The following is a 45,770-nucleotide window of genomic DNA, read 5'->3' as shown; positions in this document are numbered from 1 at the left end:
TTTGGCACGCTGTTGAGTTCTCAAGGAACGGACGCTTCCTTCGTACTCACCCTCTCGGGCTTTCCTCCGGGCGCTTCCCTTCGGTGTTTCCGACTCTATCAGATCCTTTTCAGTCTCTGTCCCGGCCGGCGGGATTCACTCCGTGAGGTCGTTTTCGCTTTCGCGGCCCGCCCTCGCGGTGTGTTCACTACGTTAGCGGGTTTCCCTCCAGACTCCTAATCGAGCCTTTTCGAATCGAATTTCGGCATGCCGAAATTGACCCGGTGAAGGGGACGTGCTGAGTAGTGGGTGTCGCCGGAAACGATCCGATGGACCGCTCGGAACCTTCAACCGGCTCCGTGGCAACTCGGAGAACCTTACGGATCCGAGGGGGCCGTGTCAAGCCCCCCTCGACGTGGGCAAAGACCTCGCCCCGTGGGCCCCGCCTCGCTACCGTTGCCCCTATGAACCTGCATGCGAGCAGCAGCCATCACCACCTGTGGTGGGCCGCCTGACGGCGGCCGCTCTCGTATGCATCCCACGGCCGCCGATCCGGCGGCCGTTTCGCGTGTCTGGTACCCGCAGCCGGCCGGCGGACCGTACGGCCCGACCACCGAGCTCACGGGAGACGTGACCAGCCATGACGCGACTTCGTATCTTCAGCGGCGCCCAGCCCACCGGGCATCTGACCATCGGGAACTATCTGGGGGCCATCCGGCGGTGGGCCGAGGAGGACCAGCACCGGGCGGACGCCCTGTTCTGCGTCGTCGATCTGCACGCCATGACCGTCGAGCACGATCCGGCGCGGCTGAGAAGGCTGACCCGGCAGACGGCGCAGCTGCTCCTGGCCTGCGGGCTCGATCCGGCGCTGTGCACCGTCTATGTGCAGAGCCATGTGGACGAGCACACCCGGCTCGGTTATCTGCTGGAGTGCACGGCCACGGACGGCGAGATGCGGCGGATGGTCCAGTACAAGGAGAAGGCCGCGCAGGAGCGGGCCAAGGGGGGCAGTGTGCGGTTGTCGCTGCTCACCTATCCCGTGCTGATGGCCGCGGACATCCTGATGTTCGGGACGGACGAGGTGCCGGTCGGCGACGACCAGGCGCAGCACGTCGAGCTGGCGCGGGATCTGGCGGCGCGGTTCAACCAGCGGTACGGGCCGGTGTTCCGGGTGCCGCGGGCGACGCATCCGGCCGTGGCGACACGGGTGATGGATCTGCAGGAGCCCGGCGCGAAGATGGGCAAGTCCCGGGCCGTGACGAGCGGGGTGCTCCGGCTGCTGGACGAGCCCGACGTACTGCGGAAGAAGATCATGCGGGCGGTCACGGACAGCGGGAGCGGGATCGCGTACGACCGGGAGGAGCGGCCGGGGCTGTCGAACCTGCTGGAGCTGCTGGCGGCGGCCACGTCCCGTAAGCCGGCGGAGGTCGCCGAGGAGTACGCGGCGGCGGGGGCCGGGTACGGGGTGCTGAAGCGGGACACCGCCGACGCCGTGGTGGAGCTGCTGCGGCCCGTGCAGCGCCGGCACGCGGAGATCGCGGCGGATCCGGCGCAGGTCGACGCGGTGCTGCGGGCGGGGGCCGAGCGGGCGCGCGGGCTGGCGCGGCCCCGGGTGGACGCGGCGTACGAGGCGGTGGGGCTGATGCCGGCGGCGGGGTGAGCGCGTCGGCTAGGCCGTGGCGCTGATGTGGATCGAGCCGTCGTGCGTGCGGGCCTCCAGGGTGTGGGAGCTGGCGTCGTCGCGCGGGACGTCGACGTCGACGCTGCCGTCCTTGGCCGAGGTCGTGATCCTGTACGGCGTGCGCGGGACGGCGAGGCGGACGCTGCCGTCCCGGCTCTCCGCCTTCACCTGCCGCGGGGTGTCCGTGAAGGTCAGGCGGATGGAGCCGTCGTGGGTGTTCGCCGTGACGTCCGAGGAGGTCAGTGCGGAGGCGCGGATGGAGCCGTCCGTGGTGCTCATGGTCAGCGGGGCCGTGCTGCCGTCGACGCGGATCGAGCCGTCGTGCGTGGTGAGGCTGAGGGGGGCGGTGCTGTCCTCGATGCGGATGGAGCCGTCGTGGCTGTTGATGTCCAGGGGCTTCGCGAAACCCCTGGCCGTGATGGAGCCGTCGCGGCCCTTCACCTTCACCGCCAGGTTCGCGGGGACCTCGACCCGGTGGCTGGCCTCGCAGTCGACGAACACGCCGCTGCACTTCGTACGGAAGCTGAGGGTGCTGCCGTCCTGGGACCAGCTGATGCCGGTGTCGCCGTTCCACTCCTTGGCCTCGAACCGGCGGGTGACCTTGATGTCCGTGCCGGTGCGGGCCACGGGCACGAGTTCGACGGCGGTGTCCTCGGCGTCGATGGTCAGGGTCTCCGTGCCGCGGGGCAGGGTGAACGTGCGGGTCTCGGGCGTGCCGTCGTGCGTGGTGGAGCAGGCGGTGGCCGTGGCGCCCGTGAGGGCCGCGGTCGTGAGGGTCAGGGCCAGGATGCGCCGCTTCTTCGTCATGGCTACGACGGTAGGGAGCGGCGCTCGCCGCGTGGATCCGGCGGGCGCCCGTCTTCGGGTGGGGCTAACCCCCGCCGCGGGGCGGGGGCAATCCCGGTGCCGGGGCGCCTTGTTACTGGCCGGAGGCCAGTTCGCGGGAGCGGTCGCGGGCCGCCTCGATGGCGGCGATCAGGGCGGCGCGTACGCCGTGGTTCTCCAGCTCGCGGATCGCGTTGATCGTCGTACCCGCCGGGGAGGTGACCGCCTCGCGGAGCTTGACGGGGTGTTCGCCGCTGTCGCGGAGCATCACCGCGGCGCCGATGGCGGCCTGGACGATCAGGTCGTGGGCCTTGTCGCGGGGCAGGCCGAGGAGGATGCCCGCGTCGGTCATGGCCTCGACGAGGTAGTAGAAGTACGCGGGGCCGGAGCCGGACAGGGCGGTGGCCGCGTCCTGCTGCGTCTCGGGGACGCGGAGGGTCTTGCCGACGGGCTGGAAGATCTCCTCGGCGTGGGCGAGGTGCTCGGGGCCGGCGTGGCTGCCGGCGGAGAGGACGGACATGCCCTCGTCGACGAGGACCGGGGTGTTCGGCATGACGCGTACGACGGGGGTGTCGTGCGGGAGGTGGTCCTCGATGAAGGCCGTGGGGATGCCGGCGGCGGCGCTGATGACCAGGCGGTCGGCGGGCAGGTCCTGGGCGAGCTCCCGGAGCAGGGTGCTCATGTCCTGCGGCTTCACGGCGAGGATGAGGGTGTCGGCCCGCTTCACGGCCTCGGTGTTGGAGACGGCCTCCACGCCGTACCGCGTGCGCAGCTCCTCGGCGCGCTCCGGGCGGCGGGTCGTCACGAGGAGGTCCTTCGGCGACCAGCCCGCGCGGATCATGCCGCTGAGGAGGGCCTCGCCGATCTTCCCCGCACCGAGCACTGCGACCTTCTGCGTCATGGGGTCATCTTCGCATCCGGGTCCGACTTCACCGCGGTTTGTCCACAGGGTGGGCACCGGGCGGGGCGCGGACGTCCCGGCGGGTCCGCTACCACCCGCCGGGACGGTTCGGGGGCCGCGTCAGGCCGTACGGCGGCGGAGGGTGGCCGCGCCCAGGGCCAGGACCAGCACCGCCACACCCGCGACGATCGACGCGTCGCGGACGAACGTCGCCGTGACGTCCGTGTTCACCAGGACCTCACCCATGGCGTCGACGGCGTACGACATCGGCAGGACGTCCGAGACGGCCTCCAGCACCGGCTGCATCGTGTCGCGCGGCGCGAACAGGCCGCACAGCAGGAGCTGGGGGAGGACGACGGCCGGCATGAACTGCACCGCCTGGAACTCCGAGGACGCGAACGCGGACACGAACAGGCCGAGCGCCGTGCCGAGGATCGCGTCGAGCAGGGCGACCACCAGCAGCAGCCACGGGGAGCCGGCGACGTCGAGGTCGAGCGCCCAGACCGCGAGCGCGGTGGCCAGGGACGCCTGGATGATCGCGATGACGCCGAAGGCGAGCGCGTAGCCGGCGATGAGGTCGCCCTTGGCGAGCGGCATCGCGAGGAGGCGCTCCAGGGTGCCGCTGGTGCGTTCGCGCAGGGTGGCGATGGAGGTCACCAGGAACATCGTGATCAGCGGGAAGATGCCGAGCAGGGAGGCGCCGGTGACGTTGAACTGCCGTGGGCTGTCGTCGAAGACCCAGTACAGCAGGGCCAGCATGACGCACGGGATGAACAGCATCATCGCGATCGTGCGCGGGTCGTGGCGCAGCTGGCGCAGGACGCGGGCGGTGGTGGCGAGGGTGCGGGTGGCGTTCATCGCAGGGCCTCCTTGGCCGCTTCGGCGTCGACGATCTTGAGGAACGCCTCTTCGACCGTGCCCGTCCCCATCCGCTCGCGCAGCGCGTCGGGGGCGTCGTCGGCGAGGATGCGCCCCTCGCGCATCAGCAGCAGCCGGTGGCAGCGCTCGGCCTCGTCCATGACGTGCGAGGAGATGAGCAGGGTCGCGCCGCGTTCGCTCGCGATGCGGTGGAAGAGGTTCCACAGATCGCGGCGCAGCACGGGGTCCAGGCCGACCGTGGGCTCGTCCAGGACCAGCAGGTCGGGGGTGCCGAGCAGCGCCACGGCCAGCGAGACGCGGCTGAGCTGGCCGCCGGAGAGGTTGCCGGCGAGGGCGTCGCCGTGGTCCGTGAGGTCGACGTCGGCCAGCGCGCGCTCCACCTGCCCGCGCCGGTCGCCGCGGGAGGTCCTCGGCTGGAGCACGGACGCGAAGTACTCGAGGTTCTGCCGGGCGGTGAGGTCCCGGTAGACGGAGGGGTCCTGGGTGACGTAGCCGATGCGGCTGCGCAGCGGGGCGGCGCCGGCGGGCTCGCCGAGTACGTCGAGGGTGCCGGTGACCTTGGCCTGGGTGCCGACGATGGCGCGCATCAGCGTGGACTTGCCGCAGCCGGAGGGGCCGAGCAGCCCGGTGACCTGGCCGTACGGGACGTCCAGGTCGATGCCCCTGAGGACCGTCCGGGTGCCGCGGACGACGGTGAGGCCGCGGGCGTGCACGGCCGCGTGCCCGTCCGGGGGGCGTGGGCTTGCCTCGTCGTAATTCACCATATGTTGAATATCCCGCGCGGGGGGCGGGGCGTCAAGCCCCGGACCCGCACGCCGTCGAGCCTTCGAGCCTTCGAGCCTTCGGGCCCGGCCGCTACTCGATCTCGCGCATCATCTTCTCCATCGACGTCAGCGCCCGCTTCGCGTCCGTGAGTTCGTCGAGCGATCGGCGGTGGAGCTCGATGTTGTCCTCCAGCAGCTCCTGGTACTTCAGCGCCATCCGCTTGTACTGCTCCTCGCGCGCCGCCAGCATCTTCGCCCGCCAGGTGCTCGCGACCTGCCAGACGATCACGATCATCAGCGAGAAGAAGCCCAGGGCTCCGACGGCGCCGACGATGGCGCCGACCTCGTCCCCGGCGAGAGTCACCGTCTGCTCGTTCACTTCGCGTCCTCTTTCCGCGTCTCGTCGTCCGTGATCGTGTACGCCGCCTCGGCGACGGTCTCGGGGGTCAGGGTGTAGCTGAACGGCGTGAGCTCGAAGTACTTCATCGCCTTGCCGTCGTCCGAGAGCTCCAGCTCGCCGGTGACCAGCCCCGCGGCCTCCAGCCGCTGCAGGTGCATGTGCAGCAGCGGGCGGCCGATGTTCAGGTCGCGGGCCAGTTTGCTGACGTAGTTGCGGCCCCCGAGGAGCGCGGCGACGATCCGCAGCCGGTGCGGGTTGCCGAGCGCCGCCAGCACCTTGAGGAGCTCGTCTCCGGTGGGGCGGGCTGGTTCCGCCATGCGTTTCCTTCGTTTGTGTTACGCGTTCCGCCGGTGCCTGTCAGTCAAAGCTGACAGGTGTCGGACGGACCTGTCAAAGCAGGCTGACACATGTCCGGGACGAGTCAGGGAAGCCCCTGAGACGGGTCGGGGTTCAGCGCGCCCGTACGAGGTGGAGGGTGCAGACGTACGGCTCGTCGAGTTCGCCGTCCGGGAAGAGCTTCAGCAGTTCGGCGCGGGCCTCGGTGAGGAGGGCGGTGCGGCGCTCGGGCTCCATGACGTTGAAGAACGAGCGGCTGCCGAGGTTGCGTACGTGGTCGTCCACCGAGACGCGGCGCGACCACGCGACGGCGCGGGTGTCGACCCGTACCGGGAAGGGCGCCAGCATCAGCGGGACGTCCTCCGTGAAGCCGCGGCTGACGTAGTCGAGGCGGGCCTCCTCCTCGGCGACCCAGTCCACGCTCGCGTCCCCGTCGTTCCACCACAGCGCCAGCGCGCCGTCATCCCGCAGTACGCGCAGGGCCTCCGGGACGGAGCGGGCGGGTTCGGTCCAGTGCCAGGCCTGGGCGTACGTCAGCAGGTCGAAGGTGCCGGCCGCGAACGGCAGGGCGTTGCCGTCGCCCCGTACGACGGGCGCGTCCGGCTCGGCGGCGCGCAGCTCGGCGGCCATGGCGGCGCCCGGTTCGAGGGAGACGACGCGTGCGCCGCGGGTGCGCAGCAGCCGGGTGGCGATGCCCGTGCCGGCGCCGCAGTCCAGCACGTCGGCGTCCTTCAGCGGGCGGCCGGTGAGGTCCTCGACGGCGTCGAGGAGGGCGGGTGGATAGCCGGGGCGGGCCGCGGCGTACTGGGCGGCGACGGTGTCGAAGGAGAGCGCGCGGTGGGTGTTGCGGTGGGTCTCGGAGTACCTCGGCTTCGTCGTCATACGGCGATCATGCCGGGGCCGGCGGCCCGGTGTCAGCGGGGTTGCCGGTCAGCGCCGGCGCTTGCGCTTGGACGGGTTGCCGGTGCGCGTGGTGCGCTGCTTGGCGCGCAGGGCGGCCGCCTCCTGCCACTCGGCGCGGTGGAGCTTCTCGCCGGGTGCCTCGATCAGGTCGCGGACGAAGTACGCCAGCAGGACGCCGATGAAGCCGATGCCCATCGTGGCGCGGGACGCGGCGTCGCGGGCGGCCTCCTCGGCGGTACGGCGGCGGGTGAAGCCGGTGAGGGTGCGGGTGAAGGCCAGCGAGCTGCAGACCGCGAAGGCGGCGATCATCAGCCAGGAGACGAAGTTCCCGCTGTCGCCGAGGGTCAGGCCCTCGTAGGCGAGGCGCAGCACGAACGCGCCGCCCGCGGCGGCGGCCAGGGCGCCCACGGCCAGCGCCACGCGGCGCGCCCAGTAGGGCGCACCCCGGTCGACCCAGGTCGTCCCGAAGAAGCGCAGGGGCTCGGGGGCGGGGGGCGCGTCACTCATACGTCGATTATCGCCCGGGGCGGGAGCGCCTCCGGCGCGGGGCGCGATTGAGCAGGCTCTGGGGGCTCCGCCCCCAGACCCCCTGAGGGGAGGGCGGCCGGGTCGGCGCGGATCCTTCCTGGGGCTTCGCCCCAGACCCCGTGGGAGGAGGTAGCCGGGTAAGCACGGGTCGATTCCTGGGGCTCCGCCCCAGACCCCGTCGGAGGAGGCGGCCGGGTAAGCACGGGTCGATTCCTGGGGCTTCGCCCCAGACCCCGTCGGAGGAGGTGGCCAGGTGAGCGCGGACCAACTTCCCGGGGACTCCGCCACAGACCCCGTGGGAGCAGGCGGCCACGTGAGCGCGGACCAACTTCCGGCGGCTCCGCCCCAGACCCCGTGGGAGCAGGCAGCCAGGGAGGCACGGGTCGGTTCTGGGGGCTTCGCCACAGACCCCGTGGGAGCAGGTGGCCAGGTGAGCGCGGACCAACTTCCCGGGGACTCCGCCACAGACCCCGTGGGAGCAGGCGGCCACGTGAGCGTGGACCAACTTCCGGCGGCTCCGCCCCAGACCCCGTTGGAGGAGGCGGCCGGGTAAGCACGGGTCGGTTCTGGGGGCTTCGCCCACGAACACCTGGCGGCAAGTGGCTCGGCGAGAGCGAATGGCACCGGGCTCCGCGCACGCGCACCCAGACGTGGCCGGCCGCGTAACGAAGGCGGTGCACGTCGGTGGCGGGCTTCGCCGGCCGCGCCGCCTGCGGGCACGCGGCGCAGGCAGGGCGGGTGGTGGGCTGCGTCGGAAGGGGTCAGGCGTCTGCCGGGTGTGGTGCCACCAGGGGCAGGGTCGACGCCAGGCGTTGTTCGCACAGCTCGGCCAGGGTGTCGTAGGCCTTGGGGCCCATCAGTTCCACCAGTTCCGCGCGGTAGCTGACGTACACCGGGTCGCCGGCGCCGTGGGCGGAGCGGGCCGAGGTGCACCACCAGTGGAGGTCGTGGCCGCCCGGGCCCCAGCCGCGGCGGTCGTACTCGCCGATGGAGACCATCAGGATCTTCGTGTCGTCCGGCCGCGTGACCCAGTCGTAGGTCCGCCGCACCGGCAGCTGCCAGCACACGTCCGGCTTCGTCTCCAGCGGCTCGCGGTCCTGGCGCAGCGCCAGCAGGTGCAGCGCGCAGCCCGCGCCCGCGGCGAAGCCGGGGCGGTTGTTGAAGATGCACGCGCCGTCGACACGGCGGGTCTTGCGCTCGCCGTCCTCGTCGAGTTCGACCCAGCCCTTCTTCGTGGCCGTGCCCTCCGCGTGGTACTGCCACAGCTCCGGCGTGAGCTGCTTGACGTACCCCGCGACCCGCTTCTCGTCGTCCTTGTCGGAGAAGTGCGCGCCGAGCGTGCAGCACCCGTCCGACGCACGCCCTTCCTGGATCCCCTGGCACCCCTTGCCGAAGATGCACGACCACCGCGAAGTGAGCCACGTCAGATCGCAGCGGAAGATCTGGTCCTCGTCGGCCGGATCGGGGAATTCGACCCATGCGCGGGGAAAGTCGAGACCGGTCTCATCGGCCGGGTTTGCGTTGTTCGTCTTGGCCACGCCTCCAGCGTACGGCCCGTTCAGGAGGGCGGTAGCGTCTCCACCATGAGACTCGGAGTGCTCGATGTCGGTTCGAATACGGTCCATCTGCTGGTGGTCGACGCCCACCCGGGTGCCCGGCCGCTGCCCGCCTACTCGCACAAGGCGGAGCTGAGGCTGGCCGAACTGCTCGACGAGGAGGGCGCGATCGGCGAGCCGGGCATCGAGCGCCTGATCGACACCGTCCAGGAAGCCCTGGTGGTGTCCGAGGACAAGGGCGCCGAGGACGTACTGCCGTTCGCCACCTCCGCCGTGCGCGAGGCGGCCAACGCCGAGGACGTGCTGGCCCGGGTCGCGGACCGGACCGGCGTGAAGCTGACCGTGCTCTCCGGCGAGGAGGAGGCGCGGCTGACGTTCCTCGCCGCGCGCCGGTGGTTCGGCTGGTCGGCGGGGAAGCTGCTGGTGCTGGACATCGGCGGGGGGTCGCTGGAGATCGCGTACGGCATCGACGAGGACCCCGACCAGGCCGTCTCCCTGCCGCTGGGCGCGGGACGGCTGACGTCGTCGTGGCTGCCGGGTGATCCGCCGGACCCGGCGGACGTACGGGCGCTGCGCCGGTTCGTACGGGCGCAGATCGCCCGCACCGTGAGCGATTTCAGCCGGCTCGGGGATCCGGACCGGGTGGTGGCCACGTCGAAGACCTTCCGCCAGCTCGCCCGGATCGCGGGCGCCGCGCGCTCCGGCGAGGGGCTGTACGTGACGCGCACGCTGGGGCGCAAGGCGCTGGAGGAGTGGGTGCCGCGACTGGCGTCGATGACGGCCGCCCAGCGCGTGGAACTGCCGGGGGTCTCGGAGGGGCGCGCCGCGCAACTCCTCGCCGGGGCGCTCGTGGCGGAGGGGGCCATGGATCTGTTCGGGGTGGATGAGCTGGAGATCTGTCCCTGGGCGCTGCGCGAGGGGATCATCCTGCGGCGGCTGGACCAGCTTCCGTGACCGGCCGGCCACGGCCGGTGCGGGGACCTCGCCCCCCGCGCAGGCTTTAGTCTGTCTGCGTGGCACCGTCTACCGAGGTTCGAATCCCCGACGCGAAGGTCGCGCTGTCCACGGCCTCGGTCTACCCGGAGCCGACGGCAACGGCCTTCGAGACGGCCGCACGCCTCGGGTACGACGGCGTCGAGGTCATGGTCTGGACGGATCCCGTCAGCCAGGACATCGACGCCCTGCGCCGGCTGTCCGACTACCACCAGGTGCCGGTGCTCGCCGTACACGCGCCCTGTCTGCTGATCACGCAGCGGGTGTGGTCCAAGGACCCGTGGGAGAAGCTGCAGCGGGCGAGGTCGGCCGCCGAGCGGCTGGGGGCCTCGACGGTCGTGGTGCATCCGCCGTTCCGCTGGCAGCGGCAGTACGCCAAGGAGTTCGTCGACGGGATCTGGCGGATGGCGGACGAGACGGACGTCCGGTTCGCCGTCGAGAACATGTACCCGTGGCGCTACCGCGACCGGGAGATGCTCGCGTACGCCCCGGACTGGGACGTCGCCAACCAGGACTACCGGCACTTCACCGTCGACCTCTCGCACACCGCGACCGCCCGCAACGACGCGCTGGAGATGGTGGAGCGGATGGGCGACCGGCTGGCGCACGTGCATCTCGCGGACGGTTCGGGCTCCGGCAAGGACGAGCACCTGGTGCCGGGGCGCGGCAAGCAGCCGTGTGCGGAGCTGCTGGAGCGGCTCGCGGCGTCCGGGTTCAGCGGGCACGTGGTCGTCGAGGTGAACACCCGGCGCGCGATGTCCGCCGCCGAACGCGAGGCCGATCTGGCGGAGGCGCTGGCCTTCACCCGGCTCAATCTGGCGGCCGCCGCCCCGCGGGAGGCGGGACCGGCCGGGCACCACGGGCTGCGGATGCCGCGATGACCGCTGCGGAGTCCCCCCGCCGGCGGCCGGGACGCCCGTCCCGTACGGACTCCCCCGACGGCCCCAGCACCCGCGAGCGGATCCTCACGGCCGCGCGGACGGAGTTCGCCGAGCGGGGTTACGACAAGGCGTCCATCCGCGGCATCGCCAAGCGCGCGGAGGTGGACCCGGCGCTGGTGCACCACTACTTCGGGCCGAAGGAGCAGGTCTTCGAGTCCGCCCTGGAGGACGCCGCCCAGCCCGCGCTGTCCATCCCCGACGTGATGCTCTCCGGACCGCTGGACGGCGCCGGCGAGCGGCTGACGCGGTTCATGTTCGGCGTCTGGGAGAACGCCTTCACCCGCGAGCCGCTGCTCGCCGTCATCCGCTCGGCGATGAACAACGAGACGGCCGCCGCGATCTTCCGGCGGATGGTCGTACGGAACGTCCTCAAGCGCGTCGCCCCGCAGCTGCCCGGCCCGAACGCGGAGCTGCGCGCGGAGCTGGCGGTGGCGCAGCTGGTGGGGACGGCGATGCTGCGCTACATCATCAAGGTCGAGCCGCTGGCCTCGGCGGACGTCGAGGAGCTGATCCGGCGGCTGGCGCCGGTGGTGCAGCACCATCTGACGGATCCGCCGGCCTGACCGCCGGCGGCGGGGCACCCCTACGGGGTCCGCATCCCGGACACCGGGTCCGGATCCTGAGCGCGGGGCGTAGGCTCGTAAGCTCCACGTCTTGATCTGCTCCGGGAGGCACTGATGCCCGCGCTGAGGTCCCGTACCGTCACCCACGGCCGCAACATGGCGGGCGCCCGCGCGCTTATGCGGGCCTCCGGTGTAGCGAACGAGGACATCGGCAAGCCGATCATCGCGGTCGCCAACAGCTTCACCGAGTTCGTCCCCGGCCACACCCACCTCGCGCCGGTGGGCCGGATCGTCTCGGACGCGATCAAGGCCGCGGGGGCGGTCCCCCGGGAGTTCAACACCATCGCCGTGGACGACGGCATCGCGATGGGCCACGGCGGCATGCTCTACAGCCTGCCCTCGCGCGACCTGATCGCCGACTCCGTGGAGTACATGGTCGAGGCGCACTGCGCCGACGCGCTGATCTGCATCTCCAACTGCGACAAGATCACCCCGGGCATGCTGATGGCCGCCCTGCGGCTGAACATCCCGGTCGTCTTCGTCTCCGGCGGCCCGATGGAGGCCGGCCGGGCGACGCTGGTGGACGGCACCGTGCGCAAGCTGGACCTGATCGACGCCATGGTGGACGCGGCCAACGACTCGGTCTCCGACGCGGACGTGCTGCGCATCGAGGAGAACGCCTGTCCGACGTGTGGCTCCTGCTCCGGGATGTTCACCGCGAACTCGATGAACTGCCTCACCGAGGCCATCGGCCTCTCCCTGCCGGGCAACGGCTCCGTGCTGGCCACCCACACCGCCCGCCGGGCGCTGTACGAGGAGGCCGGCCGCAACGTCGTGGAGCTGGCCCGGCGCTACTACGAGCAGGACGACGAGACCGTCCTGCCCCGCAACATCGCCACCCGCGCCGCGTTCGAGAACGCGATGGCGCTGGACATCGCCATGGGCGGCTCCACCAACACGATCCTGCACCTGCTGGCCGCCGCCCAGGAGGCGGGCCTGGACTTCGGCCTCGACGAGATCGACGCGGTCTCCCGCCGGGTGCCGTGCCTGGCGAAGGTCGCCCCGAACGTCGCGCCGCAGGGCACGTACTACATGGAGGACGTGCACCGGGCCGGCGGCATCCCGGCGATCCTGGGCGAGCTGTACCGGGGCGGGCTGCTCAACGAGGACGTGCACGCCGTCCACGCCGACTCCCTCGCCGACTGGCTGAAGCAGTGGGACGTGCGCGGCGGCTCCCCCGCGGCCGAGGCCGTGGAGCTGTGGCACGCCGCCCCCGGCTGCGTGCGCTCGGCGACCGCCTTCTCGCAGTCGGAGCGGTGGGAGTCCCTGGACACGGACGCGGCCGGCGGCTGCATCCGCTCCGTGGAGCACGCGTACAGCAAGGACGGCGGGCTGGCCGTGCTGCGCGGCAACCTCGCGGAGGACGGCTGCGTGGTGAAGACGGCCGGCGTGGACGCCTCCATCCTCACCTTCGAGGGGCCCGCGGTGGTCTGCGAGTCGCAGGAGGAGGCGTGCGACAAGATCCTCGGCAAGCAGATCAAGGAGGGTGACGTCGTCGTCATCCGGTACGAGGGCCCCCGCGGCGGTCCCGGTATGCAGGAGATGCTCTACCCGACGTCCTTCCTGAAGGGCCGCGGGCTCGGCAAGAGCTGCGCGCTGGTCACGGACGGCCGGTTCTCCGGCGGTACGTCCGGGCTGTCGATCGGCCACGCGTCGCCGGAGGCGGCGTCGGGCGGCACGATCGCGCTGGTCGAGGACGGCGACCTGATCCGGATCGACATCCCGAGCCGGTCGATCGAGCTGGTGGTGCCGCAGGACGTGCTGGCCGCCCGCCGCGAGGCGCTGGGCGGGGTGTACGCCCCGAAGGACCGGGAGCGGAAGGTGTCGGCGGCTCTGCGGGCGTACGCGGCGATGGCGACGAGCGCCGACAAGGGCGCGGTGCGGGATGTGAGCAGGCTCGGCTGATCCCAGCACGGCGGAACCCCTCACGGACCGGGTCCGTGAGGGGTTCTGTCGTTTGTTCAGCCGCCCGAGGGTGACGGGTCGACGGCCGACGGCGACGGGTCGCCGCCGGTCGTCGGGTCGCTGGTCGGCGTCGGGTCGCTGCTCGGCGGGGGCTCCGACGACGGGGGCGGGGTGGTCGGGTCGCCCGTGGGCGGCGGGGTCGTCGGGTCCGGGTCGGGAGGCGGGGTCGTCGTCGGCGGAGGGCTCGACGACGGCGGGGGCTCCGACGACGGGGGCGGGGACGTGGGGCTGTCGCCGCGGCCGTACAGCAGGATCTCCGCGCCCGACGGGCCGACGAAGACCCGCGCGCTCCAGTCGCCGCGCGGCTCGCGGGCCGGGTCGACGGACACCGTGATCGTCGTGCTCTGACCCGGGAACAGCGTGCCCGAGGTCCTGCTGAACGTCAGCCACGAGGCGTCCGACCACGCCTGCCAGCGCACCGCGGTGCCGCCCGAGGCGTGCAGGGTGATGACCGTGGCGTCGCCGCGGGGCATGGCCTCGACGGTGAGCCGGCCGGGGCCCGTGCCGGGGCGGTCGACGGGGCCGCCGCTGTCGATGACCTCCACGGACACGTCCGGCGTCCTGCTGCCGGCGGTGTAGCGCGGCGAGGGCGCCTCCTGGGCGCTGCCCGCCTTCTCCACCGGCTCGCCGTCCAGCTCCTGCGGGCCGTCCGCCCGGTCGCTCGCCGCCGGGAACGCGCTCTGGCTGCCCGCGTCCGCGGGAGCGCCCCGGTACGCGGCCCAGAGGGCCAGCACGGGCGCGGCGACGACCGTGGCCACCACCGTGGACGTGATGGCGCGGTTGCGCAGCCGGTCGCGGCGGGCGGCGCGGATCTTCGGGTCCTGCGGGAAGCCCGTGCGGTCGTAGCGGGGGGCGTGGACGGGCCGGGTGCGCTGGGCGTACAGCATCGCGGCGTGGGCGGCGGCGCGCGGCGCGGGCACCACCGGCAGCCGGCCGGCGGCGGCGTCGCGCGGGGCGGCGGCGGAGGCCATCCAGCCCAGCGAGCCGGGCCAGCCGGCCGCGGCGCCCGCGCGCTCCGCGGTACGGCGGCAGTCGGGGCAGTCGTCGACGTGCCGGACCAGCTCGCGGCGCAGGGCGGCGCCCAGCAGCACCTCGGTGTCGCCGGCCAGCCGGGCCACGGCCGGGCAGCTGCCGCGCTCGACGACCGCCAGCGCGGCCTGGGTGCGCTCCACCTCGCAGGCGGCGCGGGAGAGCAGCTCGCGGGCGGCGTACGCGTCCAGGCCGAGGACGGCGGCGACCTCGTCCGGCGGCAGCCCGTGGCGTACGGCCAGCTCCAGCGCCTCACGCTGCTCGGGGGACGTGCCGGCGGCCTCCGGCCAGGCGAGGCGGGCCAGCTCCCGGCGGCGCTGGTCGACGGCGTCCGCGGCGACGGGCGCGGTGCGGTCCGGGGTGCGGGACCGTTCCTTCCGGGTCATCCGGCGCAGACAGGCCCACCGGGCCAGCCCGTACAGCCAGGGGCGCAGCCCGGCCGGACCGCCCTCCCGGTCCGCGGCGCGGCCGCGACGGGAGCGGCGCTCGGCGATCGCGAGGACGTCGCCGAGCGCGGCGATCGCCTCGTCGTGGTCGCAGAGCACGGAGAGGCAGTACGTGAACAGCCCGTCCAGGTACGGGTCGTAGGCCGCGGGGGGCTCCTGCGGTATGGGCTGTTCCGCGGTACGGCGCCGGGGGGTGTCCCCGGCGTGTGCGCCTCGGGTGCGCGGTGGGTCAGGCCTGCTGCTTGTCACCCCCGTGACGGTAGGCGGATTCTGGCGGATGCATCCGGAGGGTTTGACCCAACTCACCCTGATGGGTGATGTGATCCTTCGATCGGGGACAGGAAGGGAGCGTTCCGGGGGGCGCGCGGCGGACAGGGGCGCGCGCCGGGCGGGACGCGCTCCGGGCCGCCGGGGGCGGGATGTCAGACCCGGCGGATACCGTGGCGCGCATGGCTCAGCGAAAGACCGCCGGCAAGGACCGGCCCTCCTACCGGTGCTCCGAATGCGGCTGGACCACCGCGAAGTGGCTGGGGCGCTGCCCGGAGTGCCAGGCGTGGGGCACGATCGAGGAGACCGGCGCCCCCCAGGTGCGTACGACGGCGGCCACCCGCGTGACGACGGCCGCGCTGCCGATCGCCCAGGTCGACGGGACCCGGGCCGAGGCCCGCGGCACCGGCGTGCCCGAGCTGGACCGGGTGCTGGGCGGCGGTCTGGTGCCCGGGGCGGTGATCCTGATGGCGGGCGAGCCGGGCGTCGGCAAGTCCACGCTGCTGCTGGACGTCGCCGCGAAGGCGGCCGACGCCGAGCGCCGCACCCTGTACGTCACGGGCGAGGAGTCCGCGGGCCAGGTCCGGCTGCGCGCCGACCGCATCAACGCCCTCAGCGACCACCTCTACCTGGCGGCCGAGACGGACCTGGCCACCGTCCTCGGCCACCTCGACGAGGTGAAGCCGTCCCTGCTGGTCCTGGACTCCGTGCAGACCGTCGCCTCCGGCGAGATCGACGGCGCCCCCGGCGGCATGGCGCAGGTGCGCGAGGTCGCGGGCGCCCTGATCCGCGCCTCCAAGGAGCGCGGCATGTCGACGATCCTGGTCGGCCACGTCACGAAGGACGGCGCGATCGCCGGCCCCCGGCTGCTGGAGCACCTGGTGGACGTGGTGCTGCAGATCGAGGGCGACCGGCACGCGCGCCTGCGTCTCGTACGCGGTGTGAAGAACCGCTACGGGGCCACCGACGAGGTCGGCTGCTTCGAGCTGCACGACGAGGGGATCACGGGTCTGGCGGACCCCAGCGGCCTGTTCCTCACCCGCCGCGACGAGCCGGTCCCCGGCACCTGTCTCACCGTGACGCTGGAGGGCCGCCGCCCGCTGGTCGCCGAGGTCCAGGCGCTCACCGTCGACTCCCAGATCCCCTCCCCGCGCCGCACCACCTCGGGTCTGGAGACGTCCCGGGTGTCGATGATGCTGGCCGTACTGGAGCAGCGCGGCCAGATCGCCGCCCTGTCCAAGCGGGACATCTACAGCGCGACGGTCGGTGGCGTGAAGCTCTCCGAACCGGCCGCGGACCTCGCCGTCGCGCTGGCCCTCGCGAGCGCCGCCTCCGACACCCCGCTGCCCAAGAACCTCGTCGCGATCGGCGAGGTGGGCCTCGCCGGGGAGGTCCGGCGGGTGACGGGCGTCTCCCGCCGGCTGGCCGAGGCGGCCCGGCTCGGCTTCACGCACGCGCTGGTCCCGGCCGATCCGGGCAAGATCCCGCCGGGCATCCAGGTTCGGGAGGTAGCGGACATAGGGGACGCGCTTCAGGCCCTGCCGCGGCGCAAGTCCCGCCCCCGGCAGGGCCCGTCCGGCCCCTCCGAGGGCACCGCACCCCAGGAGCCCCGGATGTCCGGGGACGCCCGCCGGTAGACTTTGTACCCCTTGTACATGGCCTAGCCCGTCCAGCGCATGCGGCGCTGAACCGGGGGCGCGCCCCCGGCCCCCAGCGGAGGAGTCGAAGTGGCAGTCAACGACCGGGTGTCGGCTCCCGGCAGAGCCGGCTCCGGCCCGGGTTCCGACGGCCTGAAGATGCGCAGCGCGCTGAGCGCCGTGGCGCCCGGCACGGGGCTGCGCGACGGCCTGGAGCGGGTGCTGCGCGGGAACACGGGCGGACTGATCGTGCTCGGTATGGACAAGACCGTGGAGGAGATCTGCTCCGGCGGTTTCGTCCTCGACGTCGACTTCTCCGCCACGCGGCTGCGCGAACTGTGCAAGCTGGACGGCGGCGTGGTCCTCGACAAGGACATCGGGAAGATCCTGCGCGCGGGCGTCCAGCTGCTGCCCGACGCCTCGATCCCCACGGAGGAGACGGGCACCCGGCACCGCACGGCGCAGCGGGTCTCGATCCAGTCGGGCTTCCCGGTGGTCTCCGTCAGCCAGTCGATGCGGCTGATCGCCCTGTACGTCGACGGGCACCGCCGCGTGCTGGAGGACTCGGCGGCGATCCTGTCCCGGGCCAACCAGGCGCTCGCCACACTGGAGCGCTACAAGCTCCGCCTGGACGAGGTGGCGGGCACGCTCTCGGCCCTCGAGATCGAGGACCTGGTGACCGTCCGGGACGTCTCCGCGGTCTCGCAGCGGCTGGAGATGGTGCGCCGTATCGCCACGGAGATCGCGGAGTACGTCGTGGAGCTCGGCACGGACGGCCGGCTGCTCTCCCTCCAGCTGGACGAGCTGATCGCGGGCGTGGAGCCGGAGCGGGAGCTGGTCGTCCGGGACTACGTGCCCGAGCGCACGGGCAAGCGCCAGCGCACGGTCCCCGAGGCGGTCGCTGAGCTGGACCGGCTCTCCCACGCGGAGCTGCTGGAACTCCCCGGCGTGGCCCGGGCGCTGGGCTACTCGGGCTCGCCCGAGACCCTCGACTCGGCGGTGTCCCCCCGGGGTTACCGGCTCCTCGCGAAGGTCCCGCGGATCCCGGGCCTGGTCATCGACCGCCTGGTGGAGCACTTCGGCGGCCTGCAGAAGCTGCTCGCGGCGAGCGTCGACGACCTGCAGACGGTGGACGGCGTGGGCGAGGCCCGCGCGCGCTCGGTCCGCGAGGGGCTGTCGCGGCTGGCGGAGTCGTCGATCCTCGAACGCTACGTCTAGCCTCCGGCGGGGGGTACGCCCTTCAACAGACCTGGGGGCTCCGCCCCCAGACCCCCACGGGGCACGTGGTTGCGCACGGCGGACGGGTGCGGCGGGCCCCACACCACCCGGGGGCTTCGCCCCCGGCCCCCGGGGCGGGGGGGTTGTGTAAGGCGGGGCGGGTGCGCGTCAGCACCCGCAGATCCCGGGGCTCCGCCCCGAACCCCCTGGGGCAACGCGGCTGAGCGAAGCGGATGACCGCGCGACACACCCCACAGCGCCCGGGGCTTCGCTCCCAACTCCCAGGCAGGGATTGCGCGAGACGGGGACGGGTGCACAACAGCGCCCCGCAGAACCCTGGGACAACGCCCCGAACCTCCCGGGGCAACGCCCCAGCCCCTGGCAACGCGGCTAAGTAAGGCCGATGGGTGCGCGACACACCCCACAGCACCCGGAGCCTCGCCCCCAACCCCCAGGCAGGGCCTGCGCAAGACGGGGGCGGGTGTGCATCGGCACCCGACGAGACCTGGGGCTCCGCCCCCCAGACCTCCGTGGGGCAACGTGGTTGCGTAGGGCGGATCGGGATCGGCCCCGCAGCACCCGGGGCTTCGCCCCAGCCCTCCGGCAGGGGGCGTGAGGCGGGGCGGGGGTGCGTCAGCGTTTGTCGAACTCTCGGGGCTCCGCCTCTGCCCCGCGGCGGTGTTCGCCGGGGGCGGGGTTCGGGGTAGCTGGGTTACGCCTTGAGTGTGAACTCGTCTCGGGTTGAGGGGAGGCCCGTCGGCTTGAGTTCGACCTCGAAGCCGCCCGTGCCTACCGAACCGGCTGTGGGGTCCGCGCACTCGGGGGCGCTGCGGACCACGTTCCACTCGATCGTCCGGTCGATCGAGCCGCCCGCCGGGACCTCCAGCAGTATCGGGTTCGTCGTCCAGGGGCAGTCCGCCGAGGACCAGACGCGGGCGTCGTCGTCCGCGTCCCGCACCGTGAGGACCGCCTGCGTGGGGCCGAAGGCCAACTTGCAGGCGCTGCTGGCCGAGTTGGTCGCGGTCAGCTTGAACTCCGGCCTCTCGCCGGGCGCGTACTCGTCCTGGACCGCGCGGACCTGGAAAGTGACCGCGGATCCGTCGCAGTCGGCGAGTGTCGAGCCCGCCGGCACGCCGTCGTCGCCCACCGGGAAGCCGGCCGTGCCGCTGCCGCCCGCCGCGCCGCCGGACTCCGCGCCCGCGCCGCCCGCCGATCCGTCGGAACCGCCGGAACCGGAACCGGAACCGGAGCCGTCCGACGAGGACGAACCCGGATCCCCCGGGGTCTCACCGCCCGTCGAACCCTCGTCGTCCCGTCCGCCCGGCCGGTCGCTGATCATCGGCCCCGACTGGCTCGGCCCCGGAGTGATCGTCTCCAGCGGCCCCTTGCCGTTCGGCTTACCCCCGCCGCCACCGCCGCCGAGGGTGAGCGCCCACGCGATCAGTGCGGCGAGAAGCGCAACCACGGCAGCCAGAACGGCCCTTCGGCGCCAGTAGATGCTGGAGGGCAGAGGGCCGATTGGATTGCGCAGAGATCCCACGGCGCAAACCTTACGAGACTCGGAGCCCAAGTCACCCCTATACCCGCCGCCCCGGTCTGACTAATTCCGCCGTGGCGGCCGTGCCGGCCGGGGCTGTTGCCGCCCTACGTCCACCGCGTGCGGGTCAGCCGCTCGTACGCCTCCACGTACTTGGCGCGCGTGCCCTCGACGACCTCCGCCGGAAGCTCCGGCGGCGGGGCCTCGCCGCGGTAGTCCCAGCCGGAGGCGGGAGACGTCAGCCAGTCCCGTACGAACTGCTTGTCGAAGGACGGCTGGGCGCGGCCCGGCTGCCACTCGTCGGCCGGCCAGAAGCGGGAGGAGTCCGGGGTGAGCACCTCGTCCGCGAGGATCAGCGTGTCCCCCTCGTAGCCGAACTCGAACTTCGTGTCCGCCAGGATGATCCCGCGGTCCCGCGCGACCTCCCGCGCCCGCCCGTACACGGCGAGCGTGGTCTGCCGCAGCTCCGCCGCGACGTCGGCGCCGACCTGGCGGGCGACCTCCTCGTACGACACGTTCTCGTCGTGCTCGCCGACCTCCGCCTTCGTCGCCGGCGTGAAGATCGGCGCGGGCAGCTCGGAGCCGTTGACCAGGCCCTCGGGGAGGGCGAGGCCGCAGACGGTCCGCGAGACGTCGTACTCCTTCAGTCCCGAGCCCGTCAGATAGCCGCGGGCCACGGCCTCCACCGGCACCATGTCCAGCTGCTTGCAAACGAGCGTGCGGCCCGCCCAGTCGGCGGGGGCGCCCTCGGGCAGTTCGGTGGAGATCACGTGGTTGGGCACGAGGTCCGCGAGCTGGTCGAACCACCACAGCGACAGCTGGGTGAGGACGCGGCCCTTGTCGGGGATCTCCGTCGGCAGCACCCAGTCGTACGCCGACATCCGGTCGCTGGCGACCATCACGAGACGGCCCTGCGGATCCCGGTAGAGCTCGCGCACCTTGCCCGTGTGCAGATGCTCCAGGCCGGGTACCTGAGCGGGCTCGGGCTTTACGACGAAACCGGTCACGACGTCCTCCGGTGGGTTGCTACGACGCACCGATTGTCGCCCATCGCGGGCGGTCCCACCCCCGCGGGGTCCGCTCCGCGGGAGTGGGAGCCGGGGGAACTCCGGGGGCGCCGCCCCCGGACCCCCTCCCCCGCGGTGGCGGAGACGGCCCGGTGACCCGGGTGCCGGGCTCAGTCGGCGAGGGCCGGGTAGTCCGTGTAGCCGCGGTGGTCGCCGCCGTAGTAGCTGTCCGGGTCGTCCTGGTTGAGGGGCGCGCCCGCCCGCACCCGCCGGTGGGCGTCGGGGTTCGCCAGCCACAGCCGGGCGTACGACACCGCGTCGGCCAGTCCCGCCTCCAGGAGGGCCGAGGCATGGCCGCCGGCCTCCTCCAGCGGCTTCTCGGCCGGGTTGAGGATCACCGCGGTCGGCCAGTCGCGGCGGATCTGCTCGGTGATGTCCCGGCGGGAGGTCTCCAGGACGTGGATGTACGCCAGGCCGTACGGGGCGAGGGCCTCGGTCAGGGCCGCGTACAGCTCCGCCGAGTCCTCCTCGGCCATGTTGTTGTAGGTGTTGCCGGGCGAGACGCGGATGCCGAGCCGGTCGGCGCCGATGGCGTCGGCGACGGACTGGACGAGCTCCACCGCGAAGCGGATGCGGTTCTCCACCGGGCCGCCGTAGGCGTCGGTGCGGCGGTTGGTGTTGCCGGAGAGGAACTGGTGGATGAGGTAGCCGTTGGCCCCGTGCAGCTCCACCCCGTCGAAGCCCGCCTCGATGGAGTTCCTGGCCGCCCGGGTGTACTCGTCGATGAGCCGGGCGATGTCGTCCAGCTCCAGCTCCCGCGGCTCCGGGTGGTCCAGCAGGCCCTGGTCGGCGGTGAACAGCTGCATCCCGGAGGCGACGGCCGAGGGCGCCTCGGGGAGCCCGCCGTCCGCGTAGAGGTACGGGTGGCCGATCCGGCCCGTGTGCATCAGCTGCTGGAAGATCACGCCGCCCTTGGCGTGCACCGCGTCGGTGACCTTGCGCCAGGCGGCGATCTGCTCGGCGCTGTGGATGCCCGGGGTGTCGATGTAGCCCTGGCCGCGCGGGGACGGCTGGGTGCCCTCGGTGATGATCAGGGCGGCGCCGGCGCGCTGCTCGTAGTACTCGGCGGTCACCTCGTCGACCAGGCTGCAGCGGGCGCGGGAGCGGGTCATCGGGGCCATGACCAGGCGGTGGGGGAGCTCGTGGCGGCCGATCCGGACGGTTTCGAAGATGTTGTTCGTCATGCCCTCGAAGCTAGGTCCGCGGGAATGCCCGCCGAATCCGTAGCGCTTCGGTAGTCGGTACTGGTGGCTACCGGTGACGCCCTCCGTATACCGGCGGCGGGCCGCGGGGACTGTCCTGGGGTTTTGGTGATGTTGTACGGGCGGGGTACGGAACAGCAGGAGCTGCGGCGGCTGATCGAGGCCGCCGGCGGCGGGACGAGCGGCGCGCTGGTGGTGTGCGGCGAGGCGGGCATCGGCAAGTCCGCGCTGCTCGGGTACGCCGGGGAGCTGGCGGCCGGCGGGTCGTGGACGGTGCTGCGGGCCACGGGCTTCGAGGAGGAGTCGGACCTCGCGTTCGCCGGTCTCCTGCAGCTGCTGCGGACCGTGGCCGGGCGGGCGGACGCGCTGCCCGCACCGCAGGCCGAGGCGCTGCGGACGGCGCTGGGCGCGGGCGGTACGGGGGCCGGGGACCGGTTCCTGACGGGCCTGGCGGTGCTGTCGCTGCTGGCCGAGGTGGCCGAGGACGGCCCGGTGCTGTGCCTGGTGGACGACGCGCAGTGGCTGGACGAGCCGTCGGCGGAGGCGCTGCTGTTCGCGGCGCGGCGGCTGGCGGCCGAGGGGGTGGCGATGGTGTTCGCCGCCCGGGAGGGCGAGTTCCGCGCGGCGGGGCTGCCGTCGCTGCGGCTGGCGCGGCTGGCCGGGGAGGACGCCCTGGGGCTGCTGGACGCGCTGGGCGTGCCCGCGCCGGCCCGGGAGCGGGTGATGGCCGACTCGGACGGGAACCCCCTCGCCATGGCCGAGTTCGCCTCCGCGGCGGAGGAGCTGCCCGCCTCGCCGGGGGCGCCGCTGGCGGCTCCGGAGCGGGTGCTCGCGGCGTTCCGCGCCAAGGTGATGGCGCTGCCGGAGCGCAGCCGGCTGATGCTGCAGCTGGCCTCGGCGGAGACTCAGTGCCGGGTGGAGGGGCTGCTCGCCGCAGCCCCCGTGTTCGGGGTGGGCCTGGACGACCTCGCGGAACCCGAGGCGCGGGGGCTGGTCACCGTGGCCCCGGACCGGATCGAGTTCCGGCATCCGCTGATCCGTTCCGCCGCGTACCGCAGCATGCCGACGGCCCGCCGGGTGGCGATGCACCGGGCGCTCGCGGACGCCGCGGAGGAGTCCCACGACTGCGTCGCCATGCACCGGGCGGCGGCCGCGATGGGCCCCGACGAGCAGGCGGCCGCGGGGCTGGAGGGGTACGCCGACCGGGCGCTGGCCCGCGGCGGCGCGGCGTCCGCCGCCACCGTGTACGCGCAGGCGGCGCGCCTGTCCCCCGAGGCCGCTGGCCGGGTGCGCCGGCTGACGGCCGGGGCGTGGGCGGCGCAGCAGTCGGGGCACGCGGAGCTGGCGGCGCGGCTGGCGGAGGACGCGTACGGGCGGACGGCCGATCCGGTGGAGCGGGCGGAGCTGGCGTACGCCCGCTCGTTCTGGCTCTTCGAGGACGACCGCTCGGCGGACGCGGCGCGGCTGCTCATCGAGCACGCGCAGCGGCTGGCCGGCGTCCCCGGCCACGAGGAGCGCGTACGGCGGATGCTGCGCACGGCCTCGACGTACGCCTGGTTCACGGGCGACGGCGCGTCCCTGCGCCGTACCGCCGAACTGCTCGGCGACGCCACCGCCGTGGACCGCTCCGTACAGGGGCTCGCGGCGCTCGCCGAGGACGACTTCGCGCGCGGGCTGCCGCTGATCGCGGAACTCGTGACGGACGTGCCGGAGGACGAGGACCCGCACACCGCGATGCAGGCGGTGTCGGTGGCGTCGCTGCTGCCGGACGACCTCATCGTCCCGCTGGTCGAGGAGATGACCGGGCAGGCACGCAGGCGCGGCTGGATCGGCCGGCTGCCGTATCTGCTGCATGTGCAGGCCCGGCAGCAGATCTACGCCGGCGAGCACCGCGAGGCCGAGGCGACCGCGGCGGAGGCGGCGGCCATCGCCCGCGACACGGGGCTGCGCAAGCGGATCGACCGGCTGGACAACCTCGTCGCCCGGATCGCGGCCATCGAGGGGGACGAGGAGCGGGTGCGGCGGCTGGTGTCGACCTCGCTGGCCGCCGACGGCAACTACGGGGTGACGGCGCTGAGTCTGCTGGACCTGGGGCTGGGGCGGTACGAGGCGGCGGTCGACCGACTCGCCGCGGCGCGGTCCGCGGCCGCGGGGCACAGCGCGGCGATGATCTTCGCGGCGGCGGACGAGGTCGAGGCGGCGTTCCGCCTCGGGGACGCGGCGCGCGCCCGGGAGGCCGCCGCGCGGTTCGGGGCGTGGGCGCAGGCGTCGGGGCAGACGTGGGCGCGGGGGGTCGCGCTGCGCAACTCGGCGCTGCTGACGGGGGATGTGCCGCTGTTGGAGGAAGCGGTGTCGCTGCAGTCCGCACACGCCTGCCGGCCCTTCGAGCGGGCCCGCACGCTGCTGCTGTACGGCGAGCAACTGCGGCGGGCGCGGCGCAAGTCGGAGGCGCGTTCACACCTCCGGGAGGCCCTGGAGGTCTTCACGCGGCTGGGGGCCCGGCCGTGGGCGGACCGGGTCCGCACGGAGCTCGCGGCGGCGGGGGACGTCACGGCCCCTCCGGTGCCTTCGAGTGCGGTGTCGCCGCTCGAGGCGCTCACGCCTCAGGAGCTGCAGGTGGTGCGGCTGGCGGCGGGGGGCACGTCCAGTCGCGATATCGCGGCGCAGCTGTTCCTGTCGCCGCGGACCGTGGAGTACCACCTCTACAAGGCGTACCCGAAGCTGGGCGTCAGCTCCCGGCGGGAGCTGGCGGGGCTGGGTCTTTGACGGCCGGCGGGGACGACGGCCGGACGCCTCCGATGCGGGTCTGTGCCGCCGGTGCCACGCGGCCGGTCACCGTGGCGAGCACGGCTCCCAGGGCGGCGACGCCGGCCAGGGTCAGCCAGGTCGCGGCCGCCCCGGTGGACAGCAGCCCGGAGAGCGTGACCGGAGCGACCGCTCCCGCGACCGTCACGGCGAGCTGGTTGAGGGCCAGGTACCGGCCGCGGAGCGCGTCCGGCGCGCTCTCCGCGGCGACGGTGGACGTGACGGGGCTGCCGAGGATCTCGCCGAAGGTGTAGACGGCCGCACCGAGCAGTACGACGGCGACGGCGAGGGCGATCGCCGTCACCCGGTCGGCCCCGAGGAACAGCAGATAGCCGGCGCCGAAGCACGCGTGTGCGGCCACCAGGACCCGACTGCGCACCCGCCCGCCGAGCCGGCCGACGACGACGCCCTGCCCGAAGCCGACCAGCAGGGTGTTGAGCGTGAAGGCCGCCCCGGCCGTCCAGCCCGGCAGTCCCAGTACGTCCACGGCGTAGACCGGTATCGCGATGTTGAGGACGAACAGCGAGAGCGCGAAGCAGAGTTGGTGGGCGACGACCGACAGGTACCGCCGGTCGCGGAGCACGCGCCGCCAGCCTCCGGCGGCGTCCCGGCCCTTCTCCGGCCGGCTGTTCGGGACGGCCCGCATCAGGACGAACGCGGCGACGTTGGACAGGGCGTTGACGATCACGACCGCGGCGTAGCCGCCCTGGGTGCCGATCCCGACGGCGACGGCCGACAGGAGTCCGCCGACCGCGTAGCCGACGTTGCGCACGGACCCGAGGAGGCCGAACCAGTACTCGCGCCTGCCGGGCTCGGCCAGCGCCGTGACGGTCACGCCGTAGCAGCCGAAGAACACCGCCCGCCCGGCGCTGTTCAGCCAGGCGAAGACGGCGATCTGCCAGGCCTGGCCTACGGCGAGGTACCCGGTGAAGCCCAGCGCCTGCGCCAGGATCGCCGTCTGCAGCACGGGCCTGGCGCCGTACCGGTCGACCAGCCCGCCGACGAGCGGACCCGCCGGGAGCGCCAGCAGACCGGCCGTCGTCAGCGCCGCGCCCACCTGCGTCAGCGTCAGCGAGGTCGTGGCCAGGAAGTAGAGCATCGTTACGGGGATGAAGGCGCCGGTGCCGATCGACTCGATGACGATCGCCGCGACGAAGCGGCTGTGCCGGGCTGTCGGACGGGCCGTACGAACGGAGTTGGTCACGACCCAGCACGGTATATTTTCTATATCAGTATCTACAACGCTACCGGGAGCCGCACATGGGCAAGGCCTACAACGTCATGGCCGCGACCTGCCCCAGCCGCACCGTCCTGCACCGGATCGGGGCACGCTGGACGGTGTTCGTCGTCAACGCGCTCGACGCGGGGCCGATGCGGTTCACCGGGCTGAAGGCGCACATCCGGGGGATCACCCCGAAGGCGCTCACCGAGACGCTGCGCGCGATGGAGTACGACGGCCTGATCTCCCGCACGGAGATCCCCGCCCATCCCCCGCACGTCGAGTACGCCCTCACCGACCTCGGCCGGTCGCTGCTGACACCCCTGCGGGCGGTCCGGGAGTGGGCCGAGCGCCACGTCCCGGACATCGAACGCGCCCGCGCCCAGGCCGACTCGCGGCAGTGAACGCCCGGTGGACCGGCGCCGAACCCCGCCTCAGTCCCGTTTGCAGATGCGGTCGAGGAGGTTCGCCGTGGCCCGCTGCACGGCGGGGTTCGCATGGCCGGGGCGGCCCAGGGCCGGGGACCAGGCGAAGGTGCCGGCCGCGAAGACCAGGGCGCCGCTCGGCGCGCGGTACAGCGACGTCTCCTGGTGGCGCAGCACACCGCCGCTGTCGTGGTACGGCGAGTGCGCCAGCAGGATCCGCTCCGAGTGCGACGGCAGCGCCGCCCGCGGGAAGTAGCGGTCCGCCTCCCCGGCGACGAGGTCCGTCAGCTCGTCGCCCTCGTGCGCCCCGGTGGCCTCCCACAGCCAGTGGTCCGCGTTGCGCACCACGAGCGGATACGGCTCGGGGACCCGGCCCTGGTACTGGACGCCCATCAACTCCTGCTCGGGCAGCCCGTGATCCCGCCACAGCAGCGGTTTCCCCGGCCCCTGGCGCTTGCGGCAGAGCAGGATGCGGTCCGGCTCGCCGGAGACCGAGGGGGCCAGCTCCACCTGCCAGTACATGGTGTTGGCGGAGAGGAACACCAGCGACGTGCCCGCGTCGCGGGCCAGCGTGGCGTTCCGGCGCATCGGCACCGACCAGTACTCGTCGTGGCCGGGGAAGACCAGGCCCCGGTAGCGCGTCGGGTCGACCCGCCCGGCGTGCAGATCGCGGGCGTCGGCGTACGCGATGTCGTAGCCGTACCGCTCGGCCCAGCGGATGAAGTCGTAGGCGTGGCCCACGTGCAGGGGCATACCCGCGCCCGCGTAGGGGCGGTCGAAGGAGACGGCCACCGCCGCCTCCTCCTCGCCGAGGAGCCGGCCGTCGTCGTCCCAGGCGTGGTAGAGCGAGGCGCCGATGCTGCCGTCCTCGGGGTAGAGGTTGTACGCCTGCCAGGTCACGTCCGGCAGCAGCAGGAGCAGGTCCGCGGGGTGGAAGTCGCGGACGGTGAACGGGACATGGGAGCGGTAGCCGTCGTCGGTCGTCAGGACCGCGACGTACGCGCCGGGGCTCCAGTACGACGGCACCTGCAGCCGCCACGACAGCCACCAGTGGTGGCAGGACACCGTGCGGTCCGCGGCGAGCGGGGCCGGCTGGGCGATCCCGGAGAGCCGCGGGCTGGTGGTGATCTTCGCGGCGCCGTCGCCCGCGTAGTGCCCGATGCGGTAGATGTCGACGCCGAACGGCTGCGGCGGGCTGACCGTGATCCGGAAGTCGATGGACTCGCCAGGCGCCACCGCTCCGGCGGAGGCGAAGCCCTTGATCTGGCCGTGCGCGTCGTCGGCGGTCTTCGGCCGGCTGCCGCCGCCCTTCCCGCGCGGCGCGGGGATCAGGCCGCTGCGGCGCTGCCCGGAGTGGAGGTCGACGTACCAGGGGACGAGCTGCCCGTCCTCGAAGTAGTGGTCGCTGTCGCGCAGCCAGGGCAGCGGCCCCTGCGCGAAGGGGTCGGAGACGGCGTGCGCGAGCGCGCCGGACTCCCAGCGCCGGATCTGCTCCGTACCCACGGCCGTGTCCTCCCTTGCGAACCGGCTTACAGCACATCACACCTGGCACCCGGACGGTTACCCAAGGCCACGAAATTCCGCACAACCGGGCGGGAGTTTGCTATAGGCAGCCGGAATCAGACAAGAAGAACCGGTTTTTCCGGTCGGACTCCGGCATCGGTCAGCCAACTCCGAAGCGGCGCCGCGTCCCCGTACTCGACGAGCGACCGCACCGCCCGCACCAGCTCCGGCTGACGCGCCCCGCCGACCAGCAGTGCGGGACCGTCGAGCCAGTCCAGGCCCGGAGTGGCGCCGGCCGTGTCGACCGCGGCGCAGCAGACCATCGCCAGCACATGGTCGGTGAGCACCTCCCGTCCGGTGCGCGGCGGCTGCAGCGGGAACAGCGGCGCCTGGAGCCCCGCGGGGTCCGCCTCCGCGTCCACCGTGAGCGCCGCGGCCAGCGCCTCGCGGTCGCCCCCGGACGCCAGCCAGTCCACGACGCGGGCGAGCGTCCCCCGGTCCGTCCGGGGAACGGGGGCTCCCTCCCGGGTCAGGGCGTCCAGCGCGCTGTGCAGCCGGGCGGCCTCCGTACGCCATTTCCTGTCGACGACCTCGTCCGGGTACTGCTCCCAGCTGACCGGGGACCAGCTGCCCGCGGGGCCCGTACTGCCGAAGAACAGCTCGGCGGCCAGCAGCGAGACGGCCTCGTCGACCTCGCCCGGCTCCTCCAGCAGATCGCAGGCCGGCCGCTCGCCCAGCCGGGACGAGAACGCGCCCTCCTGCGCGGCCAGCCGGTCGCGGCGCGACAGCTCGGTGAGCGCCGAGACCACGCCCGCGTCCAGCCGGGACGGCCACCGTCCCGCGCGCCAGGCGGGCAGCGCGACGCGGGTCAGCAGACGGTCCCAGCCGGCGTAGGCCAGACCCACCTGCTCCTGGGCGGCGATCCGCAGCCCGTAGTCCACGGTCTGCGCCAGCTCCGAGCCGGCCGCCGCCACACCGCGCTCCATCTCCGCCGGGTGCTCGCCGCAGGCCCGCAGCATCAGCCGGGCGACGGCCTGGACGAAGGAGCGCGCGACACCCGGCAGCCGCCCCGCGGGCAGCGCGGCGGCCGCGTCCAGCCCCCGGATGAAACGGCGGGCGGCGGCGATGTCGGGCTGGCCCGAGGGACCCGTGCCCGCGACGACCGGGGCCAGCAGGGCGCGCAGCTCCGCCACCCGCATCCACCACAGGAACGGCGAGCCGATCACCAGCACCGGCGGCGGCAGGTCCTGCGCCTCCCGGCCGCGCAACAGCGCCCGGCCGGAACGCTGATGGCTGCCCGCGCGGTCCTCCAGCCAGCTGTCGCAGTCGGGGGTCAGCGCTATCGCGGAGGGCGCGGGCACGCCGAGCCGGTCGGCGAGGTCGCCGACCAGCCGGTGCAGATCGGGGGCGGCCCTGTGCGGCACGGGTACGGTGGGGCTGCGGGCGGGCTCCGCGCGCAGCACGGCGGAGCCGACGAGCGCGGCCAGGCCCAGCACCACGACCCCGGCGCCCAGCACCCACCACCGGGACGCGGCCGGCACCCCGCCGATCCGCCCCGTCGCGGACCCGACGACCAGCACCACGGCCACGGCCAGCGGCAGCAGCGCGACGGTCAGCGCGGCGTGCCGCACCCGCAGCACCGCCAGCGCCCGGGACCGCGCGGCCACGGCTCCCGCATGCGGCACGGCCGACCCGCCCTGCCGATCCACTTCGCCTGTCACGGCCCGACCTCACCCCCTCGCACCTCGCGCCTCACGCCCGTCCGTCGGGCGCCCGCCTGCCGGGCGCCTCGCCACGGCGACGGGGCGCTTACCCCCACTGTGGCAGCCGGCGCCGACAGCGCAATGCCGGTGGGCCGGTCGGCCCCTTGACGCGGAGCCGGCGCGGCCGTCTGCGGGCTGCCCCGGCAGGCGTCTGCACGATAGTTGTGCCCGGTCCACGCGTCAGCCACTTGGCGCTGCGGTCACTCGATTGAATGGCTTTGGGCAAAGCTCCCCCGGGGGAGGGAGGGCCGGGGTAGTGGGCCCGCCCGGGGGTGAGGGGGTCGGAAGTTACTCGCCGGCCGCCGCGGCGGCGATGTCCGTGCGGTGGTGCGAGCCGGGCAGGCTGATGCGGGCGACCGCGGCGTACGCGCGCTCGCGGGCGGCGGCGAGGTCCTTGCCCACGGCGACCACGGACAGCACGCGGCCGCCCGCGCTGACCGTACGGCCCTCGGCGTCGAGCTTCGTGCCCGCGTGCAGGACGTATACGTCGGGGGCGTCCTCGCGCGCCACGGCGTCGAGGCCCTCGATCACGTCGCCCGTACGCGGCTGCGCCGGATAGCCGTTCGACGCGACGACGACGGTCACCGCCGCGGCGTCGCTCCACCGCAGCGGCGGGTGGTCCGCCAGCGCACCGGTCGACGCGGCGTACAGCAGGCCCGCCAGCGGGGTCTCCAGCCGGGCCAGGACCACCTGGGTCTCCGGGTCGCCGAAGCGCGCGTTGAACTCGATCACCCGCACACCGCGCGACGTGAGCGCGAGGCCCGCGTACAGCAGTCCGGAGAACGGCGTACCGCGCCGCCGCAGCTCGTCCACCGTCGGCTGCAGCACCGTGCGCAGCACCTCGTCGACCAGGCCGGGCTCCGTCCAGGGCAGCGGGGTGTAGGCGCCCATCCCCCCGGTGTTGGGGCCCTCGTCGCCGTCGTAGGCGCGCTTGAAGTCCTGCGCGGGGATCAGGGGTACGACCGTCTCGCCGTCGGTGACCGCGAACAGGCTGACCTCCGGCCCGTCGAGGTACTCCTCGATGACGACGCGCTCGCAGCCCGCCGCGTGGGCGCGGGCCGCGTCGATGTCGTCCGTGACGACGACGCCCTTGCCGGCCGCGAGGCCGTCGTCCTTCACCACGTACGGGGCGCCGAAGGCGTCGAGGGCCTCCTCGACCTCCTCGGCGGTGGTGCAGACGTAGCTGCGCGAGGTCGGTACGCCGGCCCCGGCCATCACGTCCTTCGCGAACGCCTTGGAGCCCTCGAGCTGCGCGGCGTCCAGGCCGGGTCCGAAGACCGGGATCTCCCGGTCCCGCACGGCGTCCGCCACGCCCGCGACGAGGGGGGCCTCGGGGCCTACGACGACCAGGTCGACGGCCAGCTCCTCGGCCAGCTCGGCGACGGCCTCACCGTCGAGGGCGTCGACGGGGTGCAGGGTGGCGTCGGCGGCGATGCCGGCGTTGCCGGGAGCGCAGTGCAGCCCGGTGACCTGGGGGTCTCGTGCGAGTGCGTGGCACAGGGCGTGTTCGCGGGCGCCGCCGCCGATGACTAGAACCTTCACGGGGGTGAGCCTATCGGCCCCGGGCGGGGGCCTTCGCCCGCGACGTCGGGCGCCCCGTCGGGCGCCCCGGCCCGGGCCCACCATCCGCCTGTCCGATTAACCGCCTATCCACCCCGTACGGGGTAATTACCCGGCTCACACCCCCCACGATCATCCATTTGGCGGTAGGAACGGAGCGCCAAGAACGCCAATCGCACCATCACCAGATGTCACAAGGAGCGCGGCCGTGTCGGAGGAGAACGCGGGGATGTCCGGGGAGACCGGATGGGGATGGCGAGGGGAACGCGCACGCCGCCCGGGCGGCGGAGGCCGGCCGGGGCGCGGCACCCGCGAGGACCTGCACGGTCAGCACTTCCCCCGGGGCGACTGGGGCGAGCCCGCGAAACGGCTCGACGAGGTGTACCAGTGGGTCGAGGACCACGCCCTGGAAACGGTCGCGTGGTACCTGCGCGACCGGCGCTGGAAGCGCCGCACGGCCCGCGCCCTGCGCACGCTCGCCGGCGCGGCGGCCGTCACGGGCGCGGCACTGCCGCTGGCGGACGTGGCGGGCGGGCTGCCGGGGGCGGCCCCCTGGGGGTTCCTGGCGCTGTTGGGGGCCGCCGCGAGTCTGGCGGCGGACCGTTGGTTCGGGCTTACGGCAGGATGGATGCGGGATGTGGCTACCGCACAGGCTGTGCAGCGTCGGCTGGAGGCGCTGCAGTTCGACTGGGCGTCGGAGAGCGTCCGTGAAGTGCTCGGGCCGACGGACGGTACGGCCTCGGAGGCCGCCGACCGGTGCCTGGCGGTGCTGCGGCGGTTCACGGAGGACGTGACCGAGCTCATCCGGGCGGAGACGGCGGACTGGATGATCACCTTCCGGGCGGGGCCTGCGGCTTTGCTGACGCAGTCGCAGGTCTGGATCCGGTTCCCGGATCCAGGGGGTCATGGCCGTTTCCCCTTCCCCCCTCCGGGGGGTGGGGTGCGGGCGCCGATGCCTCGGCAGCGGCCGCCTGAGGGGTCGCGGTGAGGGGCGCTGCGCGGTGCGGTTGGCGCCGGCTGACGCGGGTCGGCGCTGCGCGCCTCGTCCTCAGGCGCCGGACGGGCTTGATCGGTGCCGGTCAGCTGACGCCGCGAGGCTGCGGTCCCGCCGGCGCCTGCGGCGCGGTTCGGCGCTCCGCGCCTCAGTCCTCAAACGCCGGACGGGCTTGGGGGTCGCCTTGCGTCGGCTGACGCGGTCGGCGCTGCGCGCCTCGTCCTCAGGCGCCGGACGGGCTTGATGGGTGCCGGTCAGCTGACGCTGCGAGGCTGCGGTCCCGCCGGCGCCTGCGGCGCGGTTCGGCGCTCCGCGCCTCAGTCCTCAAACGCCGGACGGGCTGGGATCGGTGCCGGTCACGCTGCGAGCGTCCGGTGTCGCTGGCGCCTGCGGCGCGGTTCGGCGCTTCGCGCCTCAGTCCTCAAGCGCCGGTGGTTGCGTCGGGTGACGCGGTTCGGGCTTCGCCCGAAGTTCTCGAACGCCGGACGGGTGGCTGGGGGTGGGGGCGAGGTCCTGCGCGATCGTCTGCCTGGGCGCGGGCATCGCCCCCTCCTCGTACCGGGCCCCACCCCTAGGCGCCGGCGTCAGGTAAGACGGCCCGTAACGGGTGGCGTGTGGGTGGGGGCAATCCCGCGCCGAAGGCGCGGGCGGCGCCGGACACCACCGCAGCGCGAAGCCTGCGCGTGGCTAGCTGAAGACGATCATCGAGCCCTGGGCGAGGCTCCGCGTGGCCGCCGCGTGCAGGCCCAGCCACACGTGGCGTTCGCGGCCGAAGGGGCCCGGCTCGTAGTGGACGGCCGCCGGTTCGCCGAGTTCCGTGGGGCCCGGTGGGGGCGGGGGAGGCGGTGGGGGGTTGTCGGGGTCGAGGCCGAGGGGCGGAGCGATCGCGGCGAGTTCGCGCAGGAGGCCCTGGGCGGAGCCGAGCGGGCCGCCGTCCGCCAGCAGCTCGTCGTTGCTGAGCGGCGCCGCGAAGTCCACGGGGACGTACGCCCCCGCGTGGTCGTAGTGCCAGACGAGGTGCGACTGGCGGGCCGTGGCCTCGAACATCTCCAGCAGCTGCTCGTAGTCCGAGCCCAGCTCCCCGACCGGCGTGACCTCCAGCCCGCAGAGCTGCAGCAGATACGCCCGCCGCAGGAAGTGCAGCGCGTCGTAGTCGAAGCCCGCGACGGGCGCGACGTCGCCGGACAGGCCCGGCATGTAGGTGTGGACGGGGACAGGCGGGAGGCCCGCCTCGCCGAGGGCCTTGTCGTACCGGGCCAGCTCTTCGGCGAAGGGATTGTCCGGGCTCTGACACAGCACGTCGACGAGCGGGACGAGCCACAGGTCACACGCCAAGGAACGGCTCCTATCCGGGTTCGGTGTCCGGTGCCGGGCCAGCGTAGTGGTCCGGACGGGATTCGGCGCCGGTGAGGCGGTCGATCAACTCCAGGGAGTGCAGGTTGTACGCGCGGACGATCGATTCGACGGCGGCCGGATCCCGCTGCTCGATCGCGTCCACCAGGGCGCCCTGGCCGCGCCAGAACACGGTGGTGAGATCGGCACGGCCCCGCAGCAGCGGCACCGCGAAGACCCAGCACCGTACGCGCACGCCGTCCAGGAACTCCGTGAGATAAGGGTTCCCGCTGAGGGCCCCGATCTCACGCCAGAAGCGCAGGTCGTAGTGGACGAGTACGTCGATGTCGCCGGCCTTCGCCGCGCGCTCGGCCTCCTCGCCGCGGCGCCGCATCGCGGCCAGCGCCTCCGGCCGGGCGGGGCGCAGTACGCCGTTGCCGGCGGAGCGGAACAGGCCCCCGATCACGATCGTCCGGGCCTCGATCAGCGAGCGGAACTCGGCCGCCGTGAAGGCGTGCACCGTGTAGCCGCGGTGCTCCTCCACGTCGAGCAGTCCCTGGGCGGCCAGGTCGACCAACGCCTCGCGGACGGGGGTGGCGGAGACGCCGTACTGCTCGGCGAGCTGTCTGACCGTGATGCCCTGGCCGGCTGCCAGCCGGCCGGCGAGGATCTCGTCGCGCAGGGCATCGGCTAGCTGCGAGCGCAAGGTGTCGCGGCGGACGATGGGCATGGCGGGCTCCTCTGGCTGACGCCACCCCACCTTAGGCGGCGCCGCTGACATCCACCTCCCGCCCCCTTGCGGTGTGGGCCGGGGGCCGCCTTTCCGGGGGGTGTGGGGCGTGGTCGGCGCCGCCCCGCGCCTTCGGCGCGGGGATTGCCCCCACCCGCACGCCACCCGTTGCGGTGTTGCCTGGTCACCGCCGGTGCCTGGGGGTGTGGGGAGGCTGCCGGACGCATCACAGCGCAGCCCAACCGGAAGCCCTCTTTGGAGGCCAGACGGATCACAACGGCCCAGCCGACAAGCCAGACCGATCACAACAGCCCAGCCAGCAAGCCAGACGGATCGCAGCCCAGCCCAACCACCAGCCCCCATGGGAAGCCAACCGCATCACAGCGCAGCAGCCCGGCCGCAAACCCTCCGGAGGCCAACCGCATCACAACCCAGCCCAACCCACGAGCCGCAAAGCCACCCCCGCCCACCACCACAACGCCCCCCAGAACCAACCCGCCCCCGCCCGCGTCATTGCCGGAGCGGCTGTCTGCCTCGGGCGGTAGGCTGGCGACCGGCAGATCGCGAGGGGAGCGCGTCTCACCATGGAACACCTCGGGCCCGACGACCCCCGCAGGGTGGGCGCCTACCGGCTGTTGGGCCGGCTGGGCGAGGGCGGTATGGGCAGGGTCTATCTGGCCCGTTCGGAGCGCGGCCGTACGGTCGCGGTGAAGCTGGTGCGCGAGGAGCTGGCGCGCGAGCCGGAGTTCCGGCGCCGCTTCGCGCAGGAGGTCGCCGCGGCGCAGCGCGTGGGCGGCGAGTGGACGGCGCCGGTGCTGGACGCCGACACCACGGCCGCGACGCCCTGGGTGGCCACGGGGTATGTGGCGGGCCCGTCGCTGTTCGACGTGGTGGCCCGGGAGCACGGCAAGCTGCCGGAGGCCAGCGTGCTGTCGCTGGCGGCCGGACTGGTGCGCGCCCTGGAGGCGATACACGGCGCGGGGCTGGTGCACCGCGATCTGAAGCCGTCCAACATCCTCGTCACCATCGACGGCCCCCGCGTCATCGACTTCGGCATCGCCCGCGCGCTGGACTCCATGTCCACCGGCGGCGGCGCGATGACGCACACGGGCGCGGTGATCGGCTCGCCCGGCTTCATGTCGCCGGAGCAGGTGCGCGGCGAGCGGGTGGGCCCGCTGAGCGACGTGTTCTGCCTGGGCTCCGTGCTGGCGTTCGCGGCCACGGGCCGGATGCCCTTCGGTACGGAGGACAGCGGCGTACACGCGCTGATGTTCCGTATCGCGCAGGAGGAGCCCGACCTCAGCGGTCTGGACGGCCGGCTGCTGGAGCTCGTACGGGACTGTCTGGCGAAGGATCCCGCCCAGCGGCCTTCGGTCGCCGAGCTGGTGCGCTCGACCACCCCCGAGGCGGACGACGCGGCGCGCGGCGTGCCGTGGCTGCCGGGTGAGCTGCTGGCCCATCTGGGGCGGCGGGCCGTGCAGTTGCTGGACGCCGAGTCGCCGACGACGACGAAGACCCCCGCCCCACGCCGGCCGCAGGCGGCCGCCGCGGCGGCCCCGGGGCCGGGCGGCGGCGGCGCGGTGCCGTACGTGCCGGTCGCCCCGCAGACCCCGCCGCACACCCCGCCGCAGCACATCCCGCAGACGCCGCCGCCCTCGCCGTACGCCGCGGGCGGCTACCCGCAGCCGCAGCCGGGCTGGCAGACGCCCCCGCCGCCGTACGGGGCGATGGCGGGCGGCCGGCCGCAGATCGCGCGGCCCGTGCGCGGGCTGGCCACCGCGGCGACCATCCTGCTGGGGCTGTGCGCGGTCGTGCAGTCCGCGGAGCTGATGTTCTTCCTCAGCAGCTACGGGGACATGGACGACCTGCAGTACAGCGGCGGCTGGTCCTCGCGCGTGGACGTCGCCGACAGCTTCCTGGCGGTGGGGGTGCTCAGCTTCCTCGCGACGATCGTGGTGTGGATCGTGTGGTTCCACCGGGTGCGCTGCAACGCCGAGACGTTCGCGCCGGGGCGGCTGCGGATGGGCACGGGGATGGCGGTCGGCGGCTGGTTCATCCCGGTGGCGTGGTGGTGGATACCCAAGCAGATCGCCAACGACGTACAGCGCGCGAGCGCCCCGGTGCCGCCCGGTCCCGGATCGGGCGCGCTGAACGGCTGGTGGTGGTCGTGGGTGTTCACGCTCTGCTTCTGGGTGGCCGACTGGGGCGCCTGGGAGACCACGGACACGGCGTCGGAGGCCAAGGACATCCTCCTGGTCAACATGCTCGGCGACATCGTCACGGTCTCGGCGGCGGTGTTCGGGCTGGTGTGGGTGCAGCGGCTGTCGTCGCTGCAGGAGCAGCGGATGCGGATGCAGGGCGCGCTGTAGGGGCGTTCCCGGCACACGGCACCGCCACGTCGCACCCCGTACGAACCTATCGCTGGCCCCGGCGGCGGAATACGGCCTAACCTGTCAAAGCGCCGTATCTCGGGGGGAGCTGTGCGGCATGGACGTCCTTGAACCACTGCGACCATCGGATCCCCGGACGATCGGGGGCTACCGGCTGCTGCGCCGGCTGGGCTCCGGCGGCATGGGGCAGGTCTATCTGGGCCGTACGCCGGGCGGGCGCGCCGTCGCGGTCAAGCTCGTGAAGGCGGAGGTGGCCGAGGAGGCCGAGTTCCGCCACCGGTTCCGCCTGGAGGTCGAGGCGGCGCGGCGCGTCGGCGGCACCTGGACGGCGCCGGTGCTCGCCGCGGACACCGAGGCGGAGGTGCCGTGGGTGGCCACGGGCTATCTCGCGGGCCTGTCGCTGCACTCGGTCGTCGCCGAGGACTTCGGCGCGTTACCCGAGTACTCCGTGCGCGCCCTGGGCAACGGGCTGGCGGAGGCGCTGCGCGCGATCCACTCCGTGGGAATCGTCCACCGCGATCTGAAACCGTCGAACGTGCTGGTCACCGTGGGCGGTCCGCGGATCATCGACTTCGGGATCGTCCGGGCGCTGGAGCCGCTGTCGGGCAGCGGGCTGCGCACGATGACCGGGGCGGTGCTGGGTTCGCCCGGCTTCATGTCGCCGGAGCAGGTGCGCGGCGAACCGGTCACGCCGGCCAGCGACGTGTTCTGCCTGGGCGCGGTGCTGGCGTTCGCGGCGACGGCGCGGATGCCCTTCGGCCGTACGGACAGCGGGGCGCACGCGGTGATGTACCGCATCGCGGAGGGCGATCCGGACCTCACGGGGCTGCCGCAGGGGCTGCTCGGGCTGGTACGGGGATGTCTCGCGCGCGAGGCCCGGGACCGGATATCGCTGTCGGCGGTGCTCGCGCTGACCGGCGCTGAGGACATGGGCGTGGGGCGGGGGAGGCCGTGGCTGCCCGGTGAGGTGCTGACGAGGCTGGGGCGGCAGAGCGAGCTGCTGCTGGACGTGGAGGAGCTGCCGGTCAGCGAGGTGGCGCCGCAGTACGCGGCGACGGAGGTCGCGCTGCCGTCGCAGCGGGAGCCGTCCACGCCACCGGGCGGAGGGCCGGGAACGCCGCCGGGCGCGGGGCAGTGGACGCCCCCCGGCGCAGGCCAGGCAACTCCGCCGGGCGCGGGCCAGTGGACACCCCCCGGCGCGGGCCAGGGGACGCCGCCCGGCGTCTTCGGCCCCCTGTACGAACCCACCACCGAGACCCCGTTGCCTCCCCCCGCCCCCACCCCGGGCCTCCCCCCGCCGGCCGGCGGGGACAGCGGCCGGCGCGGCTGGTGGCACCGGCGGGCGCTGCGTGCCGCGGCCATCGCCGTACCGCTGCTGCTGCTCGCGGGCGGCGGCTGGCTGCTGTTGGGCTCCGGCGACAAGGCCGACGGCGGCGGCGACCCCTGGGCCTCCGCCACCGCCCCCTCCCCCGACCCCGGCGAACGCTCCGACCTGCCGCAGTCGATGACCGGCGCCTGGGAGGGCGTCGGCGAGGACGCCGACGGCCGCATCCGGGTGGAGCTGCGCTCCGGACAGGTCGGTACGGGGGTGGGCGTCGCGTACAACATGTCCGTCGAGAACCTCTGCGTACGGCGGCTGGTGCTGGTCAAGACCGGCGCCCGGCTGGTCCTGCACCACGCGGAGACCCTGCGGCGCATCCCCACGGACTCCTGCGTCTCGCGGGACGACCACGTCCGCGAGATCTGGCTCGAGGGCAACGTCCTGCACTGGAAGAACGGCAAGGGCCAGGTCTCCGACCTGCACAGCGCGTCCGCCGATCCGACGCCCGTCCCCGAGGCGTTCATCGGCGAGTGGGAGGCGGACCGGAACTTCAAGGGGACCAAGTCGAAGCTGCACATCGTCATCGAGCAGGGCGGCTTCGGCGAGCCGGTCGAGCAGCGCACCCAGGAGTGGGACAACGTGTGGTGCCGCTGGAACGGTTTCCTGATCTCGGTCCAGCAGAGCGGCCGGAGGCTGGCGTTCACCCCGTACGAACTGGATCCGCAGGCGACATCGAGCGCGACGTGCGATCCGAGCCGCTGGCACGAACTGGAGATCGTCGACGCGGACACGATGCGCTCCACCGTCCCCGGCAGCGGCGAACCGCCGATCGTCTACACCCGGGTGAAGACGACGACCTGACGCCCACGACAGCGGGGCGGGCGGGCCGGCCACCGACCAGCCGCCCACCCGCCCCCCGTCCGACGCTCACCGCGCCCCGATCTCCTCCGCCGGATGCCGGCGCAGCGCCACCCGCGCCGGGACGGCCGTCGCGATGAGCGCGAGCGCCGTCGCGGCGGCGACCACCGCCCCGTACACCCCCAGCGGCGCGTGGGGCGCGGCCCGCCCCGTCATCCCCGCGGCGAACGCCGTCAGCGTGACGGCCGCGATCCCCGTGCCCAGCAGCCCGGCGACCACCACCGCGGCGAGCGTCTCCAGCCGCAGCATCCGCAGCACCTGCCGCCGCGTCGTACCGACCAGCCGCAGCAGCGCCAACTCCCGTGCCCGGTCGGCCGTGGACATCGCCAGCGTGTTCACCACGGCGATCGCGGTGAAGGCGATGATGAGCCCCATCGCGACATAGTTGACCTCCGCGTTGGGCGCCGCCGAGGCGACCGCCTCGCTCCAGTCCATGACCGTCGCGCCGGGCACGGCACGCGACACCTCCGCGCGGGACAGCCCGGGGGCGGCCACCAGCAGCGTGCTCATCGGATCGTCGACATGCCGGGCCACCAGCGCGTGGTCGAGGGTGAGTTCGCCGAAGCCCAGCCCGCGGGAGTAGACCGCGACGACCTTCAGCGCGACGGGCGTCCCGTCCCCGAGCGTGAGCCGCACGCTGTCCCCCACCCCGACGCCCAGGCGCGACGCGGCGCCCGCGCTGACGGCCAGCGTGTCCGCGGCCAGGCGGTTCAGGGAGCCGGCGGTCACGCCGAGGTCGGAGGTGCGGTCCAGGCCCCGCGGCGTCACACCCTGGACGGAGTACTTCGTCAGCCCGGCCCGTACCGTCGTGCGCAGCACCTCGGTGACCGCCGAGACGCCCTCGGTCGCCCGCAGCGCGTCCGCCTGCGCGGCCGGGACCCTGGGCCCGAGCACGTAGTCGGCGCGGTTGCCCGCGGCCGCCTCCTCGCGGGCGGCGTGCCCCATGGTCGTCTGTACGAAGAGGATCGTGCAGGTCATCCCGACGAGCAGGGCGAGCGGCGTGACGACGGACGCCAGCCGCCGCGCCCCGGTGCGCAGGTTGGCCGCCGCGAGATGGCCGGCGGTCCGCGAGGCCCGCAGCGGTACGCCGAGCACCCCGGCGGCACCCCGCGCCAGCAGCGGCCCGAGCAGGGCCACGGCGACCGTCCACACCAGGGCGGTCAGCATCGTCACCGGGCTCGACGCGGCCTCGGTGTCCAGCGACGACAGCACGAGGGTGAGGACGGTCCCGCCCGCGGCGGCCAGCAGACCGGCGACCAGCCGGGGCCACGGCACCCGGGCGGTGGGCAGGGCGGCCTCGCCCAGTGCCTCGACGGGCCGGATCCGCGCCGCGCGGCGGGCGGTGAGCCGGGCGGCGGCCCAGGCGGCGAGGAGCGTGGCGCCCAGCGCGGCGGCCGCGGGGAACGGGCTGACGACCAGGTGCAGATGCTCGGGCACGGCGCCCAGCTCCACGAACCGGGACCGCAGCCACTGCCCGAGCCCGACGCCGGCGGCCACACCCGGCACACCCGCGACGGCGCCGACGATCAGCGCCTCGCGCCCCAGCAGCCGGCGCAGCTGCCGCGGGGTGGCGGCGACGGCCCGCAGCAGCGCGATCTCCCGCTGCCGCTGCTGCACGGTGAGGGCGAAGGTGCCGACCACGACGAGGACGGCGACCAGCAGCGACGTACCGCCCAGCGCCCCGCCCAGGCTGATCAGCTTGATCCTGGCCTGCTCCGTACCGGGGAACTCCGCCTTTCCGCGGTCGCCCCCGGTGTGGACGAGGGCCTTGCTGCCCCTGACCGCCTCCTGGAACGCCGCCCCGTCGGCCGCGCCCGCCGGGAAGACCCCGATCGCACTCACCTGTCCCGGCCGCCCGGCGAGCCGGGTGGCCTCGGCGGGGGCGAAGAAGAGGGTCCGCTCACTGGGCAGGGCCTGCGCGGTGACCCCGACGACCCGGAGCGTGGCCGCTCCCGCGCCGGTCAGCGCCCGGATCCGGTCGCCGACCCGCGCCCCGCGCCCCGCGTCCACGACGATCTCGCCGCCGCGCTCCGGGGCGCGGCCCTCGGCCAGGGTGAACGGGGTCATGACGGCGGCGTCCCAGCCGTGGCCCTGCGCCTTGTCGCCGCCCGCCAGGTAGACCGGGAAGGTCACATCGGTGACGACCTTCCGTACGCCGGGCAGGGTCCGCAGCTCTCCGGCGAGGGAGGCGGGGATCCAGGCGCGTTCGGCGATCTGCTTGGCCTTGTGCTTCTTCTTGCCCTTCTTCTTCACGACCGTCTGGTGGACGTACTGGTCGCCCGCGACGACCACCGACGTACCGGCGAAGCGCTCCGGTGCGACCTTGCCGCGCAGCCCCGTCTCCAGCAGCATGCCGCAGGCGGTGATCAGCGCGGCGGCGCACATCAGCGTGACGAACGCGCCGGCGAAGCCGGCCTTGCGGTGGCGCAGCGACCGCAGCGCGAAGTGCAGAATCCCCTGGCTCCTCATCACTTCCACGCTCCCAGCCGGGTCATCCGCTCGGCGACCTTGTCGGCCGTCGGGCGCTCGGTCGAGTCCACGATCCGGCCGTCGGCCAGGAACAGCACGGTGTCCGCGTACGAGGCGGCCACCGGGTCGTGCGTCACCATGACGACCGTCTGCCGCATCTCGTCGACGATCTCCCGGAGCAGCGTCAGCACGTCGCGGGCGGTCATCGTGTCGAGGGCGCCGGTGGGTTCGTCCCCGAAGACGACCTCGGGGCGGGTGGCGAGGGCCCGGGCGACGGCCACGCGCTGCTGCTGGCCGCCGGAGAGCTGGGCGGGCCGGTGGCCGGTGCGGCCCTGGAGGCCGACCCGGTGCAGGACGGCGTCCAGCCACGCCCGGTCGGGACGGGTGCCGGCGAGGCGCAGGGGGAGGGTGATGTTCTCCAGGACCGTCAGGGACGGGATGAGGTTGAACGCCTGGAAGACGAAGCCCACGCGGTCGCGGCGGAGTTCGGTGAGCCGGGTCTCGTTCATGCCGGTCAGCTCGGTGCCGCCGAGCCGTACGCTGCCGGCGGTCGGCGTGTCCAGGCCGGCCGCGCAGTGCAGGAACGTGCTCTTGCCGGAGCCGGAGGGGCCCATCACGGCGGTGAAGCTGCCGCGCGGGATCGCCAGGCTGACCTCGCGCAGGGCGGCCACGGCGCCTTGGCCTCTGCCGTAGACCCTGCTTACGTCGGTGAGGGTGACCGCGCTTGCGTCGGGGCGGGTGGCTGCGCTGTCGTCGGTGCGGGTGGCTGCGTCGTCCGTCTTCATGCCCCCAAGCCTTCCGGCGGGCGGCGCGCGGGGACATGGACGTCCTCCTGACCTGGCTATGACCTCGTCATGAAACGGACGTCGCGGACGCCGCCGGGGGCTCCCTGCTTACGATGGCTCCGTGATCCGCGTACTCATAGCCGAGGACCAGCGCGTCATCCAGGGCGCGTTGGCGGCGCTGCTGGGGCTGGAGGACGACCTGGAGGTCGTCGACACCGTCGACAGCGGTGCGGGGGCGGTGAGTTCCGCGCTCGTGCACCGGCCGGACGTCGCCGTCCTGGACATCGACATGCCCGGGGAGCTCGACGGCCTCGACGCGGCGGCGCGGCTGCGCTCGGGGCTCCCCGGCTGCCGGGTCCTGATGCTCACGGCGTACGGCAAACCCGGCCATCTGCGGCGGGCGCTCGCCGCGCGGGTCGACGGCTTCCTGCTGAAGACGGCCCCGCCGGAGGACCTCGTGGCGGCGATCCGCCGGGTCGTCGCCGGCGAGCGCGTCCTCGACCCGTCGCTCGCGGTCACGGCGTGGGACCTGGCGGACAACCCGCTCACCTCACGCGAGACGGACGTCCTGCGCCTGGCCGCGGAGGGCGCGGAGGCCCCGGAGATGGCGGCCCGCCTGCACCTCTCGGCGGGCACGGTGCGCAACTACCTCACGGGCATCGTCACGAAGCTCAACGCCCGCAACCGCACGGACGCGGTGCGGATCGCGTCGGAGGCGGGCTGGATCTGAGGCCGCTCGGGGCTCGGGCCGGAAACCGGTTCGGGATCGGGCCGCGACGCCTTTACCGTGGCCCCGTGACAACTCAAGTGATCGTGCTCAACGGCGGTTCCAGCTCCGGCAAGTCCCGCCTCCTGAGATCGCTGCAGACCGTGCTCGACCAGCCGTGGCTCGCCGCCGCCATCGACTCGCTCATCGACGCGATGCCCGCGTCCATGCAGGCCACCGACACCGGGATCGGGTTCGCCGACGACGGCGGTGTGAGCATCGGGGACGAGTTCCGGAGGCTGGAGGCGGCGTGGATGCAGGGCGTCGCCGCCATGGCCCGGGCCGGGGCGCCCGTCATCGTGGACGACGTCTTCCTCGGCGGGGCCGCGTCGCAGGAGCGGTGGCGCACGGCCCTGCGCGGGCTGGACGTGCTGTGGGTCGGCGTCCGGTGCGACGCCTCCGTCGCGGCGGCCCGCGAGAGCGCCCGCGGCGACCGGGCGCCCGGCATGGCGGAGCAGCAGGCGGAGCTCGTGCACCAGGGTGTGGTCTACGACCTGGAGGTGGACACCACGCACACCGACTCGCTGGACTGCGCGCGGGTCATCGCCGCCCGGGTCGGCTGACGGGGAGCGCCCGGGTCAGCCGACCGGGAGCGCCCGGACGACCGGTGCGGGCAGCTGTGCCTCAAGGACGAACCAGCCGTCCTGTGACGCCGACGCGCTCAGCGTCCCGCGCAGCGTCGCCAGGCGGGTCGTCAGGTTCCCGATGCCGGACGAGCCGCGCCGGCCGCCCGCGCCGGTGGGCGCGCCGTCGTTGCGTACGACCAGCAGCACGTCCCCGTCCCGCCGGGCCGTCGAGATGGCGCAGCGGGTGGCCGCGCTGTGCCGCAGCACGTTCGTCACCGCCTCGCGCAGCGCCGCGCCCAGCACGGTCTCCGCGTCCTCGGGCAGCTCGCCGTGGTCCAGCGTCACCGCCGCGTCGATCGACGCGGCGGCGAGCACCGAGCGGGCGGACTCCGCCTCCGTGGCCAGCGACAGCCGCACCACGCCGCCGGAGGCGGCCCGTAGATCCGCCTCCCCGCGCCGGGTCATGGTGAGGACGTCCTCGAGTTCGGTACGGGCACGTTCCGGCGGAAGCCGCCGCGCCAGCTCGCACTTGAGGAGGATCGCGGCGAGGCTGTGCCCGAGCAGGTCGTGCAGGTCGCGGGCGGCGCGCAGCCGTTCCTCGACCACTGCGGCGCGGGCGAGGCGCTGCCGCGCCTCCTGCAGCTCTCTGACGATCTGCGCCAGCCGCAGCAGCCCGTACACCACCAGCCCCGTGACCAGCGTGGACACCGTGTAGTTGACGGTCACGGCGCCCGGCAGCCCCAGCGCGGCGCCGGCCCCCGCGACGCCTGCCGCCACCAGCGCGACCGCCGGCCACGCCAGCCGGCGGGGCAGCGCCAGCAGCAGCGGGCCGGCGAGGAAGCCGGCCACCCCCAGCCACACCTCCCCGAAGAACGGCACCGGCAGCCACGTCAGCCCCGCCATCAGTGCGAGCCGCACGGGATGGCGGCCGTGGACGGACGACAGCTGCAGCCCGACGATCGCCACGAGGCCGAGGGCGGCCGCCGCCAGCAGCAGGGGCTCGCCGGGGAGTTGGAGCAGGGCCTTCACGCAGAAGCCGGCGAGGACGGTGGCGAGGAGGACGAAGGAGAGCCGGTAGGCACGGTCGTCCGCGTCGGTCCCGGTCTGCTGCCGGGTCGCCGGGACGGCGGCCTCGACGTACGGCCGGCCCTGCGGGGTGAGCCCCGTGGCCAGCGAGCCGCCGGCCTCCGCGAGCCGGGCCGGCAGGTCGCCGAGGCTGTCGTCCTCGGCGGTACGGGCCCCGTCGCTGACGATCCGCAGCCGGATCCGGCCGTCGTCGGTGCGGGTCTCGATCAGGCAGCCGGTGGCCGTGCCGCGGCCGACGACGTCGGTGACGGCCTCGCGCAGTACGTGGGCCAGCGCCGCGCCCGCGGGGCCGAGCGGCTCGGTGTGACCGGAGCGGACCTCGGCCTCGATCCCGGCGGCGGTGAGCATCGCGCGGGCGGTGGTGAGCTCCGGCGCCAGGGACATCGCACGCCAGCCGGCGGCGGAGGCCCGCGCGTCGGCGAGGCAGCCGCGGGCGGAGCGGGTGACCTCGGCCAGTACGTCCTGCGCGCGGTCGGGGCGGGCGAGGGCGGCCTGCGCGCCGGCGGCGATCCGGGCGAGGCCGCGCCCGAGCCCGGCGCCGAGTTCGGCGGCGATGGCGAGGCGCTCCTCGGCGGTCGCCGCGACGGCGAGGCCTAGGCGGGCGGCGTGCAGTTCGCTTGCGCGTCGGGTGAGGGTTGTCAGTCCGTACAGGACGAGGCTGATGAGCGCCATGCTGATGGTGTCGTCGACGGAGCCGAGCAGGGCGGCGCTGCTTGTGACGCCCGCGAGCGCGGGCCAGGCGATCCGCCTCGGCAGGGCGAGCAGCGCTGCGCACCCGGTGAATCCCAGTACGCCGACGGACGCGTCGGTGGCGGCCACTGCCGTGTACCCGGCTGCCGCCTGTGCGGCGAGCAGCGTGCGGGCGGTGGGCTTCCACAGCACCTGTGCGAGGTGTACCGCGAGTGCGACGAGGGCGAGGGGCGCCCCGGCGAGCACGTACACGGCCGCGAACGCCCCACCCACGACAACACCCACACCCCGCACCGCCCCCGGCATGGCACCCTCCCCGCAGCGATCATAGGCGGCGCCCCCCACGGTCCGGCCTGGCGGCCGGGGCGGCTGGACGGCGCGGGGCACGCACACCGCCGGGGCCCCGGGGCGCCACCGATGCGGGGCACGCACACCGCCGTGGTCCCGGGGGCGCTGTCGTCTGCGGGGCCGCTGCGCCCGCCCGTGCCGCCCCCTGGGCGGCCCAGCCGCCCGCAGCGTTGCGACGCCAGCCGGACGCAGCTTTGCGCCGTCAGCCGGACGCAGCCTTGCGCGGTCAGCCACCGCAGCTTCGCGACGTCAGCCGGACGCAGCCTTGCGACGTCAGCCGCTCGCAGCGTTGCGGCGGGGCCGCTGGGCGCGGGGGCGGGGGTCGCGCAGCCTGCGGGCAGGCGTGCCGCAGGGCGGCACGGGTGGGCGCAGGCGAACCGCAGCCATCGTCACCCGACGCGACCACCCCCCCACCCCCCCCGA

At 74.0% G+C, this 45,770-nt stretch carries 36 protein-coding genes; 14 read left to right on the top strand and 22 right to left on the bottom strand.

What is annotated here, in order from left to right:
• The first annotated feature begins 619 nt into the window (after positions 1-619).
• A complete protein-coding gene (trpS, locus tag AB0M28_RS24605) occupies positions 620-1,639 on the top strand; it encodes a tryptophan--tRNA ligase (RefSeq protein WP_365408820.1) in 1,020 nt (339 codons plus the stop codon).
• Positions 1,640-1,648: 9 nt separating this feature from the next.
• Here trpS and AB0M28_RS24600 read toward each other — a convergent pair whose 3' ends face one another.
• The 9 genes from AB0M28_RS24600 to AB0M28_RS24560 form a co-directional block, all read right to left on the bottom strand.
• Positions 1,649-2,467 carry a DUF4097 family beta strand repeat-containing protein gene (locus AB0M28_RS24600; RefSeq protein ID WP_365408817.1) on the bottom strand — a complete coding sequence of 273 codons (819 nt, stop codon included), beginning with the start codon at positions 2,465-2,467 and terminating at the stop codon, positions 1,649-1,651.
• Between the two features lie 112 nt (positions 2,468-2,579).
• Entirely contained in the window at positions 2,580-3,386 is an 807-nt protein-coding gene (proC, locus tag AB0M28_RS24595; protein WP_365408814.1) for a pyrroline-5-carboxylate reductase, read from the bottom strand.
• 120 nt (positions 3,387-3,506) lie between these two features.
• Complete coding sequence (locus AB0M28_RS24590; RefSeq protein WP_365408811.1) at positions 3,507-4,244, bottom strand: ABC transporter permease; 738 nt, start codon at positions 4,242-4,244, stop codon at positions 3,507-3,509.
• Entirely contained in the window at positions 4,241-5,029 is a 789-nt protein-coding gene (locus AB0M28_RS24585) for an ABC transporter ATP-binding protein (protein WP_365408808.1), read from the bottom strand. The genes AB0M28_RS24590 and AB0M28_RS24585 overlap by 4 nt, the downstream gene beginning before the upstream one ends.
• A 91-nt stretch (positions 5,030-5,120) precedes the next feature.
• The gene (locus AB0M28_RS24580; RefSeq protein WP_365408805.1) at positions 5,121-5,408 is read right to left on the bottom strand and encodes a hypothetical protein; all 288 of its coding nucleotides are present in this window, start codon (positions 5,406-5,408) and stop codon (positions 5,121-5,123) included.
• Positions 5,405-5,746 (bottom strand): winged helix-turn-helix domain-containing protein, encoded by a 342-nt coding sequence (locus AB0M28_RS24575; RefSeq protein ID WP_365408802.1) that lies wholly within the window; start codon positions 5,744-5,746, stop codon positions 5,405-5,407. Before AB0M28_RS24575 ends, AB0M28_RS24580 begins: the two co-directional genes overlap by 4 nt.
• Positions 5,747-5,879: 133 nt before the next feature.
• A complete protein-coding gene (locus tag AB0M28_RS24570) occupies positions 5,880-6,647 on the bottom strand; it encodes a class I SAM-dependent methyltransferase (RefSeq protein ID WP_365408799.1) in 768 nt (255 codons plus the stop codon).
• Between the two features lie 48 nt (positions 6,648-6,695).
• A complete protein-coding gene (locus AB0M28_RS24565) occupies positions 6,696-7,175 on the bottom strand; it encodes a hypothetical protein (protein ID WP_365408796.1) in 480 nt (159 codons plus the stop codon).
• A 782-nt stretch (positions 7,176-7,957) separates the two neighbouring features.
• Complete coding sequence (locus tag AB0M28_RS24560) at positions 7,958-8,734, bottom strand: hypothetical protein (RefSeq protein ID WP_365408793.1); 777 nt, start codon at positions 8,732-8,734, stop codon at positions 7,958-7,960.
• 45 nt (positions 8,735-8,779) lie between these two features.
• Between AB0M28_RS24560 and AB0M28_RS24555 the strand changes: the two genes are divergently transcribed.
• The 4 genes from AB0M28_RS24555 to ilvD all read left to right on the top strand — a co-directional run bounded on the left by AB0M28_RS24555 (position 8,780) and on the right by ilvD (position 13,214).
• A complete protein-coding gene (locus AB0M28_RS24555; RefSeq protein WP_365408790.1) occupies positions 8,780-9,706 on the top strand; it encodes a Ppx/GppA phosphatase family protein in 927 nt (308 codons plus the stop codon).
• A gap of 59 nt (positions 9,707-9,765) precedes the next feature.
• Positions 9,766-10,626: a sugar phosphate isomerase/epimerase gene (locus AB0M28_RS24550; RefSeq protein ID WP_365408787.1), complete on the top strand. Its 861-nt coding sequence runs from the start codon at positions 9,766-9,768 to the stop codon at positions 10,624-10,626.
• The gene (locus tag AB0M28_RS24545) at positions 10,623-11,249 is read left to right on the top strand and encodes a TetR family transcriptional regulator (protein ID WP_365408784.1); all 627 of its coding nucleotides are present in this window, start codon (positions 10,623-10,625) and stop codon (positions 11,247-11,249) included. The genes AB0M28_RS24550 and AB0M28_RS24545 overlap by 4 nt, the downstream gene beginning before the upstream one ends.
• Positions 11,250-11,363: 114 nt before the next feature.
• Positions 11,364-13,214 (top strand): dihydroxy-acid dehydratase, encoded by a 1,851-nt coding sequence (gene ilvD, locus AB0M28_RS24540; RefSeq protein WP_365408781.1) that lies wholly within the window; start codon positions 11,364-11,366, stop codon positions 13,212-13,214.
• Between the two features lie 56 nt (positions 13,215-13,270).
• Here the strand turns inward: ilvD and AB0M28_RS24535 are convergent, their stop codons facing one another.
• Positions 13,271-14,998, bottom strand: a complete 1,728-nt coding sequence (locus tag AB0M28_RS24535) for a sigma-70 family RNA polymerase sigma factor (protein WP_365408778.1) — start codon at positions 14,996-14,998, stop codon at positions 13,271-13,273.
• A 200-nt stretch (positions 14,999-15,198) separates the two neighbouring features.
• Between AB0M28_RS24535 and radA the strand changes: the two genes are divergently transcribed.
• Both radA and disA read left to right on the top strand, forming a co-directional pair.
• A complete protein-coding gene (radA, locus tag AB0M28_RS24530) occupies positions 15,199-16,653 on the top strand; it encodes a DNA repair protein RadA (protein WP_365408775.1) in 1,455 nt (484 codons plus the stop codon).
• Positions 16,654-16,743: 90 nt separating this feature from the next.
• Positions 16,744-17,871, top strand: a complete 1,128-nt coding sequence (gene disA / locus AB0M28_RS24525; protein ID WP_365408772.1) for a DNA integrity scanning diadenylate cyclase DisA — start codon at positions 16,744-16,746, stop codon at positions 17,869-17,871.
• A gap of 712 nt (positions 17,872-18,583) precedes the next feature.
• Here the strand turns inward: disA and AB0M28_RS24520 are convergent.
• The 3 genes from AB0M28_RS24520 to AB0M28_RS24510 all read right to left on the bottom strand — a co-directional run bounded on the left by AB0M28_RS24520 (position 18,584) and on the right by AB0M28_RS24510 (position 21,659).
• Complete coding sequence (locus AB0M28_RS24520; protein ID WP_365408769.1) at positions 18,584-19,336, bottom strand: hypothetical protein; 753 nt, start codon at positions 19,334-19,336, stop codon at positions 18,584-18,586.
• A 179-nt stretch (positions 19,337-19,515) separates the two neighbouring features.
• Positions 19,516-20,415: a phosphoribosylaminoimidazolesuccinocarboxamide synthase gene (locus AB0M28_RS24515; RefSeq protein WP_365408766.1), complete on the bottom strand. Its 900-nt coding sequence runs from the start codon at positions 20,413-20,415 to the stop codon at positions 19,516-19,518.
• Positions 20,416-20,585: 170 nt separating this feature from the next.
• Positions 20,586-21,659, bottom strand: coding sequence for an alkene reductase (locus AB0M28_RS24510; RefSeq protein WP_365408763.1), 1,074 nt, complete (start codon positions 21,657-21,659; stop codon positions 20,586-20,588).
• 129 nt (positions 21,660-21,788) lie between these two features.
• Here AB0M28_RS24510 and AB0M28_RS24505 point away from each other — a divergent pair, with 129 nt between their 5' ends.
• Positions 21,789-24,443, top strand: coding sequence for an AAA family ATPase (locus AB0M28_RS24505; protein WP_365408760.1), 2,655 nt, complete (start codon positions 21,789-21,791; stop codon positions 24,441-24,443).
• Here the strand turns inward: AB0M28_RS24505 and AB0M28_RS24500 are convergent.
• The gene (locus tag AB0M28_RS24500; protein ID WP_365408757.1) at positions 24,406-25,686 is read right to left on the bottom strand and encodes an MFS transporter; all 1,281 of its coding nucleotides are present in this window, start codon (positions 25,684-25,686) and stop codon (positions 24,406-24,408) included. The two genes, AB0M28_RS24505 and AB0M28_RS24500, sit on opposite strands and share 38 nt — an antisense overlap.
• A 56-nt stretch (positions 25,687-25,742) precedes the next feature.
• Here AB0M28_RS24500 and AB0M28_RS24495 point away from each other — a divergent pair, with 56 nt between their 5' ends.
• Positions 25,743-26,105: a helix-turn-helix domain-containing protein gene (locus tag AB0M28_RS24495; RefSeq protein WP_365408754.1), complete on the top strand. Its 363-nt coding sequence runs from the start codon at positions 25,743-25,745 to the stop codon at positions 26,103-26,105.
• Positions 26,106-26,135: 30 nt separating this feature from the next.
• Here the strand turns inward: AB0M28_RS24495 and AB0M28_RS24490 are convergent, their stop codons facing one another.
• The 3 genes from AB0M28_RS24490 to purD form a co-directional block, all read right to left on the bottom strand.
• Complete coding sequence (locus tag AB0M28_RS24490) at positions 26,136-27,629, bottom strand: N,N-dimethylformamidase beta subunit family domain-containing protein (protein WP_365408751.1); 1,494 nt, start codon at positions 27,627-27,629, stop codon at positions 26,136-26,138.
• A 116-nt stretch (positions 27,630-27,745) separates the two neighbouring features.
• Positions 27,746-29,296 (bottom strand): hypothetical protein, encoded by a 1,551-nt coding sequence (locus AB0M28_RS24485; RefSeq protein WP_365408748.1) that lies wholly within the window; start codon positions 29,294-29,296, stop codon positions 27,746-27,748.
• Between the two features lie 384 nt (positions 29,297-29,680).
• A complete protein-coding gene (gene purD, locus AB0M28_RS24480; protein ID WP_365408745.1) occupies positions 29,681-30,934 on the bottom strand; it encodes a phosphoribosylamine--glycine ligase in 1,254 nt (417 codons plus the stop codon).
• A 226-nt stretch (positions 30,935-31,160) separates the two neighbouring features.
• Between purD and AB0M28_RS24475 the strand changes: the two genes are divergently transcribed.
• The gene (locus AB0M28_RS24475) at positions 31,161-31,940 is read left to right on the top strand and encodes an SLATT domain-containing protein (RefSeq protein ID WP_365408742.1); all 780 of its coding nucleotides are present in this window, start codon (positions 31,161-31,163) and stop codon (positions 31,938-31,940) included.
• Positions 31,941-32,633: 693 nt separating this feature from the next.
• On the opposite strand, the gene AB0M28_RS24470 is transcribed toward AB0M28_RS24475, so the two are convergent.
• Positions 32,634-33,281 carry a hypothetical protein gene (locus AB0M28_RS24470; RefSeq protein WP_365408739.1) on the bottom strand — a complete coding sequence of 216 codons (648 nt, stop codon included), beginning with the start codon at positions 33,279-33,281 and terminating at the stop codon, positions 32,634-32,636.
• Between the two features lie 10 nt (positions 33,282-33,291).
• A complete protein-coding gene (locus AB0M28_RS24465; RefSeq protein ID WP_365408736.1) occupies positions 33,292-34,008 on the bottom strand; it encodes a GntR family transcriptional regulator in 717 nt (238 codons plus the stop codon).
• A 584-nt stretch (positions 34,009-34,592) separates the two neighbouring features.
• Between AB0M28_RS24465 and AB0M28_RS24460 the strand changes: the two genes are divergently transcribed.
• Positions 34,593-36,377 carry a DUF4328 domain-containing protein gene (locus AB0M28_RS24460; RefSeq protein WP_365408733.1) on the top strand — a complete coding sequence of 595 codons (1,785 nt, stop codon included), beginning with the start codon at positions 34,593-34,595 and terminating at the stop codon, positions 36,375-36,377.
• A 118-nt stretch (positions 36,378-36,495) separates the two neighbouring features.
• Positions 36,496-38,580: a serine/threonine-protein kinase gene (locus AB0M28_RS24455; RefSeq protein ID WP_365408731.1), complete on the top strand. Its 2,085-nt coding sequence runs from the start codon at positions 36,496-36,498 to the stop codon at positions 38,578-38,580.
• 66 nt (positions 38,581-38,646) lie between these two features.
• On the opposite strand, the gene AB0M28_RS24450 is transcribed toward AB0M28_RS24455, so the two are convergent.
• Both AB0M28_RS24450 and AB0M28_RS24445 read right to left on the bottom strand, forming a co-directional pair.
• On the bottom strand, positions 38,647-41,106 hold the full coding sequence (locus tag AB0M28_RS24450; protein WP_365408728.1) for an FtsX-like permease family protein: 2,460 nt from the start codon (positions 41,104-41,106) through the stop codon (positions 38,647-38,649).
• Positions 41,106-41,891: an ABC transporter ATP-binding protein gene (locus AB0M28_RS24445; RefSeq protein WP_365408725.1), complete on the bottom strand. Its 786-nt coding sequence runs from the start codon at positions 41,889-41,891 to the stop codon at positions 41,106-41,108. The genes AB0M28_RS24450 and AB0M28_RS24445 overlap by 1 nt, the downstream gene beginning before the upstream one ends.
• A 121-nt stretch (positions 41,892-42,012) precedes the next feature.
• On the opposite strand from AB0M28_RS24445, the gene AB0M28_RS24440 reads away from it, so the two are divergent.
• Both AB0M28_RS24440 and cpt read left to right on the top strand, forming a co-directional pair.
• The gene (locus tag AB0M28_RS24440) at positions 42,013-42,621 is read left to right on the top strand and encodes a response regulator transcription factor (RefSeq protein WP_365408722.1); all 609 of its coding nucleotides are present in this window, start codon (positions 42,013-42,015) and stop codon (positions 42,619-42,621) included.
• Between the two features lie 65 nt (positions 42,622-42,686).
• Positions 42,687-43,220 (top strand): chloramphenicol phosphotransferase CPT, encoded by a 534-nt coding sequence (gene cpt, locus AB0M28_RS24435; protein WP_365408720.1) that lies wholly within the window; start codon positions 42,687-42,689, stop codon positions 43,218-43,220.
• A 15-nt stretch (positions 43,221-43,235) separates the two neighbouring features.
• On the opposite strand, the gene AB0M28_RS24430 is transcribed toward cpt, so the two are convergent.
• Positions 43,236-45,284 carry a histidine kinase gene (locus AB0M28_RS24430; RefSeq protein ID WP_365408717.1) on the bottom strand — a complete coding sequence of 683 codons (2,049 nt, stop codon included), beginning with the start codon at positions 45,282-45,284 and terminating at the stop codon, positions 43,236-43,238.
• Positions 45,285-45,770 lie beyond the last annotated feature (486 nt).

The sequence above is a fragment of the Streptomyces sp. NPDC051940 genome, assembly GCF_040680895.1.
GTDB lineage: Bacteria > Actinomycetota > Actinomycetes > Streptomycetales > Streptomycetaceae > Streptomyces.
Note: the sequence above shows the minus strand (reverse complement) of the source record. Positions and strands in the feature narration are given on the sequence as shown.

Coding starts and splice junctions, on each gene's coding strand:
- trpS (WP_365408820.1), top strand. CDS start 620: ATGACGCGACTTCGTATCTTCAGCGGCGCCCAGCCCACCGGGCATCTG.
- AB0M28_RS24600 (WP_365408817.1), bottom strand. CDS start 2,467: ATGACGAAGAAGCGGCGCATCCTGGCCCTGACCCTCACGACCGCGGCC.
- proC (WP_365408814.1), bottom strand. CDS start 3,386: ATGACGCAGAAGGTCGCAGTGCTCGGTGCGGGGAAGATCGGCGAGGCC.
- AB0M28_RS24590 (WP_365408811.1), bottom strand. CDS start 4,244: ATGAACGCCACCCGCACCCTCGCCACCACCGCCCGCGTCCTGCGCCAG.
- AB0M28_RS24585 (WP_365408808.1), bottom strand. CDS start 5,029: ATGGTGAATTACGACGAGGCAAGCCCACGCCCCCCGGACGGGCACGCG.
- AB0M28_RS24575 (WP_365408802.1), bottom strand. CDS start 5,746: ATGGCGGAACCAGCCCGCCCCACCGGAGACGAGCTCCTCAAGGTGCTG.
- AB0M28_RS24570 (WP_365408799.1), bottom strand. CDS start 6,647: ATGACGACGAAGCCGAGGTACTCCGAGACCCACCGCAACACCCACCGC.
- AB0M28_RS24565 (WP_365408796.1), bottom strand. CDS start 7,175: ATGAGTGACGCGCCCCCCGCCCCCGAGCCCCTGCGCTTCTTCGGGACG.
- AB0M28_RS24555 (WP_365408790.1), top strand. CDS start 8,780: ATGAGACTCGGAGTGCTCGATGTCGGTTCGAATACGGTCCATCTGCTG.
- AB0M28_RS24545 (WP_365408784.1), top strand. CDS start 10,623: ATGACCGCTGCGGAGTCCCCCCGCCGGCGGCCGGGACGCCCGTCCCGT.
- ilvD (WP_365408781.1), top strand. CDS start 11,364: ATGCCCGCGCTGAGGTCCCGTACCGTCACCCACGGCCGCAACATGGCG.
- radA (WP_365408775.1), top strand. CDS start 15,199: ATGGCTCAGCGAAAGACCGCCGGCAAGGACCGGCCCTCCTACCGGTGC.
- AB0M28_RS24510 (WP_365408763.1), bottom strand. CDS start 21,659: ATGACGAACAACATCTTCGAAACCGTCCGGATCGGCCGCCACGAGCTC.
- AB0M28_RS24505 (WP_365408760.1), top strand. CDS start 21,789: ATGTTGTACGGGCGGGGTACGGAACAGCAGGAGCTGCGGCGGCTGATC.
- AB0M28_RS24495 (WP_365408754.1), top strand. CDS start 25,743: ATGGGCAAGGCCTACAACGTCATGGCCGCGACCTGCCCCAGCCGCACC.
- AB0M28_RS24465 (WP_365408736.1), bottom strand. CDS start 34,008: ATGCCCATCGTCCGCCGCGACACCTTGCGCTCGCAGCTAGCCGATGCC.
- AB0M28_RS24460 (WP_365408733.1), top strand. CDS start 34,593: ATGGAACACCTCGGGCCCGACGACCCCCGCAGGGTGGGCGCCTACCGG.
- AB0M28_RS24455 (WP_365408731.1), top strand. CDS start 36,496: ATGGACGTCCTTGAACCACTGCGACCATCGGATCCCCGGACGATCGGG.
- AB0M28_RS24450 (WP_365408728.1), bottom strand. CDS start 41,106: ATGAGGAGCCAGGGGATTCTGCACTTCGCGCTGCGGTCGCTGCGCCAC.
- AB0M28_RS24445 (WP_365408725.1), bottom strand. CDS start 41,891: ATGAAGACGGACGACGCAGCCACCCGCACCGACGACAGCGCAGCCACC.